Source organism: Streptomyces sp. NRRL B-1347, from assembly GCF_000720325.1.
Taxonomy (GTDB): Bacteria; Actinomycetota; Actinomycetes; order Streptomycetales; family Streptomycetaceae; genus Streptomyces.
Genome location: NZ_JOJM01000054.1, coordinates 1 through 56,855 on the forward strand (window position 1 = coordinate 1; position 56,855 = coordinate 56,855).

Annotated in this window: 48 protein-coding genes and 1 pseudogene; 16 read left to right on the forward strand and 33 right to left on the reverse strand. The window is 73.0% G+C overall.

The window, feature by feature from the left end; all coding sequences use genetic code 11:
* Positions 1-59: 59 nt before the first annotated feature.
* The 5 genes and pseudogenes from IG74_RS53650 to IG74_RS0133065 form a co-directional block, all read right to left on the reverse strand.
* Positions 60-248 (reverse strand): annotated as a pseudogene (locus IG74_RS53650) (hypothetical protein); the annotation flags it as partial.
* Between the two features lie 131 nt (positions 249-379).
* The gene (locus IG74_RS0133050) at positions 380-703 is read right to left on the reverse strand and encodes a hypothetical protein (protein ID WP_030684684.1); all 324 of its coding nucleotides are present in this window, start codon (positions 701-703) and stop codon (positions 380-382) included.
* Entirely contained in the window at positions 700-1,068 is a 369-nt protein-coding gene (locus IG74_RS0133055) for a WhiB family transcriptional regulator (protein WP_030684686.1), read from the reverse strand. The genes IG74_RS0133050 and IG74_RS0133055 overlap by 4 nt, the downstream gene beginning before the upstream one ends.
* A 168-nt stretch (positions 1,069-1,236) precedes the next feature.
* Positions 1,237-1,572, reverse strand: a complete 336-nt coding sequence (locus IG74_RS0133060) for a hypothetical protein (protein ID WP_030684687.1) — start codon at positions 1,570-1,572, stop codon at positions 1,237-1,239.
* 164 nt (positions 1,573-1,736) lie between these two features.
* Complete coding sequence (locus IG74_RS0133065; RefSeq protein ID WP_030684688.1) at positions 1,737-3,944, reverse strand: ATP-dependent DNA helicase UvrD2; 2,208 nt, start codon at positions 3,942-3,944, stop codon at positions 1,737-1,739.
* Between the two features lie 288 nt (positions 3,945-4,232).
* On the opposite strand from IG74_RS0133065, the gene IG74_RS0133070 reads away from it, so the two are divergent.
* Positions 4,233-4,475, forward strand: coding sequence for a mycoredoxin (locus IG74_RS0133070; protein WP_030684690.1), 243 nt, complete (start codon positions 4,233-4,235; stop codon positions 4,473-4,475).
* A gap of 16 nt (positions 4,476-4,491) precedes the next feature.
* Here the strand turns inward: IG74_RS0133070 and nudC are convergent, their stop codons facing one another.
* The 6 genes from nudC to IG74_RS0133100 form a co-directional block, all read right to left on the reverse strand.
* Positions 4,492-5,439, reverse strand: coding sequence for an NAD(+) diphosphatase (gene nudC, locus IG74_RS0133075; RefSeq protein ID WP_030684691.1), 948 nt, complete (start codon positions 5,437-5,439; stop codon positions 4,492-4,494).
* Positions 5,440-5,499: 60 nt separating this feature from the next.
* Positions 5,500-6,921 carry a dipeptidase gene (locus tag IG74_RS0133080; protein ID WP_030684692.1) on the reverse strand — a complete coding sequence of 474 codons (1,422 nt, stop codon included), beginning with the start codon at positions 6,919-6,921 and terminating at the stop codon, positions 5,500-5,502.
* Positions 6,922-6,931: 10 nt separating this feature from the next.
* Positions 6,932-10,633, reverse strand: a complete 3,702-nt coding sequence (locus IG74_RS0133085) for a UvrD-helicase domain-containing protein (protein ID WP_078869219.1) — start codon at positions 10,631-10,633, stop codon at positions 6,932-6,934.
* 79 nt (positions 10,634-10,712) lie between these two features.
* Positions 10,713-11,414, reverse strand: coding sequence for a hypothetical protein (locus IG74_RS0133090; RefSeq protein ID WP_051855861.1), 702 nt, complete (start codon positions 11,412-11,414; stop codon positions 10,713-10,715).
* Between the two features lie 161 nt (positions 11,415-11,575).
* Positions 11,576-15,070, reverse strand: a complete 3,495-nt coding sequence (locus IG74_RS0133095; protein ID WP_420709978.1) for an ATP-dependent helicase — start codon at positions 15,068-15,070, stop codon at positions 11,576-11,578.
* A 252-nt stretch (positions 15,071-15,322) separates the two neighbouring features.
* Positions 15,323-15,718, reverse strand: a complete 396-nt coding sequence (locus IG74_RS0133100; protein WP_051855865.1) for an MGMT family protein — start codon at positions 15,716-15,718, stop codon at positions 15,323-15,325.
* Positions 15,719-15,891: 173 nt separating this feature from the next.
* Here IG74_RS0133100 and IG74_RS0133105 point away from each other — a divergent pair, with 173 nt between their 5' ends.
* The 3 genes from IG74_RS0133105 (at position 15,892) to IG74_RS0133115 (ending at position 22,186) form a co-directional block, all read left to right on the forward strand.
* Positions 15,892-18,810 carry a lysylphosphatidylglycerol synthase transmembrane domain-containing protein gene (locus IG74_RS0133105; protein ID WP_030684703.1) on the forward strand — a complete coding sequence of 973 codons (2,919 nt, stop codon included), beginning with the start codon at positions 15,892-15,894 and terminating at the stop codon, positions 18,808-18,810.
* A 99-nt stretch (positions 18,811-18,909) separates the two neighbouring features.
* On the forward strand, positions 18,910-20,496 hold the full coding sequence (locus tag IG74_RS0133110) for an alpha/beta hydrolase (protein WP_051855867.1): 1,587 nt from the start codon (positions 18,910-18,912) through the stop codon (positions 20,494-20,496).
* 103 nt (positions 20,497-20,599) lie between these two features.
* Positions 20,600-22,186 (forward strand): alpha/beta hydrolase, encoded by a 1,587-nt coding sequence (locus tag IG74_RS0133115; RefSeq protein ID WP_030684707.1) that lies wholly within the window; start codon positions 20,600-20,602, stop codon positions 22,184-22,186.
* Between the two features lie 70 nt (positions 22,187-22,256).
* On the opposite strand, the gene moeZ is transcribed toward IG74_RS0133115, so the two are convergent.
* The 12 genes from moeZ to IG74_RS0133170 all read right to left on the reverse strand — a co-directional run bounded on the left by moeZ (position 22,257) and on the right by IG74_RS0133170 (position 37,207).
* The gene (gene moeZ, locus IG74_RS0133120; protein ID WP_030684710.1) at positions 22,257-23,435 is read right to left on the reverse strand and encodes an adenylyltransferase/sulfurtransferase MoeZ; all 1,179 of its coding nucleotides are present in this window, start codon (positions 23,433-23,435) and stop codon (positions 22,257-22,259) included.
* A gap of 63 nt (positions 23,436-23,498) precedes the next feature.
* Complete coding sequence (locus IG74_RS0133125) at positions 23,499-24,311, reverse strand: spherulation-specific family 4 protein (RefSeq protein ID WP_078869223.1); 813 nt, start codon at positions 24,309-24,311, stop codon at positions 23,499-23,501.
* Complete coding sequence (locus IG74_RS0133130) at positions 24,299-25,249, reverse strand: NAD-dependent epimerase/dehydratase family protein (RefSeq protein WP_030684714.1); 951 nt, start codon at positions 25,247-25,249, stop codon at positions 24,299-24,301. Before IG74_RS0133130 ends, IG74_RS0133125 begins: the two co-directional genes overlap by 13 nt.
* 483 nt (positions 25,250-25,732) lie before the next feature.
* Entirely contained in the window at positions 25,733-26,998 is a 1,266-nt protein-coding gene (locus IG74_RS0133135; protein ID WP_078869225.1) for a hypothetical protein, read from the reverse strand.
* Positions 26,995-28,749 carry a glycosyltransferase gene (locus IG74_RS0133140; RefSeq protein WP_078869226.1) on the reverse strand — a complete coding sequence of 585 codons (1,755 nt, stop codon included), beginning with the start codon at positions 28,747-28,749 and terminating at the stop codon, positions 26,995-26,997. The genes IG74_RS0133135 and IG74_RS0133140 overlap by 4 nt, the downstream gene beginning before the upstream one ends.
* Before the next feature lie 235 nt (positions 28,750-28,984).
* Entirely contained in the window at positions 28,985-30,622 is a 1,638-nt protein-coding gene (locus IG74_RS0133145; RefSeq protein ID WP_051855873.1) for a dipeptide ABC transporter ATP-binding protein, read from the reverse strand.
* Positions 30,619-31,626 carry an ABC transporter permease gene (locus IG74_RS0133150; RefSeq protein WP_030684724.1) on the reverse strand — a complete coding sequence of 336 codons (1,008 nt, stop codon included), beginning with the start codon at positions 31,624-31,626 and terminating at the stop codon, positions 30,619-30,621. The genes IG74_RS0133145 and IG74_RS0133150 overlap by 4 nt, the downstream gene beginning before the upstream one ends.
* A complete protein-coding gene (locus tag IG74_RS0133155; protein WP_030684726.1) occupies positions 31,623-32,627 on the reverse strand; it encodes an ABC transporter permease in 1,005 nt (334 codons plus the stop codon). The genes IG74_RS0133150 and IG74_RS0133155 overlap by 4 nt, the downstream gene beginning before the upstream one ends.
* A gap of 21 nt (positions 32,628-32,648) precedes the next feature.
* On the reverse strand, positions 32,649-34,373 hold the full coding sequence (locus tag IG74_RS0133160) for an ABC transporter substrate-binding protein (protein ID WP_051855876.1): 1,725 nt from the start codon (positions 34,371-34,373) through the stop codon (positions 32,649-32,651).
* 203 nt (positions 34,374-34,576) lie between these two features.
* On the reverse strand, positions 34,577-34,669 hold the full coding sequence (locus tag IG74_RS54460; protein WP_311775232.1) for an Ms4533A family Cys-rich leader peptide: 93 nt from the start codon (positions 34,667-34,669) through the stop codon (positions 34,577-34,579).
* A 67-nt stretch (positions 34,670-34,736) separates the two neighbouring features.
* On the reverse strand, positions 34,737-36,161 hold the full coding sequence (locus IG74_RS0133165; RefSeq protein WP_030684730.1) for a DUF3152 domain-containing protein: 1,425 nt from the start codon (positions 36,159-36,161) through the stop codon (positions 34,737-34,739).
* Between the two features lie 8 nt (positions 36,162-36,169).
* A complete protein-coding gene (locus IG74_RS0133170; protein ID WP_030684733.1) occupies positions 36,170-37,207 on the reverse strand; it encodes an alpha/beta fold hydrolase in 1,038 nt (345 codons plus the stop codon).
* Positions 37,208-37,502: 295 nt separating this feature from the next.
* Between IG74_RS0133170 and IG74_RS0133175 the strand changes: the two genes are divergently transcribed.
* The 4 genes from IG74_RS0133175 (at position 37,503) to IG74_RS0133190 (ending at position 39,429) form a co-directional block, all read left to right on the forward strand.
* Positions 37,503-37,721: a hypothetical protein gene (locus IG74_RS0133175; RefSeq protein ID WP_030684735.1), complete on the forward strand. Its 219-nt coding sequence runs from the start codon at positions 37,503-37,505 to the stop codon at positions 37,719-37,721.
* Between the two features lie 167 nt (positions 37,722-37,888).
* Positions 37,889-38,530 carry a TetR/AcrR family transcriptional regulator gene (locus IG74_RS0133180; protein WP_030684736.1) on the forward strand — a complete coding sequence of 214 codons (642 nt, stop codon included), beginning with the start codon at positions 37,889-37,891 and terminating at the stop codon, positions 38,528-38,530.
* Between the two features lie 154 nt (positions 38,531-38,684).
* On the forward strand, positions 38,685-38,912 hold the full coding sequence (locus tag IG74_RS0133185) for a DUF3107 domain-containing protein (RefSeq protein ID WP_030684738.1): 228 nt from the start codon (positions 38,685-38,687) through the stop codon (positions 38,910-38,912).
* A gap of 247 nt (positions 38,913-39,159) precedes the next feature.
* Complete coding sequence (locus tag IG74_RS0133190) at positions 39,160-39,429, forward strand: hypothetical protein (protein ID WP_030684739.1); 270 nt, start codon at positions 39,160-39,162, stop codon at positions 39,427-39,429.
* A 45-nt stretch (positions 39,430-39,474) separates the two neighbouring features.
* On the opposite strand, the gene IG74_RS0133195 is transcribed toward IG74_RS0133190, so the two are convergent.
* A complete protein-coding gene (locus tag IG74_RS0133195; RefSeq protein ID WP_037826462.1) occupies positions 39,475-40,239 on the reverse strand; it encodes a ferritin-like fold-containing protein in 765 nt (254 codons plus the stop codon).
* A 531-nt stretch (positions 40,240-40,770) separates the two neighbouring features.
* Between IG74_RS0133195 and IG74_RS0133200 the strand changes: the two genes are divergently transcribed.
* Together IG74_RS0133200 and IG74_RS0133205 are read left to right on the forward strand one after the other, a co-directional pair.
* Positions 40,771-42,240 (forward strand): DEAD/DEAH box helicase, encoded by a 1,470-nt coding sequence (locus tag IG74_RS0133200; RefSeq protein ID WP_420709979.1) that lies wholly within the window; start codon positions 40,771-40,773, stop codon positions 42,238-42,240.
* A gap of 87 nt (positions 42,241-42,327) precedes the next feature.
* Complete coding sequence (locus IG74_RS0133205; protein ID WP_030684746.1) at positions 42,328-43,203, forward strand: alpha/beta fold hydrolase; 876 nt, start codon at positions 42,328-42,330, stop codon at positions 43,201-43,203.
* A gap of 25 nt (positions 43,204-43,228) precedes the next feature.
* Here IG74_RS0133205 and IG74_RS0133210 read toward each other — a convergent pair whose 3' ends face one another.
* Positions 43,229-44,143: an NYN domain-containing protein gene (locus IG74_RS0133210; RefSeq protein ID WP_030684748.1), complete on the reverse strand. Its 915-nt coding sequence runs from the start codon at positions 44,141-44,143 to the stop codon at positions 43,229-43,231.
* A gap of 214 nt (positions 44,144-44,357) precedes the next feature.
* On the opposite strand from IG74_RS0133210, the gene IG74_RS52875 reads away from it, so the two are divergent.
* Positions 44,358-44,510 (forward strand): hypothetical protein, encoded by a 153-nt coding sequence (locus tag IG74_RS52875; protein ID WP_138961645.1) that lies wholly within the window; start codon positions 44,358-44,360, stop codon positions 44,508-44,510.
* A gap of 103 nt (positions 44,511-44,613) precedes the next feature.
* Here IG74_RS52875 and IG74_RS0133220 read toward each other — a convergent pair whose 3' ends face one another.
* From IG74_RS0133220 to IG74_RS0133235, 4 genes are all read right to left on the reverse strand, one after another.
* Positions 44,614-45,216 (reverse strand): MarC family protein, encoded by a 603-nt coding sequence (locus tag IG74_RS0133220; protein WP_030684751.1) that lies wholly within the window; start codon positions 45,214-45,216, stop codon positions 44,614-44,616.
* Between the two features lie 115 nt (positions 45,217-45,331).
* Positions 45,332-46,207 (reverse strand): PHP domain-containing protein, encoded by an 876-nt coding sequence (locus IG74_RS0133225; protein WP_030684753.1) that lies wholly within the window; start codon positions 46,205-46,207, stop codon positions 45,332-45,334.
* Between the two features lie 159 nt (positions 46,208-46,366).
* The gene (locus IG74_RS0133230) at positions 46,367-47,008 is read right to left on the reverse strand and encodes a DUF6758 family protein (RefSeq protein WP_030684756.1); all 642 of its coding nucleotides are present in this window, start codon (positions 47,006-47,008) and stop codon (positions 46,367-46,369) included.
* A 248-nt stretch (positions 47,009-47,256) separates the two neighbouring features.
* Positions 47,257-47,850, reverse strand: a complete 594-nt coding sequence (locus tag IG74_RS0133235) for a suppressor of fused domain protein (protein WP_030684758.1) — start codon at positions 47,848-47,850, stop codon at positions 47,257-47,259.
* Between the two features lie 505 nt (positions 47,851-48,355).
* On the opposite strand from IG74_RS0133235, the gene IG74_RS0133240 reads away from it, so the two are divergent.
* Together IG74_RS0133240 and IG74_RS0133245 are read left to right on the forward strand one after the other, a co-directional pair.
* Positions 48,356-49,471 carry a magnesium and cobalt transport protein CorA gene (locus IG74_RS0133240; protein WP_030684760.1) on the forward strand — a complete coding sequence of 372 codons (1,116 nt, stop codon included), beginning with the start codon at positions 48,356-48,358 and terminating at the stop codon, positions 49,469-49,471.
* A 41-nt stretch (positions 49,472-49,512) separates the two neighbouring features.
* A complete protein-coding gene (locus IG74_RS0133245; protein WP_030684763.1) occupies positions 49,513-50,028 on the forward strand; it encodes a hypothetical protein in 516 nt (171 codons plus the stop codon).
* Between the two features lie 25 nt (positions 50,029-50,053).
* Here IG74_RS0133245 and IG74_RS0133250 read toward each other — a convergent pair whose 3' ends face one another.
* The gene (locus IG74_RS0133250) at positions 50,054-50,815 is read right to left on the reverse strand and encodes a hypothetical protein (protein WP_037826455.1); all 762 of its coding nucleotides are present in this window, start codon (positions 50,813-50,815) and stop codon (positions 50,054-50,056) included.
* Positions 50,816-51,053: 238 nt separating this feature from the next.
* On the opposite strand from IG74_RS0133250, the gene IG74_RS0133255 reads away from it, so the two are divergent.
* The 3 genes from IG74_RS0133255 to IG74_RS0133265 are packed head-to-tail and all read left to right on the forward strand — an operon-like array spanning position 51,054 to position 54,080.
* Positions 51,054-52,328, forward strand: a complete 1,275-nt coding sequence (locus tag IG74_RS0133255; RefSeq protein WP_030684768.1) for a magnesium transporter MgtE N-terminal domain-containing protein — start codon at positions 51,054-51,056, stop codon at positions 52,326-52,328.
* Positions 52,318-52,902, forward strand: coding sequence for a DUF1003 domain-containing protein (locus IG74_RS0133260; RefSeq protein WP_030684769.1), 585 nt, complete (start codon positions 52,318-52,320; stop codon positions 52,900-52,902). Before IG74_RS0133255 ends, IG74_RS0133260 begins: the two co-directional genes overlap by 11 nt.
* 44 nt (positions 52,903-52,946) lie before the next feature.
* The gene (locus tag IG74_RS0133265) at positions 52,947-54,080 is read left to right on the forward strand and encodes an Mrp/NBP35 family ATP-binding protein (protein WP_030684770.1); all 1,134 of its coding nucleotides are present in this window, start codon (positions 52,947-52,949) and stop codon (positions 54,078-54,080) included.
* Positions 54,081-54,147: 67 nt separating this feature from the next.
* Here IG74_RS0133265 and IG74_RS0133270 read toward each other — a convergent pair whose 3' ends face one another.
* From IG74_RS0133270 to IG74_RS0133280, 3 genes are all read right to left on the reverse strand, one after another.
* A complete protein-coding gene (locus IG74_RS0133270) occupies positions 54,148-54,822 on the reverse strand; it encodes a hypothetical protein (RefSeq protein ID WP_030684771.1) in 675 nt (224 codons plus the stop codon).
* Positions 54,823-55,029: 207 nt separating this feature from the next.
* Positions 55,030-55,503 (reverse strand): sec-independent translocase, encoded by a 474-nt coding sequence (locus IG74_RS0133275; protein ID WP_030684773.1) that lies wholly within the window; start codon positions 55,501-55,503, stop codon positions 55,030-55,032.
* A 119-nt stretch (positions 55,504-55,622) separates the two neighbouring features.
* Positions 55,623-56,855: S1C family serine protease (locus IG74_RS0133280; protein ID WP_030684775.1), on the reverse strand; the 1,233-nt coding region annotated here is incomplete at its 5' end.

Here is a 56,855-nt window from a genome sequence, read left to right on the forward strand (position 1 = left end):
AAGACGGCATACGAGATCAGCCTCGGTCTCGTGGGCTCGGAGATGTGTATAAGAGACAGCCACCAGGCCGAGTCGAGTCTCCCCTCAATGGCCCGAATGTTCTCCCGAGCACAGGTGTCGCAGTAGTAGTGGCGGACGCCGTTCTCCACGGAGCAGGTCCAGGTGGGGGGCCGGCCGTCGGCGACCGTGCCGCAGCGGGAGCACACGAGATCCTCGGTGTCCGCAGGTTGAGAAGGCTGCTGGTCCACTCGGTGACCTTATCGCCGTCGCCGGGTGATCGGCGGGCACAACGCACCGCGGGGGCCGGTCCGTTCGGACCGGCCCCCGCGGGTTTTCCGGGAAGCTCGGCGGGAGCTTCCGATGCCGCGTGGCGGTGGTTTTACTGCATGACCGCCATGGCGAGCGCGCGGCGGGCGCGCAGGGACGCGCGCTCGGCGCGGCGCTGCATGCGGCGGGCCGCGATCAGGCGGGCGGCCGGGCGTTGCAGCTCGGCCTCACGCAGTCGCTCGTGCATATGCGCACGGGCCATGGCTTCTGGGATGAGTTGCATCTCTCGGGTCCTGTTCTGGCGCGAGCCGGTCGCGCCGGTGGTGGTGAAGTCTGGGGTCGCGGAGCCGGTGGGCTCGGTCGCGGGTGCCTTCATCGGGGCCTGCTTCTTCGGGTCGTGCGTCAGGGGGCGGTCGATCGTTCCGGCGGTACTCATGCGACTACCGGGTTCTTCCGCGGACGCCCACGCGGGCGCTTGCGGGCTACGACGACGCCCTGGACGAACAGCTCACCGCCCCAGACGCCCCACGGCTCACGCCGCTCCTTGGCGCCAGCGAGGCAGGCCTCCATCAGCGGGCAGGTGCGGCACAGCGACTTGGCGTACTCGACGTCGGCCGGGGACTCGGCGAAGAAGACCTCCGGGTCGTAGGCACGGCAGGGGACGGGTACGCCGAGGTTCTCGATGGCGTCGTCGAGCGCGGTGAGCGCGGTGAGGGGAGTCAAGGTCGGGTCCTCCGTGGGTGCGGGCGGGGGGAGCGTCTCTGAAGGCGGTACGGACGGGGCGTGCGCTTCGAGTTGCACGGTGGTGTTCTTCCTCGTCTGGTCGTTCCGGCCGGGTTCGGCCGGTTGGCGGCTGGTACCGGGTCTTGCGGTGGCCCCTTCGTTCTGTCTCCCTGTTTCGGGGAAAACAGAAGGGCCGCGGATCCCGGGTGGGGTTCCGCGGCCCTGAAGGCGCCGGTCTGATCGAGATCAGACTGGATCACTCCAGGGTTCGAGCCCACGGAAGGCCCACATCGTGTGGTGCTGCTGCGTCGTCTGCTTCCGGAATCCGGCACCGGCTGCCGCGGAGACATAGGCCTGCGCCTGTGCCATCGCTACTGCTGCTTCCGGTGCCTGGGTCGGTCGCTCATTGCCTTCACGGATCTTGAGACCCGTGGTGGGCAGGGAGGCAGCCGGGCGGGCGGCGGCATTGCTGCCGACGAACAGACCGGTGCCCTGGTGCGAGAAGCCGAGCAGGCAGGAGGCGACGACCGAGCGATCGGTCATTTTGACGGTGCTGATGAAGCTCTTGTTGGTGCTGATCACTGGAATCGCCTCCTCTCGGCGTCTAGGGGATCGGCCGGGGCCGATCCTTCGGACTGACAAGTACAGCACGGAACCGGGGCTCCGGAGAAGCCCGCCGTGTTCCGTGCTAAGAACCTATGGGGATTGCTGGGGCATGCGCAAACTATTTTTTCGACGAGTTTGAATCAGTTGCCCTCGTCACCATCGACAACCTCCTGACCTGCGCAAATGGCGAGGACTTCGGTGCCGTAGGTGCGCACCTTGCGCTGGCCGACGCCGGGGATGCGGGCGAGCTCGCCCTCCTCCTCGGGCACGGACTCGGCGATGGCGATCAAGGTTTTGTCCGTGAAGACGCAGAACGCGGGCTGTCCGATGCGTCGCGCGCGCCCCGCGCGCCACTCGCACAGGCGCTCGTAGAGCCCTTCGTCCATGTCCGACGGGCAGTCCTCGCACCGCATGAGTTTCATCTCACCCGCTTCGGTGAGGGTGCGGCCGCAGACGCGGCAGCGGGCCGGGGTGCGGCTGCCGCGGCGGCGGGCTCTGGGGCCGCCGGGCTCGGCGCCGCCGCCCGTGCCGCGCTCGATGCCGCCCGTGCCGCCTGCCGCGCGCGCCCCGGCGGTCGCGCCCGAGCCGGGGCGCAGTCCGTCGAGGAACCGGGTGGCTCGGCGGTTGGGGCGCCCGCCCGGTGAGCGGGAGACCGCCCAGGACAGGGAGAGGTGGGCGCGGGCGCGGGTCACGCCGACGTAGAGGAGGCGGCGCTCCTCCTCGACCTGTTCGTCGGTCTTGGCGTAGGTGATCGGCATCATGCCTTCGGCGAGGCCGACCAGGAAGACGGCGTCCCACTCCAGGCCCTTGGCGGCGTGCAGGGAGGCGAGGGTGACGCCTTCGACGGTGGGGGCGTGCTGGGCGGCGGCGCGCTCGTCCAGCTCGGCGACGAGGTCGGCGAGGGTCGCGCTCGCGTTGGCCCGGGCGAAGTCCTCGGCGAGGCGGACGAGGGCGGCCAGGGACTCCCAACGGTCGCGGACGGCGCCGGAGCCCGCGGGGGGCTCGGTGGTCCAGCCCTTGGTGGAGAGGACGGCCCGGACCTGGGAGGGCAGGTCGACGACGTCGTCGAGGAGGGAGTCGTTGGCGCCGAAGCGGGCGGCGCCGCGCAGGGCGGCGCCGGCTTCGCGCACCTCGGTGCGTTCGAAGAAGCGCTCGGCGCCGCGGAGCTGGTAGGGGATGCCGGCGTCGGCCAGGGCCTGTTCGTAGATCTCCGACTGGGAGTTCGTGCGGAAGAGGACGGCGATCTCGCTGGCGGGGACGCCGTCGGTCATGAGGGCGCGGATGCGGCGGGCGGCGCCTTCGGCTTCGGCGGGTTCGTCCGTGTACTCGGTGTAGACCGGTTCGGCGGCGGCCTCGCGCTGGGAGACGAGTTCCAGGCGGTGGTCGGCGGCGCGGCCGCGAGCCTGGGCGAGCAGGCCGTTGGCCAGGCGGACGACCTGGGGGGTGGAGCGGTAGTCGCGGACGAGTTTGACGACGGTCGCGCCGGGGTGGCGGGTGCGGAAGTCGAGGAGGTGGTCGGGGGTGGCGCCGGTGAAGGAGTAGATGGTCTGGCTGGCGTCGCCGACGACGCAGAGGCTGTCGCGCTCGCCGAGCCACAGCTCCAGGAGGCGCTGTTGGAGGGGGCTGACGTCCTGGTACTCGTCGACGACGAAGTGCTGGTACTGGGAGCGGACCTGTTCGGCGATGTCGTGGCGGTCCTGGAGGATGCCGACGGCGAGGAGCAGGACGTCCTCGAAGTCGATGACGGAGCGGTCCCGCTTGAGGTCCTCGTAGGCCGCGTAGAGCTGGGCGAGCTCGGCGGGGTCGCGGGGGGTTTCGCGGCCTGCTTTGGCCGCCGCGGCGGCGTAGTCGGCGGGGACGGTCTGGGTGACCTTGGACCATTCGATCTCGCCGGTCGCGTCCCGCAGTTCGTTGCGGTCGAGGCGGATGCGGCAGGCGGCCGCGGCGTCGGCGACGAGTTGGATCTTGCGCTCGACTAGTCGGGGCAGGGGGCCGCCGACGGCTTTGGGCCAGAAGTACTGGAGCTGGCGCAGGGCGGCGGAGTGGAAGGTGCGGGCCTGGACGCCCTGGGCGCCGAGCTGGCGCAGTCGGCCGCGCATCTCGCCTGCGGCGCGGTTGGTGAAGGTGACGGCGAGCACGCTGGCGGGCTGGAGGATGCCCGCGCGGACTCCGTAGGCGATGCGGTGGGTGATGGCGCGGGTCTTGCCCGTGCCGGCGCCCGCGAGCACGCAGACCGGCCCGTGCAGGGCCGTGGCGACCTCGCGCTGCTCGGGGTCGAGCCCGTCGAGCACCGCGTCGGCCGAGTCCGGGACCCGCGGGAAGAGGGTGGAGTGCGTTGCTGCTGTCACCCCTCAATGCTGCCAGTTCTCGTGGGACGCGTGAGCGGGTTGTCCACAGGGGTGCGGTCGCAGTCGTATTAATCCCGGGGCGGCCCGGGGCACGTCCTGATGCCGAGGCTCGTCCTGGTGCTGGAGCACGTCCTGGTGCCGGGGCACGTCCTGGTGCCGGAGCGGGTGCGTGGGCGGGTGGGGCGCGGGGGCGGGAATGGTGGCGTCGTCGCGTACGTTCGACTGGGTGCGACGACGCACCCCGAAGTGCGATGACGCATCCCCGAGCCGTGAAGGAGCGCGAGAGACATGCCGGGCACTGTGACGATGTACAGCACCACGTGGTGCGGCTACTGCCGCAGGCTGAAGAGCCAGATGGACCGCGAGGGCATCGCGTACGCCGAGGTCAACATCGAGCAGGACCCGGAGTCCGCCGCGTTCGTCGAGAAGGCGAACGGGGGGAACCAGACGGTTCCCACCGTTCTCTTCCCGGACGGTTCGACGCTGACGAACCCCTCGCTGGCGCAGGTGAAGCAGAAGCTGGCCGCCTAGGTCCCGAGGGGCCGGGTCAGGCTGCCGCGCCGGGGCGCGGCAGGGACTCGCCGTACCAGAGTTCGATCAGGCGGGCCGCGATCGAGATGCCGTAGGGAGGCAGGACCTCCCCGGACTCGAACGCGGCCCGCAGGTCGTCGCGGGAGAACCAGCGGGCCTCGTGGATCTCCTCGCCGTCGACGTTGATCTCGGACGACGTGGCCTGCGCCATGAAGCCGAGCATCAGGCTGGACGGGAAGGGCCAGGGCTGGCTGGCGACGTACTCGACGTCGCCGACGGTGACGCCCGCTTCTTCCCAGACCTCGCGGCGCACGGACTGCTCGATGGACTCGCCGGGCTCCACGAAGCCCGCGAGCGTGGAGAAGCGGCCTTCGGGCCAGTGGACCTGGCGGCCGAGGAGCGCGCGGTCCTTCTCGTCCGTGACGAGCATGATCACGGCCGGGTCGGTGCGGGGGTAGTGCTCGGCGCCGCAGGCCTGGCAGCGGCGGATGTGGCCGGCGGCCGCGATGACGGTGCGTTCGCCGCAGCGCGAGCAGAAGCGGTGCATGCGCTGCCAGTTCTCCAGGGCGACGGCGTGCACCATCAGGCCCGCGTCGCGGGGGGACAGGAGAAGGCCCGCCTCGCGCAGTCCGGCGGCGCGCGCGGAGGCGTCCATGCGGCCGGGCAGGGAGTCCTTCTGGAGGGCGAAGTAGCTCACGCCGTCGTCGTCGGTGCCCAGGAAGTAGCGGTGGGCTTCGGTGAGGGGCGCTTCGAAGCTGGGGGTCATCACCAGTTCGGTGCGGCCGTCGGGGGTCTCGTCGATGAGGACCTGGCCGCCGGAGACCACGAAGACGCGGGTCGAGGGGTGGCTCCACGCGGCGGCGAGCCAGGCCTCGTCGAGGCGGTGGTGGGCCGCGCGGTCGATGCCGCTCGGTACGGTGAGCGAGACGGGGCGGTCTGCGGCGCGGTCGGTCCAGGTGGTCACTGGTGCTTCCAACTCCCCCGGTGGAATGGGTGGTTCAGCGAGCAGGTGTCTTCGGTGTGCTCAGGGTGCATCGCGCCAGTGCTCCGCGAGGTCGCCCCAGAGGTAGGCGGTGGTTTCGACACCCTTGAGGAGCAGGTCGAGCTCGACCTTCTCGTTCGGCGCGTGCCAGCCGTCCGAGGGGATGGAGATGCCGAGGAAGAGCACGGGCGCCCCGAGGACGTCCTGGAGGTCGGCTGCCGGTCCTGAGCCGCCCTCGCGCGTGAAGCGGATCTCCTGCTCGAAGGCGCGGCCCATGGCGCGGGCGACGGACTGCAGGGCGGGGTGGTCGAGCGGGGTCAGGCAGGGGCGGGTGGCGGCGCCGAAGGTGATGGTGTGCCGGATGCCGGCGGGCAGCTGGTCGGCCACCCACGCGCGGACGGCTTCTTCGACGTGGTCGGGGTCCTGGCCCGCGACCAGGCGGAAGGAGAGCTTCAGGTGGGCGCTCGACGGGATGATCGTCTTGCCGCCCGGGCCTTGGTAGCCGCCTCCGATGCCGTTGACCTCGGCGGTCGGGCGGGCCCAGACGCGCTCCAGGGTGGTGTGTCCGGCTTCTCCATGGGGGGCGTACGACTTGGCGGTGCGCAGCCATTCGGCCTCGTCGAAGGGCAGCTCCGCGAAGAGGTCGCGTTCGCGGTCGGTGAGCTCGACGATGCCGTCGTAGAAGCCGGGCACGGCCACGCGCGCGTGGTCGTCGTGGAGTGCGGCGACCAGGCGGGCGGCGGCCGTGGCCGGGTTGGGGACGGCGCCGCCGAAGGAGCCGGAGTGGATGTCCTGGTCGGGGCCGTGCAGCTCGATCTCGCAGTCGGCGAGGCCGCGCATGCCCGTGCAGACGGTCGGGGTGTCCTTGGACCACATGCCGGTGTCCGAGACGACGACGGCGTCGGCCGTGAGGCGGTCGCGGTGGCGTTCGATGAGGTCGCGGAAGTGCGCGGAGCCGGACTCCTCCTCGCCCTCGACGATCAGCTTCAGGTTCACGGCGGGGGCGGTGCGGCCGGTGACGGCGAGGTGGGCGCGCACGCCGAGGGTGTGGAAGAAGACCTGGCCCTTGTCGTCGGCGGCACCGCGCGCGTAGAGGCGGTTGTCGCGGATGACGGGCTCGAAGGGGTCGGTGTCCCAGCCGTCCTCGCGGGCGGCGGGCTGCACGTCGTGGTGGCCGTAGACGAGGACGGTGGGGGCCTGTGGGTCGCCGGAGGGCCACTCGGCGAAGACGGCGGGGGCGCCCGCTGTCTCCCAGACCTCGGCGGTCGGGAAGCCGGTGTCCTTCAGTCGGGCGGCGAGCCAGTCGGCGCTGCGGCGCACGTCGTCGGCGTGCTCGGGCTGCGCCGACACGGACGGGATGCGGAGCCACTCGGCGAGGTCGTCGAGGAAGGCGGCGCGGTGGTCGTCGACGTACTCGCGTACGGCGCTGACGACACTGTCAGCTTGGTCGGCGGACTTACTCATGGTGACGAGCCTATCGGCCCACGGGGGCGGTCCTGTCCGGTGGCCGGTCGGGCTCCGGACCACCGCTGTTCCCTCCGCGCGGGCCGCCGCTGCGGTCGCCGCCGCGCGGGCCGCTGTCACCGCCTTCCTTGCCGTCGCCGCCCTCGTCCTGGCCCTCGTGCTCGGGCTCGTCCTCGCCGAGCAGCAGCCGCTCCAGCTCCGCCCGGCCGGGCAGGTGCCTCGGGCGCTCGACGTCGCCGCTGCGGACGTACAGGAAGGCGGCCGTCACCGACTCCAGGGGGACGCCGTGCTGCTCGGCCCAGGCCAGGCGGTACACGGCGAGCTGGAGCGGGTCGGCGTCCTGGGTGCGGCTGGTCTTCCAGTCGACGATCTCGTACGTGGTGTCGGCGCCTTCGCCGTGCTTGTAGACGGCGTCCACGCGGCCGCGGATGAGGCGGCCCGCGAGGGTGAGCTGGACGGGGACCTCGGCGCGGTAGGGCGTGCGGCGGGCGTATTCGGTGCGTTCGAAGGCTTCCTTGAGTGCTTCCAGGTCGCGCTCGTCGGCGATGTCGGCTTCTCCGGGGGCGCCGCCGGGGAGTTCCTCCGGGCCGAGCATGGGCAGGCGCAGCTCTTCGAAGCGGGCCTCCACCCAGGCGTGGAAGCGGGTGCCCCGTCGGGCGGCGGGCTGGGGCGGCCGGGGCATGGGCCGGGCGAGCTCCTGGGCGAGGCCGTCGGGGTCGGTGGCCAGGCGCAGCAGCTGGGTGGCGGTGAGGGTGGTCGGCAGGGGCACGTCGCGTACGCCTTCGCGGGCGCGCAGGAGCTCGTCGGCGAGGGCGTCCAGGTCGCGGTCCCAGGAGGCGAGGGTGCGCAGTTCTTCCGGGGTCAGGGGCTGCGCGGGTGCGGTGGCGTGCGGTACGCGTGCGTGCGGGACGGCCGGGGTCCGGGTCGGGGGCGTCGGGCGGTCGCTGCTCCAGGCGTCCCAGTCGGCGGGGTCCTCGTCCTCGGGAAGGGGGCCGCTGTCTCCTTCGTAGGGCGCGCCTTCGTCTTCGTAGGGCGCGCCTTCGTCTTCGTAGGGCGCGCCTTCGTCCGCATAGTGCTCGTCGTACTCGTCATAGTGCTCGTCGTACTCGTCGTCCTCCGGGGGTGGCGGCCACTCCGGGTCGACTGCCGGGTCCGCTGCCGGGTGGGACTGCTGGTGGTCGCGGGCGCCGCCCGTCCTGAGGCGGTTCAGGTGTGCCTGGACGGTGTCGGCGGCGGCGCGGCGGCGGGCCAGGGACGCGGGGTCGAGCGGGAGCGGCCAGGCGTGGTCGGCGGCGGCCTCGCGCAGGGCGGGGTTCTCCTCGCCGTCCTGCGGCTCGTCGGCCCAGGCCTCGATCTCGCCGTGGCCGGCCGCGCAGTGGTCGTACAGCGCCGTCAGGAAGTCGGAGGGGCCGCGCGGCTTCTTCTGGGTGGGGCCCCACCAGTGGCCGGAGCCCAGGAGGAGGCTGCGGGGCCGGGTGAACGTCACATAGCCGAGGCGGAGCTCCTCGGTGTGCTGGTGCTCCTTCATGGCGGCGTGGAAGGCCTTCAGGCCCTTGGCGTCCCAGGTGTCGACGTCGGGCAGGGTGTCGGCGTCGCCGCGCAGGGCGTGCGGGACGACCTTGGCCTGCGCGGTCCACTTCTCGCGGCCCTGGGCGCTCGGGAAGGTGCCGGTGACGAGGCCGGGGACGGCGACGACGTCCCACTCCAGGCCCTTGGACTTGTGGGCGGTGAGCACCTTGACGGTGTTCTCGCCGCCGGGCAGGGCGTTGTCGAGGCCCTTCTCGTACTGCGCGGCGGTGCGCAGGAAGCCGAGGAAGGCGAGCAGGGAGGCCGCGGGGTCGTGGGCGGCGAAGGACGCGGCGACGTCCAGGAAGTTGGACAGGGTCTCGCGGCGGCGGGCGGCCAGGGCGTGCGGGGACGCGGACAGCTCGACTTCCAGGCCGGTGACGGCGAGGACGCGGTGCAGGACGTCCATCAGCGGGTCGGCGAGGGAGCGGCGCAGGTCGCGCAGTTCGGCGGCGAGGTGGGCGAACCGGACGCGTGCCTCCGCGGAGAAGGGCAGGCCGTCGTCTTCGGAGGCGTCGATCGGCGACTCCAGGAAGGTGTCGAGGGCGTCCGCGAGCGATATCACCTCGGACGGGTCGACGCCTTCCACGGCGTGGGCGAGGCGCCGGTCGGCGGCTTCGGGGTCGTCGGGGTCTCCGGGCGCGGGGTGGCCGTGCCGGACGAGGAGGCGGGCGCGGCGGCCGAGGAGGGCGAGGTCGCGGGCGCCGACGCGCCAGCGGGGGCCGGTGAGGAGCCGCACCAGGGAGGCGTTGGCTCCGGGGTCCTGGAGGACTTCGCAGACGGCGACGAGGTCGGCGACTTCGGGCAGGTGCAGGAGCCCGGAGAGGCCGACGACCTCGACGGGTACGTCGCGGGCGACGAGGGCGCCTTGGATGTCGGCGAAGTCGGTGGCCGTGCGGCACAGGACGGCGATCTCGCCGGGTGCGGTGCCGGTGCGGACGAGGTGGGCGAGGGAGTCGGCGATCCAGTCGATCTCTTCGGCGTGGGTGCGCAGGAGGGCGCACCGGACCGTGCCGTCGCGCTCGGCGCCGGGGGCGGGCCGCAGGGCCTCCACGCCCGCGTGGCGGGCGCGCAGGGGGGCGGCGAGGCCGTTGGCGAGGTCGAGGAGGCGGCCGCCGCTGCGGCGGTTCTCGCTGAGCGCGTGGCGGGCGGCGGGGCGGCCGTCGGCGTGGGCGAAGTGGTGCGGGAAGTCGTCCAGGTTGGCCACGGAGGCGCCGCGCCAGCCGTAGATGGCCTGGCAGGGGTCGCCGACGGCGGTGACGGGGTGGCCGGTGCCGCCGCCGAACAGGCCCGCGAGGAGGATGCGCTGGGCGACGGACGTGTCCTGGTACTCGTCGAGGAGGACGACGTGGAACTCCTCGCGCAGGATCGCGCCGACTTCCGCGCGGGTGCGGGCGAGGGTCGCGGAGTGGGCGATCTGGTCGCCGAAGTCGAGCAGGTCGCGGGCGCGCTTGGCGTCGCGGTACCGCTCGACGAGGCCGGTGAGCTCGGTGCGGGCGGTGGCTGCCTCGGGGACCTTGCGGAGGTCTCCGTTGGTGAGCTTGGCGCCCGCCAGGGTGCGCAGGAGTGCGGCGTCGTGCGCGCGGAGCCTGCCGGGGTCCACGAGGTGCTCGGCGAGCTCGCTGTCGAGGGCCAGGAGGTCGCTGACGAGGTCGGGGAAGGAGCGGGTGAGCGCCGGGTACGGGCCGGGGGCTTCGCGCAGTACGCGTGCGGCGAGCTGGAAGCGGGTGGCGTCGGCGAGGAGCCGGGAGGTGGGTTCCAGGCCGATGCGCAGGCCGTGCTCGGTCAGGAGGCGTCCGGCGAAGGCGTGGTACGTGGAGATGACCGGTTCGCCCGGGGCGTCGTCGGGGTCGGCCGGGTCCGGGTCCGTGACGCCCGCCTTGACGAGGGCCTGGCGGACGCGGTCGGCGAGCTCGCCTGCCGCCTTGTTGGTGAACGTCAGGCCGAGGACCTGCTCGGGGGCGACCTGGCCGGTGCCGACGAGCCAGACCACGCGCGCGGCCATCACCGTCGTCTTGCCCGATCCGGCTCCGGCCACGATCACCTGCGGGGCGGGCGGCGCGGTGATGCAGGCCGTCTGCTCCGGGGTGAACGGGATGCCGAGGAGCTCTTTGAGCTCGTCGGGGTCGGTGAGGCGGGAAGGCACGTGAGAAAGGCTAGCGGCGGCCACTGACAACCGGGGTGGGGTCCGGTGGTCGGTGGCCGCCGCTCGGGGCGTCTCGGGGTCAGCCGGTGAGGAGGTCCTTGAGGTCCTTCTGCTCGATGACCTGGTCGGCCGGCGGGGCCTTCACGACGACGGACTTGCCGTAGTCGCTGAAGTTCATCTTGGTGGGGTCGGCGCCCTTCTCCTCGATCCGCAGGAAGTACGGCTTGCCGTCGAGCGCGACGTAGTACGTCAGCTGCTTCTTGCCGGTCTTCTTGGTGAGGACGGCCGCCTTCTCGCCGTCGACCTCGGCGTCCTTCTCCCGCTTGAGCCCCTTGAGCTTCGCGGAGTTGAACATCTCGTCCTTGTCGCAGGTCTTGCTGTCCTCGCCGCGCGGGGACTTCATCCAGCGGCCTTTGAGCTTGTCGCCCATGGCGGCGCTGCCGGTGGACTTCCAGAACTGCTCGTCGCCCTTGAAGTACGAGGTCTTGTCGACGACGAGGATCTCGCCGGTGCCGTTCGCCGCGGAGCCGGTCTTGCCCTGGCAGTCGCCGGACTCGGCGACGGCGAAGTCGATCTGGACCTTCTTGCCGTCCTCCTCGCCCTGGCCGGAGACCTTGAAGGAGCCCGCGCCCTTCGAGGCGTCCACGGCCTTCTTGGCGATCTTGTCGGCGCTCATGCCCTCGAAGGGGTCCTTGTCGCCGTCGCTGCTGCAGCCCGTGACGCCGATGACGGCGGCGGCGCAGGCGGCTGCCGCTGCCAGGAGCTTCCGGTTGGCTGCCATGGTGACTCTCCTCAGGACGGTGCACGTTCGGGGGGTGCGGGACGCACCCCGCAGCATGCACGGTTCAGCTTTACCGAGACTTTAGATGGCCTGTGCGAGTGCTATGGGCTCGGGTGGTGGGACGTGACGTTGACCACCACCCGGGAGGCCGGTGGCGGGCGTCACTCCACGACCTGGCGGCCTTCGGGGAGGGCGCTGCACGAGGTGCGGAAGGCGCAGTGGGTGCAGTGCTGGCCCGTTGCGGGCGTGAAGCGTTCGTCGAGGACCTTGCCCGCGGCGGTGGCCAGGAGGTCGCCGACCCAGTCGCCGTCGCCGCCTTCCGGTGGCTGCTGCGTCTGGACCTTCGGCAGGGCGTCGCCGCCGTCCTTCTTGGCGGCGCCCTGGCGCAGGTGCACCAGTTCCGCGCCGCCCGCAGCGGGGCGCGTGCCGCCGAACACGTCGTCGGCCGCGCCCTCGCGCACCGCGAGCTGGTAGACGGCCAGCTGGGGGTGGCGGGCGACGTCGGCGGCGCTGGGGGCCTGTTTGCCGGTCTTGAAGTCGACTACGTAGGCGCGGCCTTCGCCGTCGCGTTCGACGCGGTCCATGGAGCCGCGTACGCGCACTTCGTAGGGGCCTGCTTCGAGGGTCACGTCGAAGCCGTGCTCGCTGGCTACGGGGGTGCGGCCCGCGTGGGCGCCGCTGACGTGCCACTGGAGGAACCGTTCGAGCGCTCCGCGCGCGTTCTCCTTCTCCTGGTCGGACTTCCAGGGGGCGTCGAAGGCGAGGGCGTCCCACACCGATTCGAGGCGTTCCATGAGGACGTCGAGATCGGCGGGCGTGCGCCCGGAGGCGACCTCGTCGGCCAGGACGTGGACGACGTTGCCGAAGCCCTGGGCGGCGGTCGCGGGCGCGTCCGCCTTCACCTCACGGCCCAGGAACCACTGCAGGGCGCAGGTGTTGGCGAGCTGGTCCAGGGCGCTGCCGGAGAGGGTGACCGGCTTGTCGCGGTCCCGGAGGGGCGCCGTGCTCGCTGTCGGCTCGTGCAGGCCCCACCAGCGGGAGGGGTGCGCGGACGGCACGAGGGGGCGGCCGTCGGTGTCGGCGAGTCCGGCGAGGCGGGCCAGGCGCTGGGCCGCGGCCTCGCGCAGGGCGTCCGAGGCGTGCGGGTCGACGGTCGTGGCGCGCAGCTCCGCGACGAGCGCGGCGACGGACAGCGGGCGGCGCGGGCGGCCCGGCACGTCCTTGGGCTCGACGCCGAGCTCGGTGAGGAAGCGGGACGGCTGGTCGCCGTCTTCGGCGGGTGCCTTGACGGCGGTGACGACGAGGCGTTCACGCGCGCGCGTGGCGGCGACGTAGAACAGTCGGCGCTCTTCGGAGAGGAGTGCTCCGGGGGTGAGGGGTTCGGCGATGCCGTCGCGCCCGATGCGGTCGGCCTCCAGGAGAGAGCCGCGGCGGCGCAGGTCGGGCCAGAGGCCCTCCTGGACGCCCGCGACGACGACGAGCCGCCACTGCAGGCCCTTGGAGCGGTGTGCCGTCATGAGGCGTACGGCGTCGGGGCGGGCGGCGCGGCGGGTGAGCGTGTCGGCGGCGATGTCCTGGGCCTCGATCTCCTCCAGGAAGTTCAGGGCACCGCGGCCGCCGGTGCGCTCCTCGGCGCGGGCGGCGGTGGCGAACAGGGCGCACACCGCGTCGAGGTCGCGGTCGGCGTTGCGGCCCGCCGCGCCGCCGCGCCGCGCGGTGCGCTCCAGGCGGCGCGGCCAGGGGGTGCCGTTCCACAGCTCCCACAGGGCCTGCTCGGCGGTGCCGCCGTCCGCGAGGCACGCGCCTGCGCGGGCGAGGAGCGCGCCGAGGCGCTGGGCGCCCTTGGCGTACGAGGGGTCGTGCGCGACGAGCCGCTCCGGTTCGGCCAGGGCGCGGGCGAGCAGTTCGTCGGAGGGCGGCGGCAGGTGGTTGCCGGCGGCGCGCTCCTCCTCGCGCAGGGCGCGGCCGAGGCGGCGCAGGTCGGCGGCGTCCATGCTCGCGAGCGGGGAGGTGAGCAGGGTCAGGGCGGTCTCGGTGCCGAGCCAGGCCGGGGCGACGCCGGGGGCCGTCGGGCCGTCCGCGGCGTCTTCGGAGCGTGCCTGGCCCGCGGCGGCAGCCTCCGCCGCACGCTCTGCGGCCGCGTCCTCCGCACGCGCGGCAGCCGTCCCCTCGACACGCGTCCCAGTCGCCTCCTCCGCACGCGCCCCGATCGGCCCCTCGGTACGCGCCGCAGCCCCCTCGGCACGCGCCCCGATCGGCCCCTCGGCACGCGCCTCATCCCCCTCCTGCGCACGCGCAGCATCGCTCCTCGCCGTCTCCCCCAGGCGTGCCTGGTCCACCGCCGTCGCCACCGTCCGCAAGGCCGTCAGGAGGGCCGTCACCGCCGGTTCGTGGCGCAGGGGGATGTCGTCGCCGTCTATGTCCAGGGGGACGCCCGCGGCGGTGAGGGCGCGGCGGAAGGAGGGCAGGGTGCGGGCGCCCGCGCGGACGAGCACGGCCATCTCGCTCCAGGGGACGCCGTCCTCCAGGTGGGCGCGGCGCAGGACGTCCGCGATGTTGTCGATCTCCGCGCCGGCGGTGGGGAAGGTGAGGACGTCCACGCGCCCGTCGTCCCTGACGGCGGCGAGCTCGCGGTGGGCGCGCACCTTCGCCGCGGGCAGCCGGGTCAGCGGCATGCGGCGGGTGAGGAGGCGGGTGGCGGCGAGGAGTCCGGCGCCCGAGCGGCGGGACGTCGTCAGGACCTCGACCGGTGCCGGGGTGCCGTCCGCGCGCGGGAAGTCGGCGGGGAACTGGAGGATGCCGTTCACGTCGGCGCCCCGGAAGGTGTAGATCGACTGGTCCGGGTCTCCGAAGGCCATGAGGTCGCGGCCGCCGCCCGCGAGGGCGTGCAGCAGGCGCACCTGGGAGGGGTCGGTGTCCTGGTACTCGTCCACGAACACGGCGTCGTACTGCGCGGCCAGGGCCCGCGCCACCTCGGGGCGGTGGGCGAGCAGCACCGCGCGGTGCACCAGCTCGGCGTAGTCGAGCACTCCTTGGAGGTCGAGGACGTCGAGGTACTCGGCGAGGAACGCGGCCGCGGCGCGCCAGTCCGGGCGGCCGCTGCGGCGCGCGAAGGCGTCGAGGGCGGCGGGCCCCAGGCCCAGCTCGCGGCTGCGGGCGAGGACGGCGCGGACCTCGTCGGCGAAGCCGCGCGTGGTCAGGCAGGCGCGCAGCTCGTCCGGCCAGCGGACCCGGGAGAGGCCTTCCTCGCCGAGGCCGAGCTGTCCGGCGAGCAGCTCGCGCACGGCGACGTCCTGCTCGGGTCCGGAGAGCAGCCGCAGCGGCTCGACGAACAGGTCGGCGTCCTGGTGGGCGCGGACCAGGGCGTAGCAGAAGGAGTGGAAGGTGGTCGCCTGCGGGGCGTCGGCGGCGCCGATCCGGTGGGCCATCCGGTCGCGCAGTTCCACCGCGGCCTTGCGGCTGAAGGTGAGCACCAGGACGCGCTCGGGGTCGGTGCCCTTGGCGATGCGCGCGGCGACGGACTCGACCAGGGTCGTGGTCTTGCCGGTGCCCGGACCTGCGAGAACGAGCAGCGGGCCGCCGTCGTGGTCAACCACGGCGCGCTGTCGTGCGTCCAGTTCAGGGGGGTCCGCGGAGACCGGTGGGGTACGCACCAGTCGGTAGGCGCCCGCGACCCCCTGTCGTACCTGCTGGTACGACAGGTGCCGCGCGTGCCTGGCGGATGAAGTGGAGCTCACGTGGGTCGCCGGTCCTGGTGGGTGTTCTGGTCGAGGTGCGGCTGCGGGACAGCCGCGGGGTGAGGATGCATGCGTGCTGTCGACGCTACGCCAGCGGTCGCGTGGGGCGTGTGGCTTCCCCCGTACGGGCCACCAGCGGCCCACCACCGCGGGCCCGGATGCCGGAAGCTGTCAGTTGTGACCTTCCGGAGCCTGCGGCCGCTCGTCCGGTCCTTCGGCGGCCGCCCCGCCGTCCCAGCGCGCCCGGCGCATGTCGATGCGCGGCACGTGCCCCTGCGCCGCCCGGCCGGCCTGCCGCAGGGGCGTGCCCTCCGCGCGGTAGGCCTCCAGGGCGCGCAGTTCGTGGCCGGGCAGCAGGGTGCCGTCGGCGCGGACCACGCGCCACCACGGCACCGCGCCGCCGTAGAGGGCCATCGCGCGGCCGACCTGCCGGGGGCCACCCTCCTCCAGCCACTCGGCGACGTCTCCGTAGGTCATCACCCGGCCCGGGGGAATCATTTCCGCCACTTCCAGGACCCGCTCCGCGTACTCCGGAAGCTCCGGCACCGCTCCGCTCTCCTCGCTCATCCGGACCATCCTGCCCCATGCCACGGACACGGTGACGGGGTGGCCACGGAGCGTACGGGACCGTGGGCGACAAGGTCCGATGTGGCAAATCGTGACCGTTTCGCGCCCCCGGATTGCCCCCTGATGCCCCCCGTTGTCGGCGGGGCATGCCACCATCATGCGGGCGGTGACTGGTGATACGAGATCAAGAAGAGGCGACGGAGCAGCAGAGCGTGCATTCCGACAAGACGGCTGGCACCTCCGCGGACACGTCACGCCCCGGTGCTGGTGAGTCCGTCGGTACGGCCGGGGAAGGCCGGGAATCGCGGGCCCTGACCCACGCCGAGCAGTCGCCCGGCAGCCACCCCGAGCAGTCGCCCGGCAGCCACCCCGAGCAGCCGTCCGGCAGCCACCCCGAGCCGCCGTCCGAAGCCGCCGAGCCGCGCCCCGCGGCCGCCTCCGGGCAGCCCGCCGCCCCGGTCGAGGTACCCGGCTTCGACACCGAATCCGACGACTCCTACGCCGAGCGCGTGGAGGGCGACGAGCCGCTGCTCCCCGCGCGCGTGCACCGCCCCTCCGACCTGATGCGGCTGCTCATCGGCGTGCTGGCGATCGCCGTGCTGCTCGCGATCTCCGCGTTCGCGCACGGCACGACGTCGGGCCTGGAGCAGGACATCAACGCGGGCACCGGCGAGCCGCCGGACCTGCTGATGAAGCTGGCGGGCCTGACCGCGAGCATCGGCGTCCTGCTCGTGCCCGTGGCGTTCGCGATCGAGCGCCTGATCAAGCGGGACGGGCTGCGCATCGCCGACGGCGTCCTCGCTGCCGTCCTCGCGCACGGCGTGACCCTCGCCACCGACCTGTGGGTCGCCAGGGGCGCCCCGGAGTCCATCCAGGACGCCCTGACGCAGCCCTCGCCCGGCGACGTGCACGCGCTGACCGACCCGGTGCACGGCTACCTCGCCCCGGTCATCGCGTACATGACGGCCGTGGGCATGGCGCGCCGCCCGCGCTGGCGCGTCGTGCTGCTCGTGGTGCTGCTGCTCGAAGCGTTCACGATGCTCGTGTCGGGCAACACGACACCGTTCTCGATCATCCTGACGGTCCTGATCGGCTGGACCGTGGCGTACGGCACGCTGTACGCGGTCGGCTCGCCGAACGTGCAGCCCACCGGGCAGACGCTGCTCGCGGGCCTGCGGCACGTCGGCTTCCGCCCGGTGAGCGCCGCCCGCGAGGACACCGGGGACAGCACGGACCAGGGCGACCGCGGCCGGCGCTACTTCGTCACGCTGGAGGACGGACCACCGCTCGACGTCACGGTCATCGACCGCGAGCAGCAGGCGCAGGGGTTCTTCTACCGGGTCTGGCGCCGTCTCACGCTGCGCAGCATCACCACCCGGCGCAGCCTCCAGTCGCTGCGCCAGGCCCTGGAGCAGGAGGCGCTGCTCGCGTACGCGGCGATCGCCGCGGGTGCCAACGCGCCGAAGCTGATCGCCACCTCCGAGCTGGGCCCGGACGCGGTGATCCTCGTCTACGAGCACACGGGCGGGCGGACCCTGGACTCGCTGCCCGACGCGGCCCTGACCGACGAGCTGCTGCGGGAGACCTGGCGGCAGGTGCGGGCGCTCCAGTCGCGGCGGATCGCGCACCGCAGGCTCGCCGGGGACGCCATCCTGGTGGATCGTTCCGGCAGGGTGATCCTGACGGATCTGCGCGGCGGCGAGATCGCGGCCGGTGACCTCGTGCTGCGGATGGACATCGCGCAGCTGCTCACCGCCTTCGGCCTGCGCGTCGGCGCGGAGCGCGCGGTCGCGTCGGCGGTCGACGTGCTCGGGCCGGACGCCGTGGCCGACTGTCTGCCGCTGCTCCAGCCGATCGCCCTGACGCGCTCCACGCGCGCGACGCTGCGCAAGCGGGCCCGTGAGCGCGCCCAGCGCGAGCGCGAGGCGGTCCTGGAGGCGTCCCAGAAGGCCAAGCTGGCGCGCGGCGAGGACGAGCCGGAGGAGCAGGCCCCGGACTCGGCGGCGGCCCGCAAGTCGCTGCGCGCGGAGAAGCAGGCCGAGAAGCAGGCCATAGACGAGGCCCTGGAGCAGGCCCGCGAGGAGGACCTGCTCACCCAGATCCGCCACCAGGTGCTGCTGATCCGGCCGACGGCGCCCGTGGAACCGGCGCAGCTGGAGCGGATCAGACCGCGCACGCTGATCAGTTTCATCGCCGGTGCCTTCGGCGCGTACTTCCTGCTCTCGCAGCTCACGCACGTCGACTTCGGCACCATCTTCGGAGAGGCCGAGTGGGGCTGGGTCGCCGCGGCCGTGGCGTTCTCGGCGCTGAGCTACTTCGCGGCGGCGATGAGCCTGCTCGGCTTCGTGCCGGAGCGGGTGCCGTTCCTGCGGGCGGTGGCCGCGCAGGTCGCCGGGTCGTTCGTGAAGATCGTGGCGCCCGCGGCGGTCGGCGGTGTCGCGCTGAACACCCGGTTCCTCCAGCGGTCCGGGGTGCGCTCCGGGCTCGCGGTGGCGAGCGTCGGCGCCTCGCAGCTGTTCGGGCTCGGCTCGCACATCCTGCTGCTGCTCGTCTTCGGCTATCTGACGGGCACCGAGAAGACGCCGTCGCTCACCCCCTCGCGCACGGTCATCGCGGGCCTGTTGTCGGTGGCGGTGCTCGTCCTGGTGGTGACCGCCATCCCGTTCCTGCGGAAGATCGTCGTCACGCGCGTGCGATCGCTGTTCGCGGGTGTCGTGCCGCGCATGCTGGACGTCCTGCAGCGCCCGCAGAAGCTGCTCACCGGCATCGGCGGGATGCTGCTCCTGACGTTCTTCTTCGTGCTGTGCCTGGACGCGTCGGTACGGGCGTTCGCCAGCGAGGAGATGGGCACCCTGAGCCTGGCCAGCGTCGCCGTGGTGTTCCTCGCGGGCAACGCGCTCGGCTCGGCGGCGCCCACGCCGGGCGGCATCGGCGCGGTCGAGGCGACGCTCACGCTCGGCCTCGTCGCGGTGGGCGTGCCCAAGGACGTGGCGGCGCCCGCGGTGCTGCTGTACCGGCTGCTCACGCTGTGGCTGCCGGTGCTCCCCGGATGGCTGTTCTTCAACCACCTGACCCGCAAGGGCCAGCTGTAGCGCGCCGCCGCCCCGGCCGCGTACGCCCCGGAGGCGGCCGGGTCACCCGCACGGCTCGTGCCCCGAGCGCCCCGCCCTGCTCCCCCGCAGGATGGACCCATGCCCAAGCTCCCGCCGCGTGCCAGGGCCCTGGCCGCCACCGCCGTCCTGCTGTCCACCGCGCTCGCGGCCTGCGGTGACGGGGCCTCGGACACCGCCGACGCCGACGAGGCCCGGCCCGACCAGAAGCTCAGCTGGAAGGACTGCCCGGCGCCTTCCGCGGCCGAGGGCGGCGGCGGAGCCCCGTCGCCGCTGCCCGGCGGGGCCGCGTGGCAGTGCGCCACCATGAAGGCCCCGCTGGACTGGCAGAAGCCCGAGGGCGACACGATCGGCATCGCACTCATCCGCGCGCGGGCCAGCGGCGCCGAGGACCAGCGCATCGGCTCGCTCCTGTTCAACTTCGGCGGCCCCGGCGGCTCGGGCGTCACCACGCTGCCCGCGTTCGGCGCCGACTACGCGAAGCTGCGCACCCGCTACGACCTGGTGAGCTTCGACCCGCGCGGCGTCGGCCGCAGCGACGGCGTGAAGTGCGAGGACGACGAACAGCTCGACACGTACTTCCAGCAGGACGCGACGCCCGACGACGAGGCCGAGCGCAAGGAGTTCCTCGACAACGTCAAGAGCTTCAACAAGGCGTGCGACAAGAACTCCGGCAAGGTCCTCCCCCATGTGCGCACCACCGACGTGGCCCGCGACATGGATCTGATGCGGCAGGTGCTGGGCGACGAGAAGCTGCACTACTTCGGCATCTCGTACGGCACCGAACTCGGCGGCGTCTACGCGCACTTGTTCCCCAAGAACGTGGGCCGTGCCGTGTTCGACGCGGTCGTCGACCCCACCGAATCGCCCGAACAGGGCTCCCTGGGGCAGGCCAAGGGCTTCCAGCTCGCCCTCGACAACTTCGCGAAGGACTGCGTCTCCCAGGAGGACGACTGCCCCGTCGGCGACACCGAGGACGACGTCAAGGCCCGGATCGCGAAGCTCCTGAAGGACCTGGACGCCAAGCCGCTGCCCGGCCTCCCACCGCGCCGCCTCACCCAGACCGCGGCCACCAACGGCATCGTGCAGGCCCTGTACTCCCAGGACTTCTGGCCCTACCTCACCGAGGGCCTCTCGGAGGCCTACGACGGGGAGGGACGGATCCTCATGCTCCTGTCCGACTCGATGAACGGGCGCAACGAGGACGGCGAGTACAGCAACCTGTCCGCCGCGAACGTCGCCATCAACTGCGCCGACGACAAGCCGCGTTACACGACGGCCGACGTCGAGGAAAAGCTCCCCCGGTTCCGGGAGGCCTCGCCGCTGTTCGGCGACTACCTGGCGTGGGGCATGCTCGGCTGCACCGACTGGGCCGTGCCGGGCCAGGCCGACCACCCGGACGTCAGCGCCTCCGGGGCGGCGCCGGTCCTCGTCATCGGCAACACCGGTGACCCCGCGACCCCGTACGAGGGCGCCCGCAAGATGGTCGGCGCGCTCGGCGAGGGCGTGGGCGTCGAGCTGACGTACAAGGGGCAGGGGCACGGCGCGTACGACAGCAAGGACAAGTGCGTGCGCGGCGCGGTGGACGGCTATCTGTTGGACGGGACGGTGCCGAAGTCGGGCACGGTCTGCGGGCCGGACAAGGCGACTGGCCCGTCCGGCACTTGAGGGCCGTCCGACCCGACGAAGGGCGCGGCCGAGGGTGTGCCGGGGCGGTGTCAGTGGCCCCGCCTAGGATGGCTGGACGTTCTTTCGAGGGGGGATGCGAGACATGCCGCGTTTCGTACGGTCGGCGGCCCTGGCCACCACGGTGACGCTGGTGGCCGCTCTCGCCGCGGGCTGTAGCGGTTCGTCCGGCGACAAGAACGACGCGAACGGCAAGGACGGCGGGCGCCCTGCGGCCCAGGGCGCCGACCCCGAGCCGCGGCCGGACCCGTCGTCCACGCTGCCCGCGGCCGTCGTCTCGCAGCAGCTCGACTGGGGCGCGTGCGAAGGCGCGGGCGAGGACGCGCCGCCCGGCGAGGAGTGGCGGTGCGCGACCCTCAAGGTCCCGCTGGACTACGCGGAGCCGGACGGCGAGACGATCGGCATCGCCCTGATCCGCGCCGCGTCCACAGCCGAGAAGCGCGGCGACCGCATCGGTTCGCTCGTGTTCAACTTCGGCGGCCCCGGCGGCTCGGGCGTCTCCATGCTCCCGGCGTTCGCACCCTCGTACGGCGACCTGCGCGAGCGGTACGACCTGGTGAGCTTCGACCCGCGCGGCGTCGCGGGCAGCGAGGGCCTGCGCTGCCGCAGCGACAAGCAGACGCGGGCGGCGGAGCACACGGACCCCACGCCGGACACCCCGGCCGAGGAGAAGGAGTATCTGGCCGACGCGGCCGCCTTCGGCGCGGGCTGCGCGCGGGACGCGAAGAAGCTGCTCCCGCACGTGTCGACGGCCGACGCCGCCCGCGACATGGACGTGCTGCGGCAGGTGCTCGGCGACGAGAAGCTGCACTACTTCGGCATCTCGTACGGCACCGAACTCGGCGGCGTCTACGCGCACTTGTTCCCGAAGAAGGTGGGCCGTGCCGTGTTCGACGCGGTCGTCGACCCGACGGTGGGCTCGGTGGGCCACGCGCAGAACCAGGCGCGGGGCTTCCAGCGGGCCCTGGAGAACTACCTCAGGTCCTCCGGCGAGGTCCCCGAGACGGGCACGCGGAAGATAGCCGACCTGCTGCGCCGCGTGGACAAGAAGCCGCTGCGCACGTCCACGCCCGGCCGCAGGCTGAGCGAGTCCCTCGCGACGACGGGCATCCTGGTCGCGCTGTACAGCAGACAGACCTGGCCGGTGCTCACCGACGCCCTGGAGAAGGCCGAGCAGGGTGACGGCACGGCGCTCCTGGAGCTGGCCGACACGTACAACGAGCGGTCCGCGTCCGGTACGTACAGCACGCAGAGCCACTCGCAGCGCGCGATCGGCTGCCGGGACTCCAAGGCGCGGCCGACGGCGGCCGCGGCCAAGCGACGGCTCGCCGAGTTCCGCGAGATATCGCCGGTGTTCGGCGGCTTCATGGCCTGGGACACGGCGGGCTGGTGCCACGACTGGCCGGTGGCCGGTCTTCAGGACACTCCCGAGGTGAGCGCGCCCGGCGCCGCCCCCGTGCTGGTCGTCGGCACCACAGGGGACCCGGCGACGCCGTACGAGGGCGCCCGGAAGATGGCGGACGAGCTGGGCGAGGGCGTCGGCGTCCAGCTGACGTGGAAGGGCGAGGGCCACGGGGCGTACGGCAACGGCAGCGACTGCGTCGACGGCACGGTGGACGACTACCTGCTCAAGGGCGAGGTCCCGCGGGACGGCAAGGTCTGCGCGCCATGACGAACGGCCCCCGGGTGGCAGTCACCCGGGGGCCGCTGAGGCCGAGGCAGCGGGCCCGGAGGCCCGGCGGCTAGTAGACCGGCTTCTCGGGCTCGATCTGGTTCACCCAGCCGATCACGCCGCCGCCCACGTGCACCGCGTCCGCGAAGCCCGCGGACTTCAGGACGGCGAGGACTTCCGCACTGCGGACACCCGTCTTGCAGTGCAGGACGATCTTCTTGTCCTGCGGCAGGGTCTCCAGGGCGGCGCCCATGAGGAACTCGTTCTTCGGGATCAGCTTGGCGCCCGGGATCGAGACGATCTCGTACTCGTTCGGCTCGCGGACGTCGATGATCTCGATCTTCTCGTCGGCGTCGATCCACTCCTTGAGCTGCCGCGGAGTGATCGTCGAACCGGCGGCCGCCTCCTGGGCCTCCTCGGACACGACGCCGCAGAAGGCCTCGTAGTCGATGAGCTCGGTGACGGTGGGGTTCTCGCCGCAGACCGCGCAGTTCGGGTCCTTGCGGACCTTGACCTGGCGGTACTGCATCTCCAGGGCGTCGTAGATCATCAGACGGCCGACCAGGGGCTCGCCGATGCCCGCGAGGAGCTTGATGGCCTCATTGACCTGGATGGAGCCGATGGAGGCGCACAGCACGCCGAGCACGCCGCCCTCGGCGCAGGACGGGACCATCCCGGGGGGCGGGGGCTCGGGGTAGAGGCAGCGGTAGCAGGGCCCGTGCTCGGACCAGAACACCGACGCCTGGCCGTCGAAGCGGTAGATGGAGCCCCACACGTACGGCTTGTTCAGGAGCACGCACGCGTCGTTGACCAGGTAGCGCGTCGCGAAGTTGTCGGTGCCGTCGACGATCAGGTCGTACTGGCTGAAGATGTCCATCACGTTGTCGGCCTCGAGCCGCTCTTCGTGCAGGACCACGTTCACGTACGGGTTGATGCCGAGGACCGAGTCCTTCGCGGACTCCGCCTTGGAGCGGCCGATGTCGGCCTGGCTGTGGATGATCTGGCGCTGCAGGTTCGACTCGTCGACCTCGTCGAACTCCACGATGCCGAGGGTGCCGACGCCCGCCGCCGCGAGGTACATCAGCGCCGGTGACCCGAGGCCGCCGGCGCCCACACAGAGCACCTTGGCGTTCTTCAGCCGCTTCTGCCCGTCCATCCCGACGTCCGGGATGATCAGGTGGCGGGAGTACCTGCGGACCTCGTCGACGGTGAGCTCGGATGCTGGCTCGACCAGGGGTGGCAGCGACACGGGGACTCCGTTGGTCGGATATGCGGAACGGTTGTTCTCCCCGTAACACTGCCACGGCCTTCTTCATTCCGAGACACCTGGTCCGACACGCGAGACGATCTCGTCCCAGTAACCGGGCAGCGCCTCCCAGGGGTCGCCGCCGGTGCCGCCGCTGCCGTCCGTGCGGTCGGTGAAGTAGATCGTCGACGCGCCCTGCCAGCGGGCGACGCGCAGCGCCTCGTCGAGGTGGCCGCGCGGCACGCCGTGCACGAGGTGGCAGAAGCGCTCGGGCGGGTAGTCGGCGGTCCACTCGGCGACCTGGGACCAGCGGTAGTCGGTCCAGGGGCCGCTGAACGTCACCAACTGGTCGGCGCTCTCCACGTATCCGGGGTAGGGGTGGCGGCCGTGCCCGAACACCACGTGCGCCCTGCCCAGGAGCGCGCGCAGGGTGGTGACGGTGCGCCGGATCTCCGGGAGCTCCGCGGCCTCCGTCGGGCAGCGGGCGAGGAAGAAGCCGTCGACCAGGTACCAGTCGAGGTAGCGGTGGGCGTCGGAGACGAGCTCGCCGAAGCTGCGGGCGCCGTGGGCCACGTCGAGGTGGCCGAGCACCCGGACGCCCGCGTTCCGCAGTCGTCCCGCGGCGTCGAGGCAGTGCGGGTCGGGCCGGTCGCCGGGGCCGCCCGCGACGTTCAGGACGACCCAGTGCAAGGAGCCGCTGGACCGGGTGAGTTCGGCCCACTCGGCGGAGGCGAGCAGCGGGTGGGCGGTGCCGGGGACGCCGAAGCCGACGCGCAGGGCGGTCCGCGGCACGACGGGCGCCGCGGTGCCCGTCGGCTGCGGCCTGCGGCCCGGCAGGGGGGTGCGGCCGGGGCGCGGTGTGCGGCCTAGATGCGGCATGCGGCTTCCATCCAGATGTCGGCGAGTGACTCTTCGAGGTTGATGCGCGGCCGCCAGCCGAGCCGGTCGCGCGCGGTGCGCACGTCGGCCTGCTGCCAGCTGCCGCAGCCGTCCGGGTAGGGGTAGGCGGTCGGCGACGCGTGGTCGGCGTCGGGCCTCGGGTGCAGTCCCGGCCTGCCGGGCGGCTGGTCGAGTTCGTGCAGGGCGCCGCCGTAGCCGGCGACGCGGGCGAGCACGGCGGCGGCGTCGCGCAGCCGCACGGCGCGCCCGGAGCCGATGTTGACGATGCCTTGGGCGGCGGAGAGCGAGGCGGCGTGCACGGCCCGGGCGACGTCACGTACGTCGATGAAGTCGCGCTGCACGCCGAGCCCGCCGAGCTTCAGTTCGCCGTCGCCGGACTGCATGGCGCGGCGCATGGCCTCGGCGAGGCGGCCGAGCGGCGATCCGGCGGGGGTGCCGGGGCCCGCGGGTGAGAACACCCGCAGGACCACGGCGTCGAGCCCGGAGCCGAGGACGAGTTCGGTGGCGGCCAGTTTGCTGACGCCGTAGGGGCCGCCGGGGCGTGGCACGGCGTCCTCGGCGGTGGACGAGCCGGGCTGGCTGGGGCCGTACTCGGCGCCGCAGCCGAGCTGCACCAGGCGAGCGCCGCAGCCGCTGCGGCGCAGGGCCTCGCAGATGGTGGCGACGGCGACGGTGTTGTGCCGGGTCAGTTCGCGGGCGCCGCCGCGGGTGGCGCCCGCGCAGTTGATGACGACGCCCGGGTGCACGGCGTCCAGGAAGCGGGTGAGCGCGCCGGGGCTGCCGCTTGCGAGGTCGAACCGTACGTCCGAGTCGTCCCCGCGGCCGAGCGCGGTGAGCTGGACCGCCGGGTCGGCGAGCAGCCGGTCGGCGACGAACCGGCCGAGGTATCCGTTGGCTCCGATCAGCAACACCCTCATCGGGCGCCTCCGGGGACGGACGCTCGGATGCTGGGCCTTGTCATCTGCGTTTCTCCTTCAGGGTGGTGCCGGCTGTCTCGGGTAACGGATGGACCGGCGCGGCCCGCCGCGACCGGGGGCCGCGCCGCCGGGCCCCGCACCGGGTGCGCGGGGCCGGGGGTGCGGACCGCTCCGGGACGGTGCGGTCGGGGGGTACGCCTCCGGGGTGCGGAAGCGGACGGCGGGGAGGCCGCGTGCGGGAAGGGCACGGGCGGGAAGGGCACGGGTGCGAAGAGCACGGGTGCGAAGGGCGCGGGTGGGAAGGCCGCCGACACGAAGGGCACCGACGCCAAGGGCCCTGGCTGGAAGGCCGCCGACACGAAGATCCCTGGCGGGAAGGCCGCCGACACGACGGCCGCCGACACGACGGGCGCCGACGCGAAGGGCCCTGGCAGGAAGGTCCCTGGCGGCGGAGCCGCGGGCTCTGCAGGGCGGCGCGCACGTTCATGCCGCACCCCCGCGGGCATGCGCGGAGGCGCGGCCGAGCACCCGGACCGCGCGGGCCAGCAGGACGGCTGCGCCCGCCCCGCAGACGGCGGCGGGCGCGCCCCAGGTGAGGGCCGCGGTCTCCACCGGCGTCGCGAGGAAGCCGCAGCCCGGAAGGCGCGCGGCCCACGCGAGAGCCAGGGTGGCCGCCTCGGCCGCGCCGACCGCGGCGTACACGAGGGTGGCCGCGCGCGTGGAGCCGTGTGCCGCGAGGAGGCGGCCGAGCCACAGCAGCGCGGCCAGCGCGCCGACGCCCAGGGCGGGGCCCGCCCCGCCGGAGCCGAGCGCGGCGTCCGCTCCGGCGAGCGCCAGGGCGACCGCGACCGCGTAGAGCGCGAACACGCCGATCAGGAGCGGCCGTACGGACGCGGCGAAGTCGGCGAGGCCCCGGCTGCTGCCGAGCCGCCCGCGGGCCCGCACCGCGAAGAGCCGCGCGCAGGCGAGGCCGGGTGCGACCGCCGCGGTGAGCCCGAGGGCGGCGAGGGCCGATGGCGCCCAGGGCCGGTCCGTGCCGCCCGGCGCTGCGGCGCGCAGCAGCCCCTCGCCGAGCAGGGCGTACGCGGGCAGCCAGCAGGTCCACGCGCGCGTGGCCGACGCGGCGGGGCGGGGGGTGCGCAGCGGGCCGTGCCGCAGGGCGACACGTGTCGTGGCGGCCAGGGCGAGCGCCCCGCAGAGCGTCACGGCGAGACGCGCGCCGCCGCCGGTGAGGGCGAGTCCTGCGACGGTGAGGGCGCAGACCGCGCCGGGCAGCAGCGCGAACACGGGCCAGCCCGCGTGGACTTCGGGCGCCGCGCTCTCGGGCCGGGCGGCGCCGTCGTCCCCCGGGGTGTCGAGGGCGTCCCACTCGTCGCTGTCGCGCGGCACGCGCGCGTACATCTCCTCGGCCAGGGCGAACACGTCGCGGTGCCGGAACCGCGCGGCCGTGCGGTCGGTGACGCCGTGCGCCTCCAGGCCCGCCGCGATCTCCAGCGGGTCGACGGCGCGCTCGCAGAGCTCGCGGTGGCGGTGGAGCAGCGCCTTGACGGGGTCGACGGTGCCGCGCGTCGGGGTTTCGGTACCGCGGGCCGGAGTGCCGGTGCCGCACGTCTGAGTGCCGGTGCCGTGCGCCGGGGTGCCGGTGCCGCGGGCCGGGGTGCCGGTGCCGCGCCTAGGGGCCGTCGCGGCCGAAGCCGGGTCGAGAGCCGAGGGCAGAGCAGAGCCGAGGGCCGAGTCGAGTCCCTTCACGAGGCCACCTCCCCCAGGTGGCCGCGCAGGCCGTAGCGGGCGGCCCAGCTCGGCCCGGTGGCGGCCGCGGGGCCGAGGGGCGCGGCCCGGCCGACGGGTGCCGCGCCCGCGCTGCCGCCGCCGACGGCCCACCGGCCCGGCACGGACGCCTCGGCCGGGTGCGCGAACGGCACCGGCTCGCCCGCCTCGTTCACGGTCTCGCGGCGCACCGGGCAGTGCGAGACGATCTCCAGGTAAATGCCGTGAAATGCCGCGATGTTCTGCTCGACCGTGAAGAGTTCGAGCGCCCGGGCCCGCGCCGCCGCGCCGAGGCGTGCGCGGCGCTCGGGGTCGCGCAGCAGCGCCACGCACGCCTGCGCGAGCGCCCGGGGGTTGCGCGGCGGCACCACGAGGCCCGTGCCGCCGATGACCTCGACCACCGCGCCGACGTCCGTCGAGACGGTGGCGCGCCCGCAGAGCATGGCCTCGATGAGGCTGATGGGGAAGCCCTCGACGACGCTGGACAGGACGACCACGCCGCCGCCTGCGTACGCGTCGGCGAGGTCCGGTGCCTCCGGGCCGCCGATCTCCTCGAACGAGACCGGGTTGGCGCCGACCGCGTGCACGTCGTCGGCCTCGTCGGGGAACAGCTGCGCGGCGAGCGCCCGGCAGTGGGCGAGGTACGCCGCCGCGCGCGGCCCCTCGGCGAGCGCGCCGACGATCCGAAGGCGTGCCCTGGGCTCGTCCTTGCGGACCTCGGCGAAGGCGTGCAGGAGCGAGATCAGGTCCTTGGCGGGCTCGATCCGGCCGACCCACAGGAGCGTGTGCGGCTCGCCGGGCTCCTCGCGCTCGCCGACCTCGGCGAAGCGGTCCGCCTCCAGGCCCGGGTAGACCGTGCGCAGCTTGGCGCGGTCGGCGCCGCACCGCTCCTGCCAGCGGCGGGCGTGCGCGTTGCCGGGGGTGATGACGGTGGCCTCGCGGTACGTCTCGGCGGCGAGCCTGCCGTGGAAGGAGGCGAGCAGCGCCCGCGCGGGGGCGCTCGGCCCCGGCTCTCCGGCGCCGCTCGCGCCCGCCAGGTAGTGCGCGCGCAGCCGTACGCCGTACTCGGTGACGAGCAGCGGTACGCCCGCGAAGTGCCGGGCGAGCAGGCCCGGAAGGGCGGCGGCGCCGCCCGCCGTGGCGTGGCAGAGGTCGACGGCGCCGAGCGTGTCGTCGTCGTACCAGTCGAGGGAGAGCGGGCGCAGGGCCCGCTCAAGGTCCGCGGCGACGGCGAGCAGGTCGGGCACGCGGGCGGCGCGGGCGGCCCGGTGCGCGCCGGGCGCGCGGCAGGCGCCCTCCAGGGCGCGCACGGCGTCCTCGGAGCGTAGGGCCCCGGCGAGGCCGCCGGTGTCGCGGGCGAGGTCGGCGAGCCCGTAGAGGCCGCTGCCGAAACGGTCCGCCAACTGGCCGGAGGTGCCCGCCGCGCCCTCGTCGGAGGTGCCCGTCATCCCCGCCGCGAGTTCCCCGAAGCACTCCGCGAACCGGCGGCCCGCGCGGCGCCGCCCCCACAGCACCGACCGACCGGTGGCCTCGCCCCACAGCGCGGCGCTCCGCACCCGGCGGACCTGCGGGGGCAGTTCGACCCAGCCGAGTGCCTCCTGACGGGCGCTCCCGCTCAGTGCGTAGACGTCGAACTCGTGCTGCCCGAGCCCGCGCACGAGCCGGTCGCACCAGAGCCTGGCCTCACCGCCCACATACGGATAGCCACCCTCCGTAAGCAGTCCAATGCGCACGCGCGCACCCCCGATCTGCCATATGGGGAGCCGCCGTTGGCCCGGCGGCTCGCAGCGGGACGAACGTATGCGGACATGCCGGTGGCGCGACGGACGGTTGTCCATCGCGCCACCAAAAGGGGTGAAGAGCAGTGACTTTCCCGCGCCGGTAGCGTTCCGTCGCGCTATAGAAGCCTCATAGGGCGACGAAAGGCGTCATGAGGGGCTCGTGGGAGACCCCCTTGCTCACGCGGAGTCATGCCACGGCCAATTCCTCCGAGGCCGTTCCGGACCGTGCCAGGCGGGCCGCGCGCCGCTCGGCGGCGAGCGCCGGGTCGAGGGCGGGCACGGCGGCCAGCAGGTCCTTCGTGTACGGGTCGCGGGGCGAGTCGTAGACCTCGTCCACGGAGCCGTACTCGACGATCCGGCCGCGCCGCATCACCGCCACCCGGTCACTGACCTGGCGCACCACCGCGAGGTCGTGCGCGACGAAGACGAGCGCGAGCCCCAGTTCCCGCTGCAGCTCCGCGAGGAGCGCGGTGACCTGGGCCTGGGTGGTCACGTCGAGCGCCGAGACGGGCTCGTCGCAGACGATGAGCCGGGGCTCGGCGGCGAGCGCCCGCGCGATGCCGACGCGCTGGCGCTGGCCGCCGCTGAACTCGTGCGGGTAGCGGTCGTAGTGCGCCGGGTCGAGGCCGACGCGCTCCATCAGGTCCCGTACGCGGGCGCGGATCGCGGCCTCGTCGCGGTCGCCCCGCGCGCGCAGCGGATCGGCGACGGACTCGCCCACCGAGCGGCGCGGGTTGAGCGAGGAGACGGGGTCCTGGAACACCATCTGCACGCCCGGCACGGGCCCCGCGGTCCGCTTCTCGGCGCCGTCGTGGCTCAGCCGCCCGGAGGTGGGCTCCAGGAGTCCCACGAGCATCCGGCCGAGCGTCGTCTTGCCGCTGCCGCTCTCGCCGACGACGCCGAGGGTCTCGCCGCGCCGCACGGTCAGCGACACGTCGTCGACGGCGACGAAGGCGCTCTTGCCGCGGCCGAACTCGCGCCGCAGCCCCTCGGCCTCGACGACGACGTCGCCGAGGTCGCCGGAGCGCTCCTCCCGTACGGCGTCGACGCGCGGCACGGCGCTCAGGAGCTGCTTGGTGTACGCCTCCCGGGGCGCCGCGAGGACGTCGGTGACGCCGCCGCGCTCCACGACGCGCCCGTGCCGCATGACGAGCACGTCGTCCACGCTCTCGGCGGCCACGCCCACGTCGTGGGTGACCAGGAGCAGGCCCATGCCGGTCTCCTCGCGCAGCTCGTGCAGCAGGTCGAGGATCTGCGCCTGCACCGTCACGTCCAGGGCCGTGGTCGGCTCGTCGGCGATGAGCAGGTCGGGCTCGCAGGCGAGGGCCATGGCGATCAGGGCGCGCTGGCGCATGCCGCCGCTGAACTCGTGCGGGCGCGAGCGCGCCCGGCGTGCGGCGTCCGCGATGCCGACCCGGCCGAGCACGTCGACGGCACGCGCGCGTGCGGCGCGGCGCGAGGCCCCGGAGTGGTTGCGGTACACCTCGGCGATCTGGTCGCCGACCGCGTAGTAGGGGTCGAGCGAGGACAGCGGGTCCTGGAAGACCATCGCGGCGACCCCGCCGCGCAGCCGCCGCAGTTCGCGGTCGGTGGCCCCGGTGACGTCGACGCCGCCGACCCGCACGGCGCCCGTGACCCGCGCCCCGGTGTCCCGGTGCAGGCCGAGCAGCGCGGAGGCGACGGTCGACTTGCCGGAGCCGGACTCGCCGACGAGGGCGAGGGCGGCGCCGCGCGCCAGGGTGAAGGAGACCTCGTCCACGGCGCGGACGTCGCCGAACCCGACGCTCAGTCCTTCCACGTGCACGAGGTGATCGTCGAGGTTCATGCGAGCACCACCCGTCGGTCGGCCACCGCGTACAGCACGTCCGCGACGGCGTTGGCGAGGACCACGAAGAAGCCGGTGATGAGGACCATGCCGACGACCACCGGCAGGTCGACGACCCGGACCGCGTGCACGAGTTCGCGGCCGAGCCCGGGCAGGCCGAACAGCGTCTCGGTGAGCAGGGCGCCGCCGAACATGGACCCGAAGTCGTTGGCGCTCAGCGCGATCACGGGGGCGAGGGCGCCGCGCAGGGCGTGCCGCCCGACGAGGGAGCGCTCGCTGATCCCGTACGCCCGGAAGGTGCGCACGTGGTCCTCGGCGAGCGTCTCCAGCATCGCGGACCGGGTCAGGCGCGCGTACTTGGCGGACTCGATGAGGGCGAGCGACACCCAGGGCAGGAGGAGGTTCCACGCCCACTGCTGCGGGTCCTCGGTGAACGGCACGTACTGCGGGAACGGCAGCCATTGGAGCTGGCCGCAGACCAGGACCATCAGGAGCAGGCCGATGACGAACACGGGGGTGGCCGTGCCCGCGAGCGTGACGGCGGTCAGGACGCGCTCGGTGGGGCGGCCGCGCCGCCACGCCGACAGGACGCCGGTGCCGACGCCGAGGATCAGCCACAGGACCATCGCGCCGATCGCGAGCGACCCCGTCACCGGCACCTTGTTCAGGATCAGGTCGGTGACCTGCTGGTCGGTCTGGTACGACAGGCCGAGGCAGGGCGCGTCGCAGTGCAGCACCGCGGTGCCGGTCGAGTAGTCGTGGCCTACGAAGATGCCGCGCAGGAACTCGAAGTACCGCGTGTACAGCGGGTCGTCGAGCTTGAGCTGCTCGGAGACCTGCTGGACCTGGGCGGGCGAGCAGCGCGGGCCGCAGGTGATCTGCGCGACGTCGCCGGGGGCGACGTAGAAGACGGCGTAGATGACGACGGACAGGACGAAGAGGGTGACGACGGCGCCGACGGCGCGCCGGGCGACGAAGCCGGTGAATCCGGAGCCCCAGCTCATGACGCCGCCCCCTTCTTGCTGCGCTTGGCGCCCACCCGCAGCCGCGAGGCGGCGCGCGGGTCGAGGGCGGTGCGGACGCCGTCGCCGAGGACGGTCAGCGCGAGCACGGTCACGAACAGGGTCCCTGCGGGCAGCAGCAGGTACTGCGGTGCCGCCTGGTACCAGACGTCGGCGGAGGTGAGCATCTGGCCCCAGGACGCGGTGGGCGGCTTGACGCCGACGCCGAGGAAGGACAGGGCCGCCTCCACCGTGATGTTGGCGGGGACGAGCAGCGCGGAGTACGTGATGACGGGCGCGGCGAGCGCGGGCAGCAGCTCGCGCCGTGCGATGCGCACCCCGCGCCAGCCGCTCAGGCGGGCCGCGGAGACGTGGTCGAGCGACTTGAGCGAGATGGTCTGCGCGCGCACGATCTTCGCCATGCCGCCCCAGCCGACCACGCCGACGACGAGCGCGACGAGCACCGGGCGCGGGAAGTCGCTCGGCACGACGGCGAGCAGGCCGAGCGCGAGGACCATCAGGGGCAGCGCCACCATGACGTCGGTGGCGCGGCTGAGGGCGAGGTCGACCCAGCGGTTGCCGAGCCCGCTGGCGAGCCCGACGACGATGCCGAGGGTGACCTGGAGCAGCGTCGCGATCAGCGCGACGCCGAGGGACACCCGGGCTCCGTACACCAGGCGCGCGAACAGGTCGCGGCCGGTCTGGGGCTCGACGCCGAGCCAGTGCTCGGCGCTCATGCCGCCGAAGGAGCCGACGGGCACGCCGCCGCGCGCGGAGTCGATGAGCTCGGGGTGGTACGTGGTGGGGTCCTGGCCCTCCAGGGCGGTGAGCAGGGGCGCGGCGAGCGCGACCAGGACGAGCAGGGCGACGATCGCGCCCGCGACGAGGGCGGCGCGCTGGGTGCGCAGGCGTCGCCAGAACTGACGGGCTCCGGAGGTGGCGGCAGCGGGCACCGCGTCGGTGCCCGCTCCCGCACTCTCCGAGGCCAACAGGGCCTCACTCATGACAGATCTACCCGACGGGCCTTACTTGACCGCGACCTGGGAGATGTCCAGGACGCCGGTCCAGTCGCTGATCACGACGTTCTTGATGTCCTTGCCGTACAGGCGCTTGTAGACCGGGTGGAACAGCGGCACGTTGACGGCCTTCTCGCCGATCTTCTTGTCGAGCGCGCCCCAGCGCTTGGCGGCCGCGGCGTGGTCCGTCAGCTGGTTGATCTCGTCGATCTCCTTGTTGACGGCCTTGTCGTTCAGGAAGCTGGAGTTGAAGTTGTAGCCGTCCTTGACGATCTGGCGGCCGTCGAAGATCGGGGCGAGGAAGGGGCCGCCGGAGGGCCAGTCGGCACCCCAGTGGGCGAGGAAGAGGCCCGGCTCGTCCTTGGCGTCGTGGACCTTGTCCTCGTAGTCGTTGTCCTCCAGGCCCTGGAGCTTGACGGTGATCCCGGCCTTCTTGAGGGCGTCCTGGAGGGCGGTGGCGATCTCCGGGCTGGTCTCGAAGTTCTTGGCGTTGGAATGCGTGAGCGTGATGGTCAGGCCGTCCTCGTAGCCGGCCTCCTTCAGGAGCTCCTTGGCCTTCTTCGGGTTGCCGCTCGCGCCCGCCGGGAAGTGGTCGAACTTCTGGTAGCCGAAGGACTCCTGGTTGGGCAGGAAGGTGGTGGCCGGCTCGGCGAGCGAGGAGCCGCCCGCAGCGTTGATGACCGAGGAGCGGTCGACGGCGTAGGCGACGGCCTGGCGCACCTTCGGGTTGTCGAAGGGCTTCTTCTTCGGGTTGAAGGCCAGGTAGTTGGTGTAGCCGAAGTGGCCGGTGCCGACCTGCGCGGCCAGCTTCTTGTCGCCGGTGACCTTGGCGAGCTCGGCCGGGCCGAGGTTGGTGTCGGTGGTGACGGCGGCGGCGTCGGCGCCCTGGCTCGCGGAGAGGCGCTGGTTGATGACGGACGAGTTGAAGCCGGAGCGGACGTCGATCTTGTCCGGGTAGGCCTTGCGCTCGGCGTCGGTCTTCTCCGACCAGTGGGGGTTGCGCTCCAGCTGGAGCCGCTCACCGGCGTTGGTGTTCTTGACGACCTTGTACGGGCCCGAGGAGATCGGGTGCTCCTCGTACTTGGTGCCCTTGTCCTTGGCCTTCGGCACGGGCGCGAACGACGTCTGCGTGGCCACGTAGTCGAAGTCGCCGACGGGCTTGTTCAGGTGGAAGACGATCGTGCGCTCGTCCGGCGTCTCGACGGAGTCCAGGCCCTTCTTGTCCTTGTAGGGGCCCTCGTACGTGGCGCCGCCGATGAGCCAGTCCCGCAGGAAGGGCGCGCCGCCGGACAGCTCGGCCGCGAAGGAGCGCTCGATGCCGTACTTGATGTCCTTGGTCGTGATCGGCGTGCCGTCCTCGAACTTGAGGCCCTTCTTCAGGGTGTACGTCCACACCGTGGCGTTCTTGCTCGGCTTGCCGAGGCTCTCGGCGAGGTCCGGGACGACCTTCGCGCCCTCGGCGCCGTCCTCGCGGTTGCGGGTGGTCAGGGTGCGGAAGACGAGGCTCGGCACGTTGCCGCCGCCGGAGGTGTACAGGCGGGCCGGGTCGAAGGTCTTCTGCGGGGAGCTGTTGAGGACGGTGAGCGTGCCGCCCTTCTTGGCCTTGCCGTCGCCCCCGGCGTCGTTGCCGTCCTCAGGTCCGCAGGCGGCGGCGCCCACGGCCAGTACGACCAGGGTGGCGGATGCCGCTGCCACGCGGCGGGATATGACGGACTTCTGACGACGCAGACGCATCGGAGTGCCTCTCGGAACGCTGAAGAGATAAGGGGAGCGGAGGGAAAACGCGGGAGCCCGCCCCCGGGCACGTACGCCCATGACCGTCTGTCCAGGATGCGGACACCTGACCACATCGTGGACCGCGTACGGAACGCGGCACACGCCTGGCACGGAACGCGGTGATGGAAGAAGAAGCGCGACGCACTCGCCGGGGGCGGGCGTCAGCGACAGTGAATGTCGGCCACGCAGAGCGCGGTCACGCCGAACAGCGCCAGCTCAAGGGCGGCACTCGGGGAGGCGTGACGGGTCGACATGCGGAGAAATATGGACGATGCCGCGCGGAATGTCAACGCGATGTCTCAGCCCCCGAGCCGGGCCGTCTCAACCCTTGGGAAACGCCCAGGGATTGGGCTTGCAGTGGATGCCGTCGTGGTCGAGGAACTTGGTCTGCTGCTGCATGACGGGCGCGAGCTCGCCGTCGCGCTGGCAGTCCACGTGACCGTGGCCGAGCCGGTGGCCGACCTCGTGGTTGATCAGCATCTGGCGGTACGGGTGGATGCGGTCGCCGTAGGTCTTGGCGCCCTGGGCCCACCGATAGGCGTTGATCATGATGCGGTCGGTGGACGCCGAGTCGCACGACACGTTCTGCTGAAGCGTTTCGAGGCCGGACTTCGCGCACCACTTCGCGGTGGTCACCGGGCTCGCCAGGGTGATGACGAAGTCCGGCTTGCCGGAGGAGATCCGCTCGAAGGTGCGGGCCCCGCCGTGGGCCCAGCTCCGCTTGTCGTTCAGGGTCTTCTGCACGGCCTGCGCGAACAGGGGGCCGTCCAGGCCCATGCCCTTCTCGACGTCGACGCGGTAGCGGAACTTCTGCCCCTTGCCGGGCGCCCGGTCGAATCCGGGCATCGCCGTGAACTGCCCGGACGCGGCGAGCTTCGCGTCCAGCGGGTACTTCTTGCCCATCTTGGTCTCGTACGACTCCGGGGTCGGCGAGTCGGATGGCGCGGGCCGGTTGTCCGAGCGCGACGCGGAGTCGCGGGCGTCCCGGTCGTCGCCCGCGCCGTGGTCGGCGGCCTGGGTGCGGGAGCCCGAGTCATCGGCGTCGTCGGTGACCTGAGCGGCCACGACGATGGCGAGGGCCAGGGTGACGGTCGCGGCGGCGGCACCGATGACGGTGCGGCTGCTGAGCCGCCCGCCCGCCGGAGTCCCGTCGGCGGCCGCGGCGCCCCGGGAGCCGCCGCGCGTGCCGTCGCCGTCGTCACCGGCGTCGGTCTCCCAGGCGGTGACGGACGCGTACGGGTCGCGGGGCGCGGGCGGCCGCACGGGCGTGGCGCCCGCCGCGAACACGTCCGCGCCCTCGAAGCCGTCCGGGGCAGCGAGGGCGTCGAAGGCCGCGACGTCCTCGCGTCTCGGCCCCGGCACCCGCCGCGGCCGCGCCGCACCGGCGCCCGACGGCCGCGCCTTGCCGCCGACCGTGCCCCAGCCGCCCCCGGGCTCACGCTGCTCGGGGTGACCGCCGCGCACGTGCGGGACGCCGTGGGGCGGGGTGTGCCACGGGGTGCCGTGCGGCGGGGTGCCCTGCGGCGGGACGGCGGGCGGGGTCGCGGCCCGCGGCACGCCGTGCGGGGGCGTGCCCTGCTCCGGCGTCACCTGGGGCGTCCCGTGCGCGGGCGTGTCACCCCGCCGACGGCGGCCGCTGCCGGTCCCGGACCCGGTCCCGGACGGTGTCGTCCGGGACTCGGGTATGCCAGAGGTGCTGCTGGTGTCTGTGTTGTCGGCCGGGTCCCGGCGGCTATGACGTCCCACGCGGCGTGTCAGCTCCTCGTACCCGAAGTACCCGGATCGCGGCGGTCGGCGCTCACGCCGCCGCCCTTGCGCACCTCACGAGGATCCCTCAACTCACCGGCATCAGCCACGAGTTCACGGATCGCGGCGGCCACCGCGTCCGGAAACTCCATCATCGCCACGTGCCCGGCCTCGGTCAGCGTGAGCAGCCGCGAATCGCGGAAGGCCGCCGAGGCCTTGCGCGCCATGCGGTACGACACGAGTTGGTCCCGGCCGCCGTACACGAGCAGCGTCGGCGCGAGCACCCGCTCGGCCTGCCGCCACAGGCCGTGCTGGCCGCCGAGCGTGTACGCGTTCACGATGCCGCGGGCCGAGCGGGCCATGGCGTCCCAGAAGTAGGGGTGTGCGAGCCGGCGCTCCATCTCGCGCACGGCCACCTCGAACGCCTCCGGCGAGACGTTGGCCGGATCGCCGTAACAGAGCTCCATGACGCCGCGCACCCGCATCTCCGGCGTCCACTCCTTGGTCAGCCGGGTGAACAGGGCGGCCACACCGGGCAGCGCGAGCAGCCCCGTGGGCACGGCGGTGCGCTGCACCCGCAGCTCGGGCAGGGCGGGCGAGACCAGGGTGAGGGTGCGCACGAGGTCGGGCCTGACCGCGGCGACGCGGGTGGTGACGGCACCGCCCAGGGAGTTGCCCACCAGGTGGACGGGGCCGCGGCCGCGCGCCTCCAGGAAGCGGATGACCGCGCGCGCGTGCCCGGTGACCGAGTAGTCCCCGTCGTCCGGGGGCGGCGAGTCGCCGAAACCCGGCAGATCGAGGGCCTCGCCGTGCACGACGTCCTGGAGCAGCGGCATCAGCGCCGACCAGTTCCTGGAGGAGCCGCCGAGCCCGTGCACGTACAGGGCGGGCGGCAGCTCCGTGTCGGCCGCGGTCCTGCCGCGCACCGAGAGCGTCATGCCGGGCAGCGTGACCGAGTCCATGCGCTCGCCCTCCGCGGCACCGACGGCGCCCGGCCTGGGGGCGACGGTGGCGGCCAGCAGGTCCGGCAACTCGGTCGAAGACATGCGGGCAATGTTACGAGACGATCACGCGTTGGATCGCGTGTTCGGGGTCACAGGTGCCGTTTGGATCGCGTAACAGATCACGCGGGCCCCGGGCGAGGGATCGCGTGGCGCCCCGATCGGGTGTTCCCTTGATGCAGAGGGAACTCGCCGGGACGAGGTGCGCGAACAGGGCACTCGCACCGCGGGACCGTCCCGTACGGGGGAACCGGCGCAGCCGGAGGAGACCGCGGCCGGGACGGACCGCACCACCTCGAAGACCCGAAGACACCGGCAAGAGATCCGAGGAGTCCCGATCATGACCGTTGATCCCACCGACCCGGACACGTTCGAGGCCGAGGAGTCCGCGGACGGCCTCGGCGAGGAGACGCCCGAGGCCGACGCCGCCGAGCAGCACACCGACCTCGCGCCGCAGCACGACGGCTCCCTGGAGGACGTCGACCCCGGCGCCGCCAACGTGGCCGACGTCGCCGAGCAGGCCCGCGTGGTCGACCTGGACGAGGACGACTACCGCTGAGCGGGGGCGCGCGCTCGCGCGGCTGCCCGTGTTTGCCCTGCTACGCACCGCTTCCATGGGCACAGGGTCCGTGAAATTCTGCGCTCGCACCGCGCACATCACAGTTACCGAAAAGTACGATGGCGGCGCGGCGCACACCGCAACTAAGGACGATTCTGGGAGGCGGCGTGACAGCCATCGAGCAGACAGAGGCGGCACGCCCGCGGGGCACTCGCCTGCCGCGCCGTGCCCGACGCAACCAACTCCTCGGCGCGGCCCAGGAGGTCTTCGTCGCCCAGGGGTACCACGCGGCGGCGATGGACGACATCGCCGAGCGGGCGGGCGTCAGCAAGCCGGTGCTCTACCAGCACTTCCCCGGCAAGCTCGACCTGTACCTGGCCCTGCTCGACCAGCACTGCGACAACCTGCTGCAGGCGGTGCGCGCGGCCCTGGCCTCGACGACCGACAACAAGCTGCGCGTCGCGGCGACGATGGACGCCTACTTCGGGTACGTGGAGGACGACGGCGGCGCCTTCCGGCTCGTCTTCGAGTCGGACCTGACCAACGAGCCCGCGGTCCGCGAGCGCGTCGACAAGGTCACGCTCCAGTGCGCGGAGGCGATCTGCGAGGTCATCGCGGAGGACACAGGGCTGCCCGAGGCCGAGGCGATGCTGCTGGCCTCCGGGCTCGGCGGCCTCGCCCAGGTCGTCGCCCGCTCCTGGCTGCACAGCGACGGCGGCGTCCCGCGCGCGAAGGCGGTGCAGCTGCTCACCTCGCTCGCCTGGCGCGGCATCGCGGGCTTCCCGCTGCACGGCTCCGAGGGCCACTGAGCACACGGGCCGGTTCCCCGCCCTGTTTTTCTTCCCGGCGCGTGTTCGCTCCTGGCGTGCGCGGCCGGAGCCGCCCGCGTCGCTTCACCGGGCTAATCTGTGCAGGTACGGCGCGGGCGGCCGCGCACATCACTGACCGTCGGAGGGACAAAGCGTGGAGGTCAAGATCGGCGTGCAGCACGCGCCGCGCGAGATCGTTCTGGAGAGCGGTCAGAGCGCCGAGGAGGTCGAGAGCGCGGTCTCCGAGGCCCTGACGGGCAAGGCCCCGCTGCTGAGCCTGACGGACGACCACGGCCGCAAGGTCCTGGTCCCCGCCGACCGCCTCGCGTACGTGGAGATCGGCGAGCCGGCCCAGCGCAAGGTGGGCTTCGGCGCCCTGTAGCACGCGGACGGCGCGCGTCGACGCGCCGCGCACGAGAGCGGCCCGGTGGTTCGACCACCGGGCCGTTCTCGCGTGTTCACCCGCTGTTCACCCGGTGTACGGGGATCCACGGTCCGTCGCGGACATGAATGGGGTGGAGGGTTGCGTTCCGACCGCCGGGGTACAACCGGCTACGACCGTTTTGCCCCCACGATCCGCACGCGGTCGTCCGCGATCCGCACCCGACCACGAGGGAGGGACCCCCACCGTGATCCTGGAAGCGCTCGGCTCCGCCCTTCTCGGCCTGGCCCTCGCCTGGGCGACGGCCCACCGGCTCGCCCACCGGCTGCCGTCCCGCACGCTCGTCCTCGCGACCGGCGTGGCCGGCGCGCTCATGGGCGCGTTCATCGCGCACACGGCGCTCGGCCCCGGCCGCTCGGCCATGACGCTCGCGGGCGCCCTGATCGTCTCGGCCGCGCTGCTGTCCCTGCTGCTCCGCCCTGACCGCCGCCTACGCCGCCGTCAGGTCACGGCGTAGGCCTCCGGGGCGCGACCGGGGCCCGGCCACGGGCCGGGCCCGGACTCAGGCCGCCAGGCCGAGCGCGGCCATCCGCTTGGTGTGCGCCTCGGTGATCCGCGAGAACATCCGCCCGACCTCGGCGAGGTCGAACCCGTCCGCGACACCGCCGACCAGCATGGTCGACAGGGCGTCCCGGTCGGCCACCACCCGCTGCGACTGCGAGAGCGCCTCGCCCATCAGGCGTCGCGCCCACAGCGCGAGCCGCCCGCCGACGCGCGGGTCCGCGTCGATCGCGGCGCGCACCTTCTCCACGGCGAAGCTCGCGTGCCCGGTGTCGTCGAGGACGCCCAGGACGAGCCGGCGCGTGTCGACGTCGAGCCGGGCCGCGACCTCGCGGTAGAAGTCACTGGCGATGGAGTCGCCGACGTACGCCTTGACCAGGCCCTCCAGCCAGTCGGACGGCGCCGTCTGCCGGTGGAAGCCGTCGAGCGCGGCGACGAAGGGCTCCATGGCCTCGGTCGGCTCCGCGCCGACCGCCGCGAGCCGGTCCCGCAACTGCTCGAAGTGGTGGAACTCGGCGGACGCCATCTTCGCCAGCTCCGCCTTGTCGGCAAGGGTCGGCGCCAGCTTGGCGTCCTCCGCGAGCCGCTCGAACGCGGCGAGCTCCCCGTAGGCGAGCGCGCCGAGGAGGTCCACGACCGCGGCGCGGTACTGCGGGTCGGCGGAAGCTTTCGCCCAGTCCTGGGCGGCCACCCCGGTGGGGGTCTCGACGGCCTCGGCGTCGGCTGCGTCGGGTCCGGGCTGAGCTGCGTTGTCAGGCGTCTCCATGAAGCGCACAATAGCCCGCCCGTCCGGTGGCGTAAGGCCCTGGTCAGCCACTGTGACGACAACGACGTACGGCCGCCGAGGGGGCGCGCGGCGACCCTGCGGGAGCGCCGGTGCGAGACGGGTGACACAAATCGCCGGACACTCATGCGAGATTCCGGGGTACAGTGGTAATGCGCCCGCCGAATATTCGACGGGCCGTATGAATGAGGATGCCCGGTCGGTGGCCCGATCGGCTCCGACCAGACAGCCCTCCAGGGCCAGTGCGCATCGTGCGTACGGCATGCGGAGGGACCCTCAGCGGTGTGAGCGCTCGAGCGTCGGCAGTGGTCCCGTGCCACCTGGCCCGCCCGGTTCGTTCCACAGGCGGCCGACAGTCCCCGACACGGTCACGACCCCCAGCGTTCGCCTCGCGCCGCGTCTCACAGAAGAGGCATAGCCCTGACTACGACTTTCCGGGATCTCGGGATTCTTCCCGAGACAGCCGAGGCCCTTGAGGCCGTCGGCATCGTGAACCCCTTCCCCATCCAGGAGATGACGCTCCCCGTCGCGCTCTCCGGCACCGACGTCATCGGCCAGGCCAAGACCGGCACCGGCAAGACGCTCGGCTTCGGCCTTCCGCTCCTCGAGCGCGTCGTCGTCCCCGCCGACGTCGAGGCGGGCCGCGGCACGCCCGACGACCTCACGCAGGCTCCGCAGGCGCTCGTGGTCGTCCCCACCCGCGAGCTGTGCACGCAGGTCACCAACGACCTCCTGACCGCCGGCAAGGCGCGCAACGTCCGCGTCCTCGCCATATACGGCGGCCGTGCCTACGAGCCGCAGGTCGAGGCCCTCAAGAAGGGCGTCGACGTGGTCGTCGGCACCCCCGGCCGCCTGCTCGACCTCGCGGGGCAGCGCAAGCTGAACCTGAAGCACGTCAAGTGCCTCGTCCTCGACGAGGCCGACGAGATGCTCGACCTGGGCTTCCTGCCCGACGTCGAGAAGATCATCAACATGCTCCCGGCGAAGCGCCAGACGATGCTCTTCTCCGCGACCATGCCGGGCGCCGTCATCGGCCTCGCCCGCCGCTACATGTCGCAGCCCACGCACATCCGCGCCACCGCGCCGGACGACCAGGGCGCGACCGTCGCGAACATCGCGCAGCACGTGTACCGCGCGCACTCGATGGACAAGCCCGAGATGGTGTCCCGCATCCTGCAGGCCGACGGCCGTGGCCTCGCCATGATCTTCTGCCGTACGAAGCGCACGGCCGCGGACATCGCCGAGCAGCTGGAGCGGCGCGGCTTCGCCTCCGGCGCGGTCCACGGCGACCTCGGCCAGGGCGCCCGCGAGCAGGCCCTGCGCGCCTTCCGCAACGGCAAGGTCGACGTGCTCGTGTGCACCGACGTCGCCGCCCGCGGCATCGACGTCGAGGGCGTCACGCACGTCATCAACTACCAGTCCCCCGAGGACGAGAAGACGTATCTGCACCGCATCGGCCGCACCGGCCGCGCGGGCGCCTCGGGCACCGCGATCACGCTCGTCGACTGGGACGACATCCCGCGCTGGCAGCTGATCAACAAGGCGCTCGAGCTGGACTTCAACGACCCGGTCGAGACGTACTCCAGCTCCCCGCACCTGTTCGAGGAGCTGAGCATCCCCGCCGGTACGAAGGGCGTCCTGCCGCGCGCCGAGCGCACCCGGGCCGGCCTCGACGCCGAGGAGATCGAGGACCTCGGCGAGACGTCCGCCCGCGGGGGCGCGAAGGGCCGCACCCGTGGCCGCACCCGCACCGCGGCCGCGGCCACGGAGGAGCCCGCCGCCGAGCGCGCGGACCGTACGCCGCGCCGGCGCCGCCGCACCCGTGCGGGCGCCCCGGTGTCGGGTGCCGCCACGGCCACCGAGGCGCAGCCCGCCAAGGCCACGGCCGCCGAGCCCGCCGCCGCGGACGACTCCGCCGCGCGTGCGCCCCGCCGGCGCCGCCGCACCCGCGCGGGCAAGTCCTCCGAGACCCCGGAGCAGTAGGTCCGACACCGCCGCGCCCACCCGTCCCGCCCTCGCGGGGCGGGTGGGCGCGCGCTTGTGCGCCGGGCAAGGGTTAACGTACGTCGCATGAGTCGGCCGCCCACGTTCAGCCCGCCCCCGGGCACCCGCGCGCGCGTCCTTGAGACCGCGCGCGGGGTGTTCGCCGTCCTGGATGCCGCGCCCGCCCGCCCGACCGGCGAGGTCAAGGGGTCCGCGTTGCTCCTGCCCGGGTTCACCGGCAGCAAGGAGGACTTCATCGCGCTGCTCCAGCCGCTGGCCGCCGCGGGCTACCGCGCCGTGGCCGTGGACGGGCGCGGGCAGTACGAGTCCGCCGGGCCCGACGACGAATCCGCCTACGCCATGGGCGAGTTGGCGCGCGACGCGCTCGCCCAGGCCGACGCGCTCGACGGCCGGGGCGCCGCTCCCCTGCACCTCGTGGGCCACTCCCTGGGCGGCCTGATCGCCCGCAAGGCCGCGCTGCTCGCGCCCACCGGCACCTTCTCCTCGCTCACGCTCATGTCGTCGGGCCCCGGCCGCATCGCGCCGTCCCAGCGCACCCGCGCCACCCTGCTCACGGACGCCCTCGCGGCGCACTCGATGGCGGCGGTGTGGGAGGCGATGCGGGCCATGGACCCGCCGGAGGACGCCGAGGTGAACGGCGGCGCGGACGACGGCGCCCTGCGCGCCCGCTGGCTGCGCAACAACCCGGCCCAGCTGATCGCCACCGGCAGGCAGCTGTGCGTCGAGCCGGACCGCGTGGCCGAGCTCGCCGCCCTGGAGCTGCCCGTGCACGTGCTGTCCGGCGAGCACGACGACACCTGGCCGGTGCCGCTCCTGGACGACATGGCCCGGCGCCTCGGGGCGCACCGCACGGTCGTCGCCGGCGCCGACCACTCCCCCAACACCGACCGCCCGGAGGCGACCGCCACCGCCCTCGTCTCCTTCTGGGACCGGACGCGCTGAGCCCCGGCGCCTTCGCGCCAGCGCCTCAGTAGCACTTCTGCAGGTGCTCCCAGAAGCCGTCCCGCAGCACCCGCCGCAGGTCGGACTGGCCGCGCAGCGAGTAGTCGAGCAGCCGCTCCGCCTCGACGAGGAGTTCCTGGTCGACCGAGCCCGGCAGATAGGGGTGGCCCGGTAACAGGCCCACGAGGGCCTCGCGGCCCCGCGCCGACAGCCACTTCGCGGAGATCTGCGCGCCCACGAAGCGCACGTCGTCCCGTGAGGGCCGGGAGGCCGCCGAAGGACCCTCGTACGGCAGGGGGGAACGGCGCGTGATGTACGGCTTGAAGAAGTCGGCGTCGAACGTGCGCTGGCTGTCGACCTCCCAGAGCAGCGGCTCCGCCTGGTTGCGCCCGTCGGGGGCCTCGATGCCCCACAGGTGGACGCGCGCGCCGTACCCCTGCGCGGCCTCGACCGCCGACACCAGGTCCTCGTCGCCGCCGATCAGCGCGGCGTCGCTGATGGCCCGGTGCCGGGCCAGCGACTCCAGGTCGCTGCGGATCAGCGAGTCGACGCCTTTTTGCTGGTTGTTGGCGTTGAGGTTGCCGAGCCGGACCTTGACGTCGGGCAGCTCGGCGATGGACTGCTGCTCGCTGGTGTGGATGCGCCGCCGGGCGCCGTCGTACCAGTACACGCGCAGCAGCCTGCTGTCGGCGAAGATCGTGCGCGCCTTGTCGATGAGGGCGTCGATGAGCCCCTCGGCGTCCAGGTCGAAGGCGCGCCGGTCCTCGGTGCCGACGGCGAGGCGCCCCGCCGCGGCATACAGATAGCCGGCGTCGACGAAGATCGCGTGGGTGGACGGGGTCTTCGCCACCTCGGCGAGCATGCGCTCGAGCAGCCCGTTGGCGCGCGCCAGCAGAGCGTTGACCTCGCCGGTCTCGTGGATGGTCTCGTCCGTGTCCATACGGAACGCATTGTCGCGTCCGTCACACAGGGGGCACAACCAGCGCTAGTTACGCAACGAACACAACCAGCCGCGAAACGGGGCGGCAACACGATGTTCATTAGCCTCTCAAAAAATTTCCTTAGCGTAGGGAATGTTTGACGCGGGAAACTCGTTGGACCCGTATGTAACCGAAGTTCTCCTCAGGAGGATCACCAGACGAAGGGAGAAGCCCATGCGCTTCGAAATCATGCGACTCGACGACGTCGACGGCACCGCTGTGGACACCACCGTCGTGGACGCCGCCTCCGTCAACCGGATCGTGCAGCAGGCGGCCGCCATCGGCCAGCGCCTCTACATCCGCCCGGCCGACACCACGGCCTCGTAACGCCGCACGTCCCCACCCATCACGCTCCAGAGCCCTGTACGACACCGGATCACGCCGGTGACGTACAGGGCTCTGTTCGTGGGTGCGCGGGGCGCGCGGGGCGTCAGCCGCCCCGGATGATCTGGGTGACGCCGTTGACGATCTGCTGCACCGCGATCGCCGACAGCATCATGCCCGCGAGGCGCGTCACCAGGACCACGCCGCCGTCCTTGATGACCCGGATGATCAGCAGCGAGAAGCGCATGGCCAGGAACAGCACCACGTGGATGGCGAGGATCGCCGCCCAGACCGAGACCTGCTCCGCCGCGTCGGCGTGCTGGACGGCCAGGATCACCTGGACGATCGCGCCGGGCCCGGCGAGCAGCGGCATGCCGAGCGGGACGAGCGCGACGTTCACGTCCTTGGTCTGCTTGGGCTCGTCGGTCTTGCCGGTGAGCAGGTCGAGCGCGACGAGCAGCAGGAGCAGCCCGCCCGCGATCATCAGGGCCTGCGTCGACACGTGCAGATAGTCGAGGATCTGCTGGCCGATGACGCCGAACACGGCGATGACCCCGAAGGCCACGCAGACGGCCTGGAAGGCCATCTTCTTCTGCACCTTGACGGGGCGGCCCGAGGTCAGGGCGAGGAAGATCGGCGTGATCCCGGGGGGATCCATGATGACAAAAAGGGTGAGGAAGAGAGATCCGAAAACGGCGACGTCGAACACGGTGATGGCCTTGCAGAGAGTCGTACGAGGTGAGGGTGGTGAGGCGGCGGCGCCCGCGCACGGCACGGGTGGCGCGCGGCCCCGGAGGGGGCGCGGCGGACGGTGGGAGCGCCCGCTAGGCGGGCAGGTCTCCGCCCGCGCCCGGAACCGGGAACGCCCCGGTGGCGCGGCGCGTGATCTCGCCGTAGATCTCGGGGTCGGTGGTGTACTCACCGAGCGAGACGGTCTTGCGGCTGCCGTGGTAGTCACTGGAGCCGGTCACGAGCAGGCCGAGGTCGGCGGCGAGGCCGCGCAGCCGGGGGCCCGCCTCGGGGGCGTACGCCAGCTGCTCGGGGTGGTCGACCTCGATGCCGTCGAGTCCCGCGGCGGCCAGCTCGGCTATCGCGGACTCCGGTACGACCTTGCCGCGCTGGGCGGCGGCCGGGTGCGCGAAGACGGTGACGCCGCCCGCGGCCTTGACCAGGCGGATCGCCTCGAACGGGTCGAGCTCGGTCTTCTCCGCGTGCGCGCGCCCGCCGTCGGCGAGCCACTCGGGCGTGAACGCGTCCGAGACGCTGGCGACGACGCCGAGCTCCACGAGGGCCTCGGCGATGTGCGGGCGGCCCACGGAGCCGTCGCCCGCGATCCGCGCGACCTGCTCCCAGCTCACGGGGACGCCGAGCTCCTGGAGCTTGCGGACCATCGTCCGCGCGCGCGGCACCCGGTCGTCGCGCACCAGCTCGCGCGCCTGCGCCAGCTCCGGCTCGTCCGGGTCGAAGAGGTACGCCAGCATGTGCAGGCCCACGCCGTCGAGGCGGCAGGAGAGCTCGGCGCCGGTGACGAGGGTCAGGCCCGGCGGCAGCGCGGCGACGGCCTCGGCGTGGCCGCGCGTGGTGTCGTGGTCGGTCAGGGCGACGACGTCGAGTCCCGCGGCGGCGGCGTTGCGCACCAGCTCGGCGGGGGTGTCCGTGCCGTCGGAAGCGGTGGAGTGGGTGTGCAGGTCGATGCGCACGCGAGGACTCCACGCTTTTCGGACGGACAGGGGCGCTTCAAGGATAACGGCCGCCTCAGGGGCAACCGGCCAGACGCGGGAACGCGGCTCTGGGGGCCTCCCGTCCGGGAGCCCTCCGGGCGCGGAAGAGCGGGAAAGCGGAAGAGGGGCGCGAAGGCCCTACGGCGTCAGCAGCCGGGGCGACAGCGCCCCGCAGGGCAGCAGCTCGACCTCCGCCCCCGCGTCCCGCAGGTCCGTGAGCACCAGCTCGTCGTACATCAGGAGCCCCGACTGCTCGGGCCACGCGATCGCCCACAGCCACAGGCCGCAGGCCTCGCCCGCGAACACGGCGCGGTCCTCCGGCGTGCCGGTCACGTGCCACATGGGCGTCGGGCGCCCGGCGGCGAGGACCTTGGCGGCGGGCGGCTTGCCCACGTTCATGCCGGGGCCGGGGTCGGGGCCGTCGATGCCCGCGTAGCGCGCGCCGAGGCCGATGCCCAACTCCTCCGCGACCAGGATGAGTTCACCGATGCCGCCGAGCGGGGCGGGCCCCGAGCAGGCCACGGCGGTCGCCCGGCCGCCGCTGCGGTCGTCGCCCGCGCAGGCCACCCCGGTGAAGAGCCAGCCGACGGGCAGCGGCCAGGGCATCCAGACCGGCACCTGCGCACGGTGCACCACGACGCTGAGGGCCTCGACGCTGGGCGGGATCACGGGCTGCAGCGGATGCACGGTCCCGTGCACGTCACACTGCCAGGAGTCGGCAAAGAGGCCGGGAGCCCTGACCCGGCCACCACACTTCGGGCAACTGGGTTCGCCCCTCATAGCGCCCCACGGTCCTCCCCGGTGGACGCCGCGTCAAGGACGATCACCCGTCCGGAGTGTGGCCGCCCGGCGCCGGCACCGGGGGCCGGGCCGGGGCCGGAGCCGGTCGCGCAGGGGCGCGTACGCCTTCGGTCCAGAGCGGCGTACGCGTGCGATGCGGGACGGGTGACGCATGTGGTCCAGTCGCGCGGGTCCGCGGCCCGTCCTTCTGGCGTACTGAGGTCCCTCCGCCGACCGGCCGGACGGGCCTAGTCCAGGACCACGCCCGCGCGCAGCGGGTCGCGCAGGTCCGTGCCCTTGGCCAGCCAGCGCTCCTGGAGGGCCTGCGCGCCGTGCACCCGCTTCCAGGCGGCCTCGTTCGGTGTCATCGGGAGCAGCGGCAGGAACCGCACGGGCTCCATCGGCTCGTCGAGCTCCAGGTCCGCCACCAGGCCGCCGGGCTCGGCGACGAGCACCGAGGTGAAGGGTGCCCCCGGCCACAGCGGCTCCCCCACGTCCAGCGAGCTGCCGGGGGCCACCACGAGCCCTTCGACCTGCGGCGACGCGGCAAGCACGGCGAGCGGCCTGAGCACCTTGTCGGTGTCGGCGACGCCGCCCCTGACGGAGAGGATCAGCTCCGCGCGGGGGCCCTTCACCGGGTCGGCGAGCACGGCCGTGGGGTCGGCCATCGGCTGGGCGGACATCCCGAGGGTCGCGTAGCGCACGACCTGGCCCCGGTTTTCGGCCGGAAAGCGCAGCACCTCGACGCGGTCCGTGCCGAGGAACGTCACCGCCGCGCGCGCGTCCGGCTCCCCCAGGGATTCACGCAACCGGGCCTCGACCAGAGCAAGAACATCAGCCATGCCGTGAGCATAGAACTCGTCAGTGATGGGTAAAGGTGGGGGTTTGGCGCACTGGTCGGCTGATACTGTTGGCTGCTGGCCCGGGCGGCACGCAGAAGCGTCGCTCTCAAGCCCGGACCTCAGGGCCCTCGGGCCCGAACTCGACGGACGGCGCCCGCGTGCGCCTGGGAACTCCCCTACGGGGGACCGGCCGGAGGAGGTGGGGCTGCAGTGGATCGAAGTCGACCGTGCAGTACCACTCGCTCTTCCGCCCGCTGACTTCCCGCAGCAACGACGCTGCGGCCGTGCACCCGGCACCCCGCGAACCCCTCGGCCCTACCCGGCCTGTGCCCCGCACGACGGAAGAGCACCGCGTTTCACCTGATCTGCATCAGTAGCGTTGCTGCCACCGCGACGGTGCGGTGCTCCCCGCTTTGTGGACGTGCCTCCCCCGAGAACGCCGGACGTCCCCATTCCGGGTAGTTCCACCCGCCGCAGGCGGCCCTTTCGTCGAAGGAGCCTGCCCATGTCGATGATCCGCGACCTGCGCGCCGCAGTCCGCCCCTCCCTGCGCAAGGAGAGCGGCGCCTACAGCTCGTACGACACCACCCGCGACCCCCGCGCCGCGTCCGCCGTCGTCGACTGCGCCGTCTACCGCGACGGCCGCCGCGTGTCCTGCGACGAGACCCTCACGCCGCACGAGGCCATGCTCCAGGTCCGCCGCGACGGCGGCTTCGCCTGGATCGGCCTGCACGAGCCGACGGAGGCCGAATTCGCCGGTATCGCCGCCGAGTTCGGGCTGCACCCGCTGGCCGTCGAGGACGCCGTCCACGCCCACCAGCGGCCCAAGCTGGAGCGCTACGACGACACGCTGTTCACGGTCTTCAAGACCATCCACTACGTGGAGCACGCCGAACTGACCGCCACCAGCGAGGTCGTGGAGACCGGCGAGGTCATGTGCTTCACCGGCCGGGACTTCTTCATCACCGTCCGGCACGGCGGCCACGGCTCGCTGCGCGCGCTGCGCCGCCGCCTCCAGGACGAGCCCGAGCTGCTCGCCAAGGGCCCCTCCGCGGTCCTGCACACCATCGCCGACCACGTCGTCGACGGCTATCTGGCGGTCGCCGACGCGATGCAGGTCGACATCGACGACGTCGAGAACGAGGTCTTCGCGGCCACCGGCAAGGGCGGCTCGCGCGGTGTCGACGCCGGGCGGATCTACCAGCTCAAGCGCGAGGTCCTGGAGTTCAAGCGGGCCGTGCAGCCGCTGCTGCGCCCGATGCAGCTGCTCTCCGAGCGCCCGATGCGGCTCGTCGACCCCGACATCCAGAAGTACTTCCGCGACGTCGCCGACCACCTCGCCCGCGTCCAGGAGCAGGTGCTCGGCTTCGACGAACTGCTCAACTCGATCCTCCAGGCCAACCTCGCGCAGGCCGCCGTCGCGCAGAACGAGGACATGCGCAAGATCACGTCCTGGGCGGCCATCATCGCCGTGCCGACGGCCGTGTGCGGCGTCTACGGCATGAACTTCGACCACATGCCCGAACTGCACTGGCGCTACGGCTACCCGATGGTGCTCGGCCTGATCGCCACGGTCTGCTACACGATCCACCGCACCCTGAAGCGGAACGGCTGGCTGTGAGCGGGGGCCCTGACCGAGGGGCCGCTGGCTAAGCTGCCGTCATGACCGCTGACACGCTGTTCGGGCGCGCCCTGATCGAAGAGGCCACCAAGAAGTCGGGCCTCGTCTGGGTGCGCGGCGCGGGTCCGGCCCGCGCCCTGTGGCACGTCTGGCACGACGGCGCGGCGCACCTCGTGGGCGACGGCCCCGGCGAGCAGCCCCTGCCGCACCTCGCCGACGGCGCCACCGCCGAGGTGACCGTGCGCAGCAAGGACAAGGGCGGCCGGCTCCTCTCCTGGACGGCGACGGTGACGGAGCTCGCGCCGCGCACCGAGGAGTGGGAGGCGGCGGTCGCCGAGCTGAAGGGCAAGCGGCTGAACGCCCCCGACGGCGAGCGGGTCGTCGAGCGCTGGGCGGCCGAGTGCCGCGTGCTGCGCCTCACGCCGCGCGACGCGGACCTGGAGCTGCCCGAGGGATCGCTCGCGGCCCCGCCGCTGCCGACGCCCGCGACGACCCGCCGGCCCATGCCGGAGGGGCTGCCGAAGCTGCTCATCGGCCGGAAGAAGAAGCGCCGCTGAGCCGCGCGGGCCCGCCGGCCAGGCCCTACGACGTCGGCAGCTGCTTGCCGTAGTCCACCGTCTCGTTCAGGCCCGGCTCCTTCAGGGGCACGGCCTGGTTCCACTCGCTGAGCCGCAGCGTGCCCGCGTCGCCCGCGCGCCGCAGGGTCAGCGGGTACGGCTTGCCGTCGAGGGACACCTCCAGGGTGCCGCCCGCGCCCTCGTCGCCGCTGATCCTGATGTAGCGCTTGGTGCCGGAGCCTCCGCGCTCGCCCTTGGCCAGCGTGCCGTGCAGGGCGAGGGTGCCGTCGAGGAGCACGTCCTTGTCGGTGAACCCGCTGAGCCTGCGGTACGCGGGGTCGCCCTGGGGCACCTTCACGTACTTGCCGTCGAGCTTGGCCGCCGCCGAGCTGTCCGCGCCCGACGAGCCGCCGTCCTCGCCCTGGTGCGCCCAAAAGGCCGAGTCCGCCTTCAGAAAGAGGTTCTCGTCGACGCGCAGCAGCTCGAACGTCTGCCCCTTGGACGTCACCGTGCCCGTGCCGCCGTTGGCCGTGAGCCGCATGTCGAGCTTGTACGTGTGGCCCTTGGTGACGACGCTGCCGGAGAGCCGCACGGCGGGCGCCGCCTCCGCGGCCTGCCGGGCCTTGCTCTGGATCCTGGCCGCGGAGAGCTTGCCGACGCCGTTCGTGCCCTGGTCGGGGTCCTCCCCGCCACCGCCGCACGCCGTCAGTCCCGCACCGCCCACCACGAGCCCCACGCACACCGCGCCGAGCAGCGCGGACCTTCGGAATCGGGGAGCCGGTCGCATCGCAGTCACAGGTGGGGCTGCCTCTCGTGCGGACGTCGTCTACGGCCACGGCCATACGCCGGAACGGCCTGGCGTACGGCAGCGTACCGGTGTCCCCCACGTCCCTCGGAGCCAGTCCGTCCGCACCGCTCACCAGGGCATATGCGGGGGGTACGGGCTAGCCTGAACCCCATATCACCGGCATTGGGCACATACCGCCGAAACGGTTCCCCGCCCCACCCCGAGAAAGGCGCGGCAGATGGCAGGAGGCGCGCCCCGGATCTTCGTCTCGCACCTGTCCGGCACCGCGGTCTTCGACCCGAACGGTGACCAGGTGGGCCGCGTGCGCGACCTCGTCGTCATGCTCCGCGTCGGCAGGAGGCCGCCCCGGCTGCTCGGCCTGGTCGTCGAACTCGCGACCCGCCGCCACATCTTCCTGCCCATGACCCGGGTGACCGGCATCGAGTCCGGCGAGGTCATCAGCACCGGCGTGCTGAACGTGCGCCGCTTCGAGCAGCGCCCCACCGAGCGGCTCGTCCTCGGCGAGATGCTCGACCGGCGCGTGCGCCTGGTGGAGAGCGGCGAGGAGGTCACCGTCCTGGACATGTCCGTGCACCGGCTCCCGGCCCGCCGCGACTGGGAGGTCGACCGGGTCTTCGTCCGCAAGGGCAAGGAGGGGGCCTTCCGGCGCAAGGGCGAGGCGCTGACCGTCGACTGGGCCGCCGTCGACGGCTTCTCCCTGGAGGAGCACGGGCAGGGCGCCGAGAACCTGCTCGCCACCTTCGAGCAGCTGCGCCCCGCCGACCTGGCCAACGTCCTGCACCACCTCTCCCCCAAGCGCCGGGCCGAGGTGGCCGCCGCCCTCGACGACGACCGGCTCGCGGACGTCCTCGAAGAGCTCCCCGAGGACGACCAGATCGAGATCCTCGGCAAGCTCAAGGAGGAGCGCGCGGCCGACGTCCTGGAGGCCATGGACCCGGACGACGCCGCCGACCTGCTCGCCGAGCTCCCCGAGGACGACAAGGAACGCCTGCTGACCCTGATGCAGCCGGACGACGCGGCCGACGTACGGCGCCTGATGGCGTACGAGGAGCGCACGGCGGGCGGTCTGATGACGACCGAGCCGATCGTGCTCCGCCCGGACGCCACGGTCGCCGACGCCCTCGCCCGGGTGCGGCAGGAGGACCTCTCCCCCGCCCTGGCCGCGCAGGTGTACGTGTGCCGCCCGCCGGACGAGACCCCGACCGGCAAGTACCTGGGCACCGTGCACTTCCAGCGGCTGCTGCGCGACCCGCCCTACACGCTCGTCGGCTCGATCCTCGACGACGACCTGCGCCCGCTGTCGCCGGAGGACCAGCTGCCGGTCGTCGCGGGCTTCTTCGCCGCGTACGACATGGTGGCGGCGCCCGTGGTCGACGAGGGGGGCGCGCTCCTCGGGGCCGTCACCGTCGACGACGTGCTCGACCACATGCTGCCCGAGGACTGGCGCGAGACGGAGTTCCACCTCCAGGAGGAGGCCGGCCATGGCGCGTGAACGGCAGGGGCGCGACCGCGAGGCGCGGGACGAGCGGCGCGAGACCCGGCCGGAGACCCGGCCCCGGTTCCGCCTGGACCAGCCCCGCGCGCGGCGCCGCAAACTCCTTCCGGACTACGACCCCGAGGCCTTCGGGCGGCTCTCGGAGCGGATCGCGCGCTTCCTCGGCACCGGCCGGTTCATCGTCTGGATGACGGTCGTCATCATCATGTGGGTGGTCTGGAACGTCTCGGCCCCCGAGAGCCTGCGCTTCGACAACTACCCGTTCATCTTCCTGACCCTGATGCTCTCGCTCCAGGCCTCGTACGCGGCCCCGCTCATCCTGCTCGCGCAGAACCGCCAGGACGACCGCGACCGCGTCACCCACGAGCAGGACCGCAAGCGCAACGAACGTTCCATCGCCGACACCGAGTACCTCACCCGGGAGATCGCCTCGCTGCGCATGGGCCTCGGCGAGGTCGCCACCCGCGACTGGCTCCGCTCCGAACTCCAGGACCTGGTCAAGGAGCTGGAGGAGCAGCGGCAGGTATTCCCGCCCGAGGCCGCCCGGGCACGTGACGTAGGCGACCGCTGACGGGCCTTCCGGACCCCCCTACCGGGAGCCGTACCATCGAGTACATGGTTACGGAAGACGCGGTGCGCGAAGCGCTGGCGACGGTGAACGACCCCGAGATCCAGCGGCCCATCACCGACCTTGGGATGGTCAAGTCCGTGGAGATCGGCGCGGATGGCGCGGTCGCGGTCGCCGTGTATCTGACGGTCTCCGGCTGCCCGATGCGGGACACGATCACGAAGAACGTGACGGACGCCGTCGCCCGCGTCGAGGGCGTCACGCGGGTCGACGTGACCCTCGACGTGATGAGCGACGAGCAGCGCAAGGAGCTCGCGACGGCGCTGCGCGGCGGCCAGGCCGAGCGCGAGGTGCCGTTCGCCAAGCCGGGCTCCCTCACCCGCGTGTACGCGGTCGCCTCCGGCAAGGGCGGCGTCGGCAAGTCGTCCGTGACGGTGAACCTGGCCGCGGCGATGGCCGCCGACGGTCTCAAGGTCGGCGTGGTCGACGCCGACATCTACGGCCACTCGGTGCCGCGCATGCTGGGTGCGGACGGCCACCCCACCCAGGTCGAGAACATGATCATGCCGCCGTCGGCGAACGGCGTGAAGGTCATCTCCATCGGCATGTTCACGCCGGGCAACACGCCGGTGGTGTGGCGCGGCCCGATGCTGCACCGCGCCCTCCAGCAGTTCCTCGCGGACGTCTTCTGGGGCGACCTGGACGTGCTCCTCCTGGACCTGCCGCCGGGCACGGGCGACATCGCGATCTCCGTCGCCCAGCTCGTCCCGAACGCCGAGATCCTGGTCGTCACCACGCCCCAGCAGGCGGCGGCCGAGGTCGCCGAGCGCGCGGGCTCCATCGCCGTCCAGACCCACCAGAAGATCGTCGGCGTGGTCGAGAACATGTCGGGCCTGCCCTGCCCGCACTGCGGCGAGATGGTCGACGTCTTCGGCACCGGCGGCGGCCAGAAGGTCGCCGAGGGCCTCACGAAGACGACCGGGGCGACGGTGCCGGTGCTCGGCTCCATCCCCATCGACATGCGCCTGCGCGAGGGCGGCGACGAGGGCAGGCCGGTGGTCCTCACCGACCCCGAGTCCCCCGCGGGCAGCGCGCTGCGCACCATCGCGGGCAAGCTCGGCGGCCGCCAGCGCGGTCTGTCGGGCATGTCCCTGGGCATCACGCCGCGCAACAAGTTCTAGCCCCGCGCACGGGAAGGGGCGCCGCTCATCGCGAGCGGCGCCCCTTCCCGCGTACCTGCCCAGAGGGCTACTTCGCGTACGCGGCGATGTCCTTGACCACCGAGAATCCGAGGCCGTACGCGCTCATCCCGCGCCCGTACGCCCCCAGATGCACCCCCTCCTTGGTGGACCCGGCGAGCACCCATCCGTACTCGGACTCCCGGTAGTGGAACGAGGTCGGGACCCCGTCCACCGGCAGGGAGAGGGTCGACCAGTCGGAGCCTTCCAGGTCGTCCGCGAGGACCCAGGCCGTCTCCGTCTGCTGGTCCAACCAGTCGTCCCGCAGGCTGTGGTCCATCTGGCCGGGCCAGGTGAAGGACAGCAGGCCGACCCCGGCGAGCCAGGCCGCGGAGGACACCGAGGTCGCCTCGAGGACGCCCGTGCCGTCGGCGCTGCGCCGCACCGGGTTGGCGGCGACGGTCACCACGACCGCGAACCGCTCCCTGTCCCCGTTGCCGAACCCGCCCTCGGCGCGTACCGACGGCTCGTCACCGTGGCCGATCGAACCGTGCTCCACGGCGCCGTCCGCCGCGGTGCCGACCTGCATCAGCCAGCGCGGTCCCGTGAAGGCCTCGTCCAGGCCGTACCAGGGGAAGGGCGCCAGCAGGTAGCCGTCGACCGTGCGCCGGGCGGAGGGCACCGCTTGCGACGCGGCACCGTCCGCGGCTGACGCCTGAGCGCCCACCCGACTTGTCGTCTCCATGTACCCGGCCGCCTCCTCGCTCTCGTCGGTCCGGAGCGGCCCGCCCCCCTCGGGCGTCCTCACGCCGGACAACAAGGCAGGATAGCCACACCGATTCCGGAAGCCGGTAAAGCAGTCGGCGGACGGGTGTCCGGAAGGCCACGACAGCGGGCACCGCGGCGCACCGGACGGCGCACGCGTGGCGCCGGATGGCGCACGCGGGTGCGCTCAGGTCGCGTCGGCGTCGAACGGCGGGTGGTCGTCGGCCGCGGGCTTGGCGGGGCGCTTCTCCATGTCGATCCGGCCGCTGCCGTTCGCCGAGGCCGTGGACGTGCCGGAGCGGCTCGCGCCGTCCGCGCGCTCCTCCGCCGCCTCGCTCTCGCGCCCGTGCACGGCGTCCGACACTTCGGCCATTTCCTTGCGCAGGTCGAAGCCGTTGCGGATTTCCTTGAGCCCGAGGTCGTCCCGCTCCATCTGCTTGCGGATGAACTTCTTCGGATTCAGGTCGTCGAACTCGAAGTCCTTGAACTCCGGACCCAGTTCGTCCCGTATGTCCTGCTTCGCACTGTCCGAGAACTGCCGGATCTTACGAATGGTCCGGGTCGCGTCCTGAATGAACTTGGGCAGCTTGTCCGGTCCGAAGATGAGTACAGCGAGGATGACCAGCGTCACTATCTCGAATACGCCGATGTCGTTGAACACCCTGAGCTCCTTGCCGTCCGGACCCGCTCTACGGTACCCGGCGCTGCTGTACGTCCGGTAGCCGCCGGGCGTCAACGACGTCAACAGCGGCAAGTGCGAGCCAGGGGCGCACTCCCGGCTCAGTCGCCACTGGCGCTGCCGAGGACCAGCGTCACCGTGCGCTCGTCGCCGCCCCGCTCGATGGTGAGCTCCAGGCGGTCCTTGGGCTTGTGCGCGCGGACCTTGACGATCAGCTCGTCGCCGGAGTGCACGCGGCGGCCGTCGACCTCGGTGATCACGTCGCCCGGCCTGAGCCCGGCCTGGGCGCCGGGGCCGCCGCGGGTGACGGCGGGGCCGCCGTTCTGGCTCTTGCGCGCGATGCGCGCGCCGTCGCCCGTGAACCGCTTGTCGATGGTGACGCCGATCACGGGGTGCGTGGCCCGGCCGGTGTTGATCAGTTCCTCGGCGACCCGCTTGCCCTGGTTGATCGGGATGGCGAAGCCGAGTCCGATGGAACCGGACTGCCCGCCCTCGGACTCCGAGCCGCCGTCGGCGGAGCGGATGGCGCTGTTGATGCCGATGACGCGGGCCTTGGAGTCGACGAGCGGCCCGCCGGAGTTGCCGGGGTTGATGGGCGCGTCGGTCTGCAGGGCGTTCACATACGAGACGTCGCTGCCGTCACCCTTCTCGCCACCCGCGGTGATGGGCCGCTCCTTGGCGCTGATGATCCCGGAGGTGACGGTGTTGGCCAGGTCGAAGGGCGCGCCGATGGCGACCACGGGGTCGCCCACCTGCACGTTCTCGGAGTTCCCCAGGGGCAGCGGCTTGAGGCCGCGGACCCGGGAGACCTTCACGACGGCCAGGTCGTATCCGCTGTCCCTGCCGATGACCTTGGCGCGCGCGGTCTCGCCGCCGCTGAAGGTCACGGATATCTCGCCGCCGGTTCCCGCCGGTTCGACGACGTGGTTGTTGGTGAGGATGTGGCCCTTGCCGTCGAGCACGAATCCGGTGCCGGTACCGGCCCCGTCGGAGCCGCGCACATGGAGCGTGACGACGCCGGGCAGGGCGCTCGAGGCGATCCCGGCCACGCTGTCCTTGGGCCGGGTGTGGGACTCCGCACCGGCCTGCGGCAGTTCCACACCGCCGCCGCCGATGCCGCCCTCACGCTCCAGATACGCCCCTACGGCGCCGCCGATGCCGCCCGCGACGAGCGCGATGAGCGCCGCCCCGGCCACGAGGACCCGCCGACCGCGCTTGCGCCGCTGCTCCCGCGTCTCGACGGCGGCACCGGTCTGCTGGAGCGGCGCGGCGCTCCAGGGGTCGTAGCGCTGCCAGGGGGTGGGGGCGGCGGGGGCCGGTGCGCCGGGCACGGG

Bases quoted from the DNA above. Each gene is read 5' to 3' on its own strand.
- IG74_RS0133050 (WP_030684684.1), bottom strand. From the start codon at position 703: ATGAGTACCGCCGGAACGATCGACCGCCCCCTGACGCACGACCCGAAG.
- IG74_RS0133070 (WP_030684690.1), top strand. From the start codon at position 4,233: ATGCCGGGCACTGTGACGATGTACAGCACCACGTGGTGCGGCTACTGC.
- IG74_RS0133080 (WP_030684692.1), bottom strand. From the start codon at position 6,921: ATGAGTAAGTCCGCCGACCAAGCTGACAGTGTCGTCAGCGCCGTACGC.
- IG74_RS0133090 (WP_051855861.1), bottom strand. From the start codon at position 11,414: ATGGCAGCCAACCGGAAGCTCCTGGCAGCGGCAGCCGCCTGCGCCGCC.
- IG74_RS0133100 (WP_051855865.1), bottom strand. From the start codon at position 15,718: ATGAGCGAGGAGAGCGGAGCGGTGCCGGAGCTTCCGGAGTACGCGGAG.
- IG74_RS0133110 (WP_051855867.1), top strand. From the start codon at position 18,910: ATGCCCAAGCTCCCGCCGCGTGCCAGGGCCCTGGCCGCCACCGCCGTC.
- IG74_RS0133115 (WP_030684707.1), top strand. From the start codon at position 20,600: ATGCCGCGTTTCGTACGGTCGGCGGCCCTGGCCACCACGGTGACGCTG.
- IG74_RS0133125 (WP_078869223.1), bottom strand. From the start codon at position 24,311: ATGCCGCATCTAGGCCGCACACCGCGCCCCGGCCGCACCCCCCTGCCG.
- IG74_RS0133130 (WP_030684714.1), bottom strand. From the start codon at position 25,249: ATGAGGGTGTTGCTGATCGGAGCCAACGGATACCTCGGCCGGTTCGTC.
- IG74_RS0133145 (WP_051855873.1), bottom strand. From the start codon at position 30,622: ATGAACCTCGACGATCACCTCGTGCACGTGGAAGGACTGAGCGTCGGG.
- IG74_RS0133150 (WP_030684724.1), bottom strand. From the start codon at position 31,626: ATGAGCTGGGGCTCCGGATTCACCGGCTTCGTCGCCCGGCGCGCCGTC.
- IG74_RS0133155 (WP_030684726.1), bottom strand. From the start codon at position 32,627: ATGAGTGAGGCCCTGTTGGCCTCGGAGAGTGCGGGAGCGGGCACCGAC.
- IG74_RS0133160 (WP_051855876.1), bottom strand. From the start codon at position 34,373: ATGCGTCTGCGTCGTCAGAAGTCCGTCATATCCCGCCGCGTGGCAGCG.
- IG74_RS54460 (WP_311775232.1), bottom strand. From the start codon at position 34,669: ATGTCGACCCGTCACGCCTCCCCGAGTGCCGCCCTTGAGCTGGCGCTG.
- IG74_RS0133170 (WP_030684733.1), bottom strand. From the start codon at position 37,207: ATGTCTTCGACCGAGTTGCCGGACCTGCTGGCCGCCACCGTCGCCCCC.
- IG74_RS0133175 (WP_030684735.1), top strand. From the start codon at position 37,503: ATGACCGTTGATCCCACCGACCCGGACACGTTCGAGGCCGAGGAGTCC.
- IG74_RS0133195 (WP_037826462.1), bottom strand. From the start codon at position 40,239: ATGGAGACGCCTGACAACGCAGCTCAGCCCGGACCCGACGCAGCCGAC.
- IG74_RS0133200 (WP_420709979.1), top strand. From the start codon at position 40,771: ATGACGCTCCCCGTCGCGCTCTCCGGCACCGACGTCATCGGCCAGGCC.
- IG74_RS0133205 (WP_030684746.1), top strand. From the start codon at position 42,328: ATGAGTCGGCCGCCCACGTTCAGCCCGCCCCCGGGCACCCGCGCGCGC.
- IG74_RS0133210 (WP_030684748.1), bottom strand. From the start codon at position 44,143: ATGGACACGGACGAGACCATCCACGAGACCGGCGAGGTCAACGCTCTG.
- IG74_RS52875 (WP_138961645.1), top strand. From the start codon at position 44,358: ATGCGCTTCGAAATCATGCGACTCGACGACGTCGACGGCACCGCTGTG.
- IG74_RS0133230 (WP_030684756.1), bottom strand. From the start codon at position 47,008: ATGAGGGGCGAACCCAGTTGCCCGAAGTGTGGTGGCCGGGTCAGGGCT.
- IG74_RS0133235 (WP_030684758.1), bottom strand. From the start codon at position 47,850: ATGGCTGATGTTCTTGCTCTGGTCGAGGCCCGGTTGCGTGAATCCCTG.
- IG74_RS0133240 (WP_030684760.1), top strand. From the start codon at position 48,356: ATGTCGATGATCCGCGACCTGCGCGCCGCAGTCCGCCCCTCCCTGCGC.
- IG74_RS0133245 (WP_030684763.1), top strand. From the start codon at position 49,513: ATGACCGCTGACACGCTGTTCGGGCGCGCCCTGATCGAAGAGGCCACC.
- IG74_RS0133250 (WP_037826455.1), bottom strand. From the start codon at position 50,815: ATGCGACCGGCTCCCCGATTCCGAAGGTCCGCGCTGCTCGGCGCGGTG.
- IG74_RS0133255 (WP_030684768.1), top strand. From the start codon at position 51,054: ATGGCAGGAGGCGCGCCCCGGATCTTCGTCTCGCACCTGTCCGGCACC.
- IG74_RS0133260 (WP_030684769.1), top strand. From the start codon at position 52,318: ATGGCGCGTGAACGGCAGGGGCGCGACCGCGAGGCGCGGGACGAGCGG.
- IG74_RS0133265 (WP_030684770.1), top strand. From the start codon at position 52,947: ATGGTTACGGAAGACGCGGTGCGCGAAGCGCTGGCGACGGTGAACGAC.
- IG74_RS0133270 (WP_030684771.1), bottom strand. From the start codon at position 54,822: ATGGAGACGACAAGTCGGGTGGGCGCTCAGGCGTCAGCCGCGGACGGT.